54 protein-coding genes and 1 tRNA gene (2 of these 55 cut by a window edge) are annotated in these 55,892 nt (G+C 68.8%); 22 read left to right on the forward strand and 33 right to left on the reverse strand.

The window, feature by feature from the left end:
* From MST3598_RS16470 to MST3598_RS16500, 7 genes are all read right to left on the reverse strand, one after another.
* Positions 1–465: the 5' portion of a carbohydrate ABC transporter permease gene (locus tag MST3598_RS16470; protein WP_021201702.1), read on the reverse strand. Its footprint begins 426 nt before the window's first position; the window shows 465 of its 891 coding nt (coding positions 1–465); the start codon lies at positions 463–465; its stop codon lies off the left edge, out of view.
* Positions 466–544: 79 nt separating this feature from the next.
* Complete coding sequence (locus MST3598_RS16475) at positions 545–1,861, reverse strand: ABC transporter substrate-binding protein (RefSeq protein ID WP_051671052.1); 1,317 nt, start codon at positions 1,859–1,861, stop codon at positions 545–547.
* A gap of 280 nt (positions 1,862–2,141) precedes the next feature.
* Entirely contained in the window at positions 2,142–2,582 is a 441-nt protein-coding gene (locus MST3598_RS16480) for a DoxX family protein (protein WP_021201700.1), read from the reverse strand.
* Positions 2,583–2,701: 119 nt separating this feature from the next.
* The gene (locus tag MST3598_RS16485) at positions 2,702–3,571 is read right to left on the reverse strand and encodes a dihydrodipicolinate synthase family protein (RefSeq protein WP_029259345.1); all 870 of its coding nucleotides are present in this window, start codon (positions 3,569–3,571) and stop codon (positions 2,702–2,704) included.
* Positions 3,568–5,223, reverse strand: coding sequence for a tripartite tricarboxylate transporter permease (locus tag MST3598_RS16490; protein WP_029259346.1), 1,656 nt, complete (start codon positions 5,221–5,223; stop codon positions 3,568–3,570). Before MST3598_RS16490 ends, MST3598_RS16485 begins: the two co-directional genes overlap by 4 nt.
* The gene (locus tag MST3598_RS16495; protein ID WP_029259347.1) at positions 5,220–5,777 is read right to left on the reverse strand and encodes a tripartite tricarboxylate transporter TctB family protein; all 558 of its coding nucleotides are present in this window, start codon (positions 5,775–5,777) and stop codon (positions 5,220–5,222) included. Before MST3598_RS16495 ends, MST3598_RS16490 begins: the two co-directional genes overlap by 4 nt.
* Positions 5,778–5,865: 88 nt before the next feature.
* Positions 5,866–6,834, reverse strand: coding sequence for a tripartite tricarboxylate transporter substrate binding protein (locus tag MST3598_RS16500; RefSeq protein ID WP_029259348.1), 969 nt, complete (start codon positions 6,832–6,834; stop codon positions 5,866–5,868).
* Positions 6,835–6,990: 156 nt separating this feature from the next.
* Here MST3598_RS16500 and MST3598_RS16505 point away from each other — a divergent pair, with 156 nt between their 5' ends.
* The 4 genes from MST3598_RS16505 to MST3598_RS16520 are packed head-to-tail and all read left to right on the forward strand — an operon-like array spanning position 6,991 to position 10,846.
* Positions 6,991–8,145, forward strand: coding sequence for a PP2C family protein-serine/threonine phosphatase (locus tag MST3598_RS16505; RefSeq protein ID WP_029259349.1), 1,155 nt, complete (start codon positions 6,991–6,993; stop codon positions 8,143–8,145).
* A complete protein-coding gene (locus MST3598_RS16510; protein ID WP_029259350.1) occupies positions 8,142–10,106 on the forward strand; it encodes a glycosyltransferase family 2 protein in 1,965 nt (654 codons plus the stop codon). The genes MST3598_RS16505 and MST3598_RS16510 overlap by 4 nt, the downstream gene beginning before the upstream one ends.
* Positions 10,090–10,422, forward strand: coding sequence for an STAS domain-containing protein (locus MST3598_RS16515; protein ID WP_021201693.1), 333 nt, complete (start codon positions 10,090–10,092; stop codon positions 10,420–10,422). Before MST3598_RS16510 ends, MST3598_RS16515 begins: the two co-directional genes overlap by 17 nt.
* Positions 10,412–10,846: an ATP-binding protein gene (locus MST3598_RS16520; protein ID WP_051667789.1), complete on the forward strand. Its 435-nt coding sequence runs from the start codon at positions 10,412–10,414 to the stop codon at positions 10,844–10,846. The genes MST3598_RS16515 and MST3598_RS16520 overlap by 11 nt, the downstream gene beginning before the upstream one ends.
* 3 nt (positions 10,847–10,849) lie before the next feature.
* On the opposite strand, the gene MST3598_RS16525 is transcribed toward MST3598_RS16520, so the two are convergent.
* The 6 genes from MST3598_RS16525 to MST3598_RS16550 all read right to left on the reverse strand — a co-directional run bounded on the left by MST3598_RS16525 (position 10,850) and on the right by MST3598_RS16550 (position 17,011).
* Positions 10,850–11,509 (reverse strand): GntR family transcriptional regulator, encoded by a 660-nt coding sequence (locus MST3598_RS16525; RefSeq protein WP_021201691.1) that lies wholly within the window; start codon positions 11,507–11,509, stop codon positions 10,850–10,852.
* 52 nt (positions 11,510–11,561) lie between these two features.
* The gene (locus tag MST3598_RS16530) at positions 11,562–11,975 is read right to left on the reverse strand and encodes a heat shock protein transcriptional repressor HspR (RefSeq protein ID WP_167256169.1); all 414 of its coding nucleotides are present in this window, start codon (positions 11,973–11,975) and stop codon (positions 11,562–11,564) included.
* A 40-nt stretch (positions 11,976–12,015) separates the two neighbouring features.
* The gene (locus MST3598_RS16535; RefSeq protein ID WP_021201689.1) at positions 12,016–12,999 is read right to left on the reverse strand and encodes a DnaJ C-terminal domain-containing protein; all 984 of its coding nucleotides are present in this window, start codon (positions 12,997–12,999) and stop codon (positions 12,016–12,018) included.
* Positions 13,000–13,006: 7 nt separating this feature from the next.
* A complete protein-coding gene (locus MST3598_RS16540; protein ID WP_021201688.1) occupies positions 13,007–13,663 on the reverse strand; it encodes a nucleotide exchange factor GrpE in 657 nt (218 codons plus the stop codon).
* Between the two features lie 2 nt (positions 13,664–13,665).
* Positions 13,666–15,531 carry a molecular chaperone DnaK gene (dnaK, locus tag MST3598_RS16545; RefSeq protein WP_029259352.1) on the reverse strand — a complete coding sequence of 622 codons (1,866 nt, stop codon included), beginning with the start codon at positions 15,529–15,531 and terminating at the stop codon, positions 13,666–13,668.
* Between the two features lie 181 nt (positions 15,532–15,712).
* The gene (locus MST3598_RS16550; protein ID WP_051671054.1) at positions 15,713–17,011 is read right to left on the reverse strand and encodes an HNH endonuclease signature motif containing protein; all 1,299 of its coding nucleotides are present in this window, start codon (positions 17,009–17,011) and stop codon (positions 15,713–15,715) included.
* Positions 17,012–17,182: 171 nt separating this feature from the next.
* Between MST3598_RS16550 and MST3598_RS16555 the strand changes: the two genes are divergently transcribed.
* From MST3598_RS16555 to MST3598_RS16565, 3 genes are all read left to right on the forward strand, one after another.
* A complete protein-coding gene (locus tag MST3598_RS16555; protein WP_029259354.1) occupies positions 17,183–17,983 on the forward strand; it encodes a MerR family transcriptional regulator in 801 nt (266 codons plus the stop codon).
* A gap of 138 nt (positions 17,984–18,121) precedes the next feature.
* Positions 18,122–19,072: an NAD(P)/FAD-dependent oxidoreductase gene (locus MST3598_RS16560; protein WP_029259355.1), complete on the forward strand. Its 951-nt coding sequence runs from the start codon at positions 18,122–18,124 to the stop codon at positions 19,070–19,072.
* A 71-nt stretch (positions 19,073–19,143) separates the two neighbouring features.
* Entirely contained in the window at positions 19,144–19,803 is a 660-nt protein-coding gene (locus MST3598_RS16565; protein WP_029259356.1) for a hypothetical protein, read from the forward strand.
* 27 nt (positions 19,804–19,830) lie between these two features.
* On the opposite strand, the gene MST3598_RS16570 is transcribed toward MST3598_RS16565, so the two are convergent.
* Positions 19,831–20,292 (reverse strand): DUF3817 domain-containing protein, encoded by a 462-nt coding sequence (locus tag MST3598_RS16570; protein ID WP_021201682.1) that lies wholly within the window; start codon positions 20,290–20,292, stop codon positions 19,831–19,833.
* A 117-nt stretch (positions 20,293–20,409) separates the two neighbouring features.
* Here MST3598_RS16570 and MST3598_RS16575 point away from each other — a divergent pair, with 117 nt between their 5' ends.
* Positions 20,410–21,327: a helix-turn-helix domain-containing protein gene (locus tag MST3598_RS16575; protein ID WP_029259357.1), complete on the forward strand. Its 918-nt coding sequence runs from the start codon at positions 20,410–20,412 to the stop codon at positions 21,325–21,327.
* 16 nt (positions 21,328–21,343) lie between these two features.
* Here MST3598_RS16575 and MST3598_RS16580 read toward each other — a convergent pair whose 3' ends face one another.
* Positions 21,344–22,540 (reverse strand): MFS transporter, encoded by a 1,197-nt coding sequence (locus tag MST3598_RS16580; RefSeq protein ID WP_029259358.1) that lies wholly within the window; start codon positions 22,538–22,540, stop codon positions 21,344–21,346.
* A 304-nt stretch (positions 22,541–22,844) separates the two neighbouring features.
* Between MST3598_RS16580 and MST3598_RS16585 the strand changes: the two genes are divergently transcribed.
* Positions 22,845–23,765, forward strand: coding sequence for a serine protein kinase RIO (locus MST3598_RS16585; protein ID WP_036271607.1), 921 nt, complete (start codon positions 22,845–22,847; stop codon positions 23,763–23,765).
* A gap of 162 nt (positions 23,766–23,927) precedes the next feature.
* On the opposite strand, the gene speB is transcribed toward MST3598_RS16585, so the two are convergent.
* Genes speB through MST3598_RS16605 form a run of 4 tightly spaced genes read right to left on the reverse strand, consistent with a single transcriptional unit; the run spans position 23,928 to position 29,611 of the window.
* The gene (gene speB, locus MST3598_RS16590) at positions 23,928–24,875 is read right to left on the reverse strand and encodes an agmatinase (protein ID WP_021201678.1); all 948 of its coding nucleotides are present in this window, start codon (positions 24,873–24,875) and stop codon (positions 23,928–23,930) included.
* 44 nt (positions 24,876–24,919) lie between these two features.
* Positions 24,920–26,536 carry a thiamine pyrophosphate-binding protein gene (locus MST3598_RS16595; RefSeq protein WP_029259360.1) on the reverse strand — a complete coding sequence of 539 codons (1,617 nt, stop codon included), beginning with the start codon at positions 26,534–26,536 and terminating at the stop codon, positions 24,920–24,922.
* A gap of 10 nt (positions 26,537–26,546) precedes the next feature.
* Positions 26,547–28,214 (reverse strand): amidohydrolase, encoded by a 1,668-nt coding sequence (locus MST3598_RS16600; protein ID WP_029259361.1) that lies wholly within the window; start codon positions 28,212–28,214, stop codon positions 26,547–26,549.
* A gap of 59 nt (positions 28,215–28,273) precedes the next feature.
* Positions 28,274–29,611 carry an MFS transporter gene (locus tag MST3598_RS16605; protein ID WP_029259362.1) on the reverse strand — a complete coding sequence of 446 codons (1,338 nt, stop codon included), beginning with the start codon at positions 29,609–29,611 and terminating at the stop codon, positions 28,274–28,276.
* A 211-nt stretch (positions 29,612–29,822) separates the two neighbouring features.
* On the opposite strand from MST3598_RS16605, the gene MST3598_RS16610 reads away from it, so the two are divergent.
* The 3 genes from MST3598_RS16610 (at position 29,823) to MST3598_RS16620 (ending at position 33,245) form a co-directional block, all read left to right on the forward strand.
* Positions 29,823–30,731 (forward strand): Lrp/AsnC family transcriptional regulator, encoded by a 909-nt coding sequence (locus MST3598_RS16610; RefSeq protein WP_231479798.1) that lies wholly within the window; start codon positions 29,823–29,825, stop codon positions 30,729–30,731.
* A gap of 154 nt (positions 30,732–30,885) precedes the next feature.
* On the forward strand, positions 30,886–32,292 hold the full coding sequence (locus MST3598_RS16615) for an MFS transporter (protein WP_029259364.1): 1,407 nt from the start codon (positions 30,886–30,888) through the stop codon (positions 32,290–32,292).
* Positions 32,293–32,327: 35 nt separating this feature from the next.
* A complete protein-coding gene (locus MST3598_RS16620; protein WP_029259365.1) occupies positions 32,328–33,245 on the forward strand; it encodes a cation diffusion facilitator family transporter in 918 nt (305 codons plus the stop codon).
* 32 nt (positions 33,246–33,277) lie between these two features.
* Here the strand turns inward: MST3598_RS16620 and MST3598_RS18720 are convergent, their stop codons facing one another.
* Positions 33,278–33,901: a MarR family winged helix-turn-helix transcriptional regulator gene (locus MST3598_RS18720; RefSeq protein ID WP_231494448.1), complete on the reverse strand. Its 624-nt coding sequence runs from the start codon at positions 33,899–33,901 to the stop codon at positions 33,278–33,280.
* Between the two features lie 119 nt (positions 33,902–34,020).
* Between MST3598_RS18720 and MST3598_RS16630 the strand changes: the two genes are divergently transcribed.
* A complete protein-coding gene (locus MST3598_RS16630; RefSeq protein ID WP_029259367.1) occupies positions 34,021–34,755 on the forward strand; it encodes a MarR family winged helix-turn-helix transcriptional regulator in 735 nt (244 codons plus the stop codon).
* A gap of 61 nt (positions 34,756–34,816) precedes the next feature.
* Here MST3598_RS16630 and MST3598_RS16635 read toward each other — a convergent pair whose 3' ends face one another.
* Positions 34,817–35,461 (reverse strand): TetR/AcrR family transcriptional regulator, encoded by a 645-nt coding sequence (locus MST3598_RS16635; protein ID WP_029259368.1) that lies wholly within the window; start codon positions 35,459–35,461, stop codon positions 34,817–34,819.
* 73 nt (positions 35,462–35,534) lie between these two features.
* On the opposite strand from MST3598_RS16635, the gene MST3598_RS16640 reads away from it, so the two are divergent.
* Entirely contained in the window at positions 35,535–36,491 is a 957-nt protein-coding gene (locus MST3598_RS16640; RefSeq protein ID WP_081860122.1) for an alpha/beta fold hydrolase, read from the forward strand.
* Complete coding sequence (locus MST3598_RS16645; RefSeq protein ID WP_029259370.1) at positions 36,430–37,461, forward strand: FUSC family protein; 1,032 nt, start codon at positions 36,430–36,432, stop codon at positions 37,459–37,461. The genes MST3598_RS16640 and MST3598_RS16645 overlap by 62 nt, the downstream gene beginning before the upstream one ends.
* 46 nt (positions 37,462–37,507) lie before the next feature.
* Here the strand turns inward: MST3598_RS16645 and MST3598_RS16650 are convergent, their stop codons facing one another.
* Together MST3598_RS16650 and dcd are read right to left on the reverse strand one after the other, a co-directional pair.
* Entirely contained in the window at positions 37,508–38,026 is a 519-nt protein-coding gene (locus MST3598_RS16650) for a hypothetical protein (protein WP_051671056.1), read from the reverse strand.
* 1 nt (position 38,027) lies between these two features.
* Entirely contained in the window at positions 38,028–38,633 is a 606-nt protein-coding gene (gene dcd / locus MST3598_RS16655; RefSeq protein WP_029259372.1) for a dCTP deaminase, read from the reverse strand.
* 102 nt (positions 38,634–38,735) lie between these two features.
* On the opposite strand from dcd, the gene MST3598_RS16660 reads away from it, so the two are divergent.
* The 3 genes from MST3598_RS16660 (at position 38,736) to MST3598_RS16665 (ending at position 39,411) form a co-directional block, all read left to right on the forward strand.
* Positions 38,736–38,809: transfer RNA gene (locus MST3598_RS16660), tRNA-Gly, on the forward strand.
* Between the two features lie 55 nt (positions 38,810–38,864).
* A complete protein-coding gene (locus MST3598_RS18785) occupies positions 38,865–38,990 on the forward strand; it encodes a hypothetical protein (protein ID WP_269320231.1) in 126 nt (41 codons plus the stop codon).
* Positions 38,980–39,411, forward strand: a complete 432-nt coding sequence (locus MST3598_RS16665; RefSeq protein ID WP_081859626.1) for an RHS repeat-associated core domain-containing protein — start codon at positions 38,980–38,982, stop codon at positions 39,409–39,411. The genes MST3598_RS18785 and MST3598_RS16665 overlap by 11 nt, the downstream gene beginning before the upstream one ends.
* An 800-nt stretch (positions 39,412–40,211) precedes the next feature.
* Here the strand turns inward: MST3598_RS16665 and MST3598_RS16670 are convergent.
* Positions 40,212–40,451 (reverse strand): DUF2283 domain-containing protein, encoded by a 240-nt coding sequence (locus MST3598_RS16670; RefSeq protein WP_029259374.1) that lies wholly within the window; start codon positions 40,449–40,451, stop codon positions 40,212–40,214.
* A 165-nt stretch (positions 40,452–40,616) separates the two neighbouring features.
* Here MST3598_RS16670 and MST3598_RS16675 point away from each other — a divergent pair, with 165 nt between their 5' ends.
* Both MST3598_RS16675 and MST3598_RS16680 read left to right on the forward strand, forming a co-directional pair.
* Entirely contained in the window at positions 40,617–42,443 is a 1,827-nt protein-coding gene (locus MST3598_RS16675; RefSeq protein WP_029259375.1) for an AMP-dependent synthetase/ligase, read from the forward strand.
* A gap of 17 nt (positions 42,444–42,460) precedes the next feature.
* Positions 42,461–43,384 (forward strand): DUF1295 domain-containing protein, encoded by a 924-nt coding sequence (locus MST3598_RS16680; protein WP_029259376.1) that lies wholly within the window; start codon positions 42,461–42,463, stop codon positions 43,382–43,384.
* On the opposite strand, the gene MST3598_RS16685 is transcribed toward MST3598_RS16680, so the two are convergent.
* Entirely contained in the window at positions 43,350–43,829 is a 480-nt protein-coding gene (locus tag MST3598_RS16685) for a hypothetical protein (protein ID WP_029259377.1), read from the reverse strand. The two genes, MST3598_RS16680 and MST3598_RS16685, sit on opposite strands and share 35 nt — an antisense overlap.
* A gap of 159 nt (positions 43,830–43,988) precedes the next feature.
* On the opposite strand from MST3598_RS16685, the gene MST3598_RS16690 reads away from it, so the two are divergent.
* Positions 43,989–45,545: a serine hydrolase domain-containing protein gene (locus tag MST3598_RS16690; protein ID WP_029259378.1), complete on the forward strand. Its 1,557-nt coding sequence runs from the start codon at positions 43,989–43,991 to the stop codon at positions 45,543–45,545.
* Positions 45,546–45,571: 26 nt separating this feature from the next.
* On the opposite strand, the gene MST3598_RS16695 is transcribed toward MST3598_RS16690, so the two are convergent.
* From MST3598_RS16695 to MST3598_RS16730, 8 genes are read right to left on the reverse strand one after another with little or no spacing between them, the layout of a single operon-like run.
* Entirely contained in the window at positions 45,572–46,981 is a 1,410-nt protein-coding gene (locus tag MST3598_RS16695; protein ID WP_029259379.1) for a rhamnulokinase, read from the reverse strand.
* Positions 46,978–49,014 (reverse strand): bifunctional rhamnulose-1-phosphate aldolase/short-chain dehydrogenase, encoded by a 2,037-nt coding sequence (locus tag MST3598_RS16700; RefSeq protein ID WP_029259380.1) that lies wholly within the window; start codon positions 49,012–49,014, stop codon positions 46,978–46,980. Before MST3598_RS16700 ends, MST3598_RS16695 begins: the two co-directional genes overlap by 4 nt.
* 48 nt (positions 49,015–49,062) lie before the next feature.
* Positions 49,063–50,229, reverse strand: coding sequence for an L-rhamnose isomerase (gene rhaI / locus MST3598_RS16705; protein WP_029259381.1), 1,167 nt, complete (start codon positions 50,227–50,229; stop codon positions 49,063–49,065).
* A complete protein-coding gene (locus MST3598_RS16710) occupies positions 50,226–50,588 on the reverse strand; it encodes an L-rhamnose mutarotase (RefSeq protein WP_021201642.1) in 363 nt (120 codons plus the stop codon). The genes rhaI and MST3598_RS16710 overlap by 4 nt, the downstream gene beginning before the upstream one ends.
* Before the next feature lie 58 nt (positions 50,589–50,646).
* The gene (rhaS, locus tag MST3598_RS16715; RefSeq protein ID WP_029259382.1) at positions 50,647–51,678 is read right to left on the reverse strand and encodes a rhamnose ABC transporter substrate-binding protein; all 1,032 of its coding nucleotides are present in this window, start codon (positions 51,676–51,678) and stop codon (positions 50,647–50,649) included.
* Between the two features lie 45 nt (positions 51,679–51,723).
* Positions 51,724–52,776, reverse strand: coding sequence for an ABC transporter permease (locus MST3598_RS16720; protein WP_029259383.1), 1,053 nt, complete (start codon positions 52,774–52,776; stop codon positions 51,724–51,726).
* Positions 52,773–53,765 carry an ABC transporter permease gene (locus MST3598_RS16725; protein ID WP_036271616.1) on the reverse strand — a complete coding sequence of 331 codons (993 nt, stop codon included), beginning with the start codon at positions 53,763–53,765 and terminating at the stop codon, positions 52,773–52,775. The genes MST3598_RS16720 and MST3598_RS16725 overlap by 4 nt, the downstream gene beginning before the upstream one ends.
* A gap of 23 nt (positions 53,766–53,788) precedes the next feature.
* A complete protein-coding gene (locus MST3598_RS16730) occupies positions 53,789–55,315 on the reverse strand; it encodes a sugar ABC transporter ATP-binding protein (protein WP_029259385.1) in 1,527 nt (508 codons plus the stop codon).
* A 161-nt stretch (positions 55,316–55,476) separates the two neighbouring features.
* Here MST3598_RS16730 and MST3598_RS16735 point away from each other — a divergent pair, with 161 nt between their 5' ends.
* Positions 55,477–55,892, forward strand: the 5' portion of a protein-coding gene (locus tag MST3598_RS16735) for a LacI family DNA-binding transcriptional regulator (RefSeq protein ID WP_029259386.1). It continues 589 nt past the right edge of the window; only the first 416 of its 1,005 coding nucleotides appear in the window; it begins with the start codon at positions 55,477–55,479; its stop codon lies off the right edge, out of view.

A 55,892-nucleotide genomic window follows, 5' to 3' on the forward strand; every position in this document is an offset into this window, starting at 1 on the left:
CGTCTGCGGATCGGCCAGGTAGTTGCCGCCGAGGAAGGTGAGCCCTGTGGCCTTGCCGATGGCGGTGAGCACGCCGTTGAAAGGGTCGAGGATGCGCTGCCACACGATCCCGACCACGACCGGCGAGAGGATCGCGGGGATGAAGAAGATCGCCCGGTAGATCGTGCTGCCGCGGAGCCCCTGGTTGAGGGCGACGGCGAGGAGGAAGCCGATCACGCCCTGGGGGACGATCGTCAGCACGATCCAGAACGCCGAGTTGCGCAGCGTGATGAGGAACGTCGGATCCTGGAACAGCTCCAGGTAGTTGCCGATGCCGACTGCCGTGCCGACGTTGACACCGTCCCAGTCGAGCGTGCTCGCCTGCACGTTGTACACGATCGGGTACACGACGAATACGGCGAACAGGATGAGGGTCGGTGCCAGGAAGGCGAGGCCGACCAGCCGCTCTCTCGTCAGGATCTTCATGCGCGCTCCTCTCGGCGCAGGGTCCGGGGAAGAGGTCCCGGACCCTGCACGAACTCCACTGCTGCCACAGGTTCCCGAGCTACAGGGTGTCCTGGACGGCCTGGACGGATTCCGCTGCCTCCTGCGGAGTGGCGTCACCGGTCGCGATGGCGGCGAGCGCATCGGCCACGGCCTGGTCGAGCTTGGGCGACTCGAAGTAGCGCGAGTACTTCACCTGCGGGAGCCACTCGTCGACGAACAGGTTCCAGATCTGCTCCTGCTTCTCGCTCGTGAACTTCTCCGGAGCGAGACCGGTGACGGCGGGGACATCGTTCATGGTGTTGACGAGCTTCTGCGCGGCGGAGCCGGCGATGAAGTCGGTGAGCACCTTGCAGGCGAGGTCGGGGTTGGCCGTGTTCTTCGAGATGCCCAGGCTCACGTCGATGCCGCCGACGAACTGCGGCTCGGCGGCACCGCCGGGGATGGTCGGGAACAGGAACGGCTCGTACCCGGACATGCCCTCCGACAGCGGCGGGATGTCGGACTTGGTCGGGTCGGACTGCTGGATCCACCAGGCACCGAGGGGGATCATGGCGGCGTTGCCCGCCTCGAACTGGTTCACCGCCGACGGGTAGGCGTCGAGGCCGATCGCACCGTCCTGGGCGATGCCGTCGGAGAACAGCTTGCCCCAGTACTCGAACGCCTTCACGATGGCCGCGTCTGTCCATTGCACGGAACCGGCCTCTGCCTCATAGACGGTTCCGGGCGAGACGTTGTTGGCGATCTGCAGGAAGACGACGTTGCGCAGCCAGGAGTCCTTCGCGGGCAGGAGGAACGGGGCGGCGTCGCCACCGCTCAGGTCCTTCGTGGTCTGCACGAGCTCGTCCCAGGTCTTCGGCACACTCAGACCGGCGTCGTCGAAGATCTCGGAGTTGGCCCAGAGGTTGACCGTCTGAGTGAGGATGGGGAGCGAGTAGAAGTTGTCGTCGCCCTCGGGGTTGCCCATTCGGGCCTGTTCGATGCCGATCGGGTAGAACTTGCTCTGCCAGTCGTCACCCCAGGTCTCGGCAGCGCAGTCCTGCAGAGGCATCAGGTTCTCGCGGTACTGCTGGGTGAGCGCTCCGGGCTGCAGGCCGAGCACGTCGGGCATCGTGTTCGAGCTGGCACGGCTCTGCAGGTCGACGAGGTACTCCGGGTAGTTGAAGATCGTCGCGTCGATCTTCGATCCGTCGTTCTCCGCTTGGAAGGCCTCGATCATCTGACGGGTCGTCTGCTCGATCGGGCTCCACGAGCGGAACGTGATGGTGTCGCTGGAGGCGTTTCCCGACGCGTCCGGCGCTGCGCCGCCGGCGCAGGCGGTGACTCCGAGGGCGGTGATGACCGTGGCCACTCCCGCCAGGCTCCTCTTGAGCTTCATCTGCAATCCCCTTACTTCGCTGTAAAAGTCCTCGGCGAGATGCCGAATGCGCTCAGTTTAGGTTTATTTGCGTATTTGACGCCAGGAATACGGGGAACCTCAGTGAAAGTCTTTTCTTTTTTGTGTTTTCGCATACCTTTGTCGTCGAAAACGAAAACGGAGGTGCGCGTGGAGGCCGCAACGACGCGGAATGCGGGTTTCCCTTCCGCAACACACCCCGCACAGACGACGGATGCCGCGACCCCTCGGGCCGCGGCATCCGTCGTGATGCGGAGGTTCTTCAGCTCAGCCAGGCCGGTGCGCGTCCCCGCAGGAACGCACCGTCCAGGGAGAAACGCCCGGCGCCTGTGAGCGCGAGGGCGAGAGCTGCCGCACCGAGGACGGCGACGAACTCGTAGCCGCCCTCGCCGACCCAGAGGCCCGCGGGAAGGTGCACGGCGATGAGCGCGACGATCATGTCGATGGCCAGCAGGATACCGACAGGACGGGTGAAGAGGCCGAGGATCAACAGGATGCCGCCGATGAGCTCGACGAAGGCGACGACAGGGCCGGCGATCTCCGGGAGCGGAATCCCCATGCCTGCGAAGCTGCCGATCGTTCCGGGGAGCGTGAACTCGAAGATCTTCTGCGCGCCGTGTGCGGCGAAGATCGCGCCGACGACCACGCGGAGGACCAGGAGTCCCAGCGAGGGTGCGGCGGAGGGGGCTGTGGTGTTCGTCATGAGGAGTTCTTCCTTCGTGGCAGGACACCCGCGCGCCAGGCGCGGAGCAGGGTCGTTCCCTGGTTCCACGCTAGGAAGACGACATTTCCATCTCCTGTGACCGTGTCACCTGTGACGTGTCACCGGTGCGCGGCCACCACCTCGGCGACGGCGGTGCGCTCGGCGGCACTCGGCTCGGCGATCGCCATGCGGCAGTGCGTGTCGACCACGTCGAGCACGCGGTACGCCTCTTTCATGCGGGCCATGTCGCCACCGATGAGCGCGACCACATCGTCGACCGCGGCCTGCGCAGCGACGATGGCCGCCGCGTCCCCGGACCTCCCGGCGTCGGCGAGGGCGCGGAACGGCTTCGGCGTGACGGACGATACCCCGGACACGACACCCTGCGCCCCCACCTCGACGGCCGCGATCAGGTCGCGGTCGGCGCCGGTGTAGAGGTCGAAGTCGGCGGGCACGACGGCACGGTAGGCGGCGATGTCGTCGAGGGAGAGTTCGCTGATCTTGGCGCCCACGACGTTGGGCAGTCGTGCGAGACGCGCGAGGAGCTCCGGCGACACCGGGTTGCCGCTGCGGGCCGGGTAGATGTACACGTACAGCCGCCCGTCCCCGACGGCCTCCGACACCGCGCGGTAGTACTCGAAGATCGCGTCGTCCGTGGCCTGCAGGTAGTACGGCGTCAGCGCGGCGAACTCGGTCGCGCCCAGTCGGCGGGCGATACGGGTCAGCCGCACGGCCTCGAAGGTGCTGGGGCGACCGACGTGCACGACCACGCGCATACGCTCCTGCAGCTCGGCCAACGCCGCTTCCACGATGGCCGCGAACTCGTCGGCGTCCACGGCGGGGAACTCGCCCGTCGTGCCGAGCACGAACGCTCCCTCGTTCCCCGAGTCGGCGACGAACCGGAAGATCGCACGCGAGCCCTCGATGTCGAGGGTGCCGTCGCGGTGGAACGCGGTGGGCACGGCGGTCAGGATGTCATAGCGGGTCACTTCTCGGTCTCCTCGGAGTTCTTGCGGGTCTTGCGGGCACGACGCCCTGAGGTGTCGATGTTGCGGACGGTGGAGGTGAGCAGATCGGGCTGGGCTGCGAGCTCGTCGTGCGCCTTCTCGATCTGCTGGATGCTGTCGTCGTGCAGGATCGAGTCCGCGAGCGAGGCGCGCTCGGCACGGGGCCTCCGGGCGGCGCGGATGGCCGGCATCACGATCGAGAGCACGGCCAGGGCGAGCAGCACGAGCGCGATGGGGCTGACCACCTCGAAGAACGGACGCGTGGGGAGGATCGCCAGCGTGCGGGCGAGGTTCTCCTCGGCGAGCGGTCCGAGCAGGAGGCCGAGCACGACCGGACCGGCCGGCACCTGCATGCGCTTGAGCAGCACGCCGATCACACCGAAGACGAGCATCGTCACGACCGTCGACAGGCTGTTCGAGGTGGCGTAGGTGCCGATGATGCAGAAGATCAGGATGCCGCTCCACAGATACGGCTGTGGCACGTCGAGCAGCTTCACCATGCCCTTCATGCGCACCAGGCTGAGCGCGAGAGAGAGGATCGTCGCGATCAGCATGATGCCCACGATCGAGACGACCAGGTCGGGGCGGTTCGTGAAGAGCGTCGGACCGGGGGTGATGCCCCAGATGATCATCGAGCCGATCATCACGGCCATCACCGAGTCACCGGGGATGCCGAGGGCCATGGTCGTCGTGAGGGAGCCGCCGAGGGTGGCGCTGGAGGCGGTGTCGGAGGCGGCGACACCCTCGATCGATCCCTTGCCGAACATCTCGGGGTGCTTCGACGCCTTGCGTGCCCGCTCCCATCCGATGAGTCCGGCGATGTCCCCACCGGCCGCGGGGATGAGCCCGACACCGAGTCCGACGGCGCCGCCGACCGCGGTCGCGCGCCCGCTCTGCTTCAGTTCGGCGCGGTTCGGCCACCAGCGGCCGAGACTCGAGATCGGGCGCACGGCCGACTTCCGATGCGTGAGCAGCTGGTCGAACAGCTCGGCGATGCCGAAGAGTCCGATGATCACGGCGATGAAGTTGACGCCCTCGACGAGTTCGAGCACCCCGAAGGTGAAGCGCTGGTCGGCGGTGGCCGCGTACGTGCCGACGCTGCCGAGCATGAGGCCGAAGAGTCCGGCGAGGATGCCCTTGAGCATCGACTTCGACGAGATGCCGATCATGATCGCGATGCCGAAGACCACGAGCGCGAACAGCTCGGGCGACTTGAAGTAGTCGCGGGCGAAGCTGGCGATCGGCACGGCGGCGACCGCGAAGAGCACGAGTGAGGCGAGGATGCCGACCGCCGAGACGATCGCCGAGACGGTGAGCGCGAGCCCCGCCCTTCCCTGCTTCGCCATCGGATACCCGTCGAGGGTGGTGGCGATGGACGCGGGCGTGCCCGGGGTGTTGATCAGGATGGACGGCACCCGGTCGCCGAAGTTCGCCGCGACGTAGATCGTCAGGAGCACGGCGAGACCCTGCACGGGCTCGAGGGTCATCGTGAAGCCGGCGGCGAGGGCGACGGCCATGGTCGCGGTGATGCCGGGGAACGCTCCGACCATGAACCCGAGCACGAGGCCGACGAGCATGTAGAGCAGGATCGAGATGTCGAGGAGCGAGTTCAGCCCCTCCATGAGCGCGTTCACAGGGGGATCCTCAGGAGCATCCCGAACACGACGTAGACGAACGCCGTGACGGAGACGGAGTAGATGACGAGGCTCAGCCAGCGGCGGTGGCCGTAGAGGAGCATGAGGGCGGCCATCAGCAGAGCGGCGGCGATCGGGAAGACCTCGATGCGGTAGCCGAACAGGATGACCGAACCCAGCGACCACAGCGCGATGAAGGCGCCGGTGATCGCGAGGGTGGCGATCACGCGCAGGTAGCCTCCTGGCTGGATGCGCTCGAGGTCTTCACGGGTGGGGGCCGGACGGGTGATCGCGACCGCGAGCAGCGCGATGGCGATGACGACGCCGGTGACCCCGATGACGAGGGGCCAGAAGCGGGCGTCGATCTGCCCGGGGGCGGCCTCGCGGCGCAGCGGGATCTGCGTCGCGAGGAAGAGGTAGCCGGCGGTGAATCCGAGGGCGACGACCGCGAACACGATCTCGAGGGGACGCGAGGCGGAGGCGCCCTGGTACCCGTCGTCCGTGGCGGCGACGGAGGCGTGCGTTGCAGACCCGTCCGATGCGGAGGTCGACATGGTGCTCCTTTCCTGATCCGAGAAGTGAGGGTGGGTGCTGCGGGGCCGGTGATGAGCCCGGCCCCGCAGCATCGGCGATCCGGTCTTCTCAGCCCAGGAGGTCCTTGAAGAGGTCGAACTGCTCGTCGACGAAGGTGGTCCACTCGGCGGAGTCGCGGTACACGACCAGGTTTCCGGCATCGGCCTGGAACTTCTGGTAGCTGTCGGACTCGACGGCTTCCTTCACGGCGGCTTCGAGCGTGGTCTTGACGTCGTCAGGGAGACCCTTGGGTGCGTATATGCCGCCCCAGCCACCGAAGATCACGTCTTCGCCGATGGCCTCTTCGACCGTCTCGACGTCTTCCGCGTCGGGGTGGCGCACGTCGTTCATGACAGCCAGGATGCGCACGGCCTCACCCTGCGCCAGGGCTTCGCCGAGGCCGGAGACGGCGGCGACGGTCTCACCCGATGCCGCTGCTGCGACGGCTGTCGCTCCTCCGTCGTACGGCACCGGGGTGAAGTCGGCGTCCGTCGCGTCGCCGAGCCCGATGGTGGCGGCCTCCCAGATGGAGCCGGCGCCGGAGTTGGCGACCGTCACGGCACCCGTCTTCGCCTGAGAGACGAGGTCTTCCAGCGTCTCGATACCGCTGTTCGCGCCGACCGTGACCACGCCGGGGGCGAGCATGATCTGGCCGAGCAGGTCGAAGTCGTCCGGCAGCACGTTCGCACTCTGCGTGGTGTTGAGCATCGCGATCTCGACCGGCGCGAATCCGATGACATACCCGTCGGGATCCTGCGCGCCCACGTACTCCATGGCCAGCGCTCCGGCGGCACCGGGCATGTTCTCCGGGATGACGCTGACGCCGAGGATCTTCTCGAGCTCCGTGGCGAGCGCGCGCGACGAGAGGTCGGACCCTCCGCCGGGGTTGGCCTGGATGATGAGGCGGATGTCGCTCTCGGGGAACGTCGATCCGGCCTCCTCGCCCTCCTCGACCTTGGTGCAGGCCGAGACGATGAGAGCGGTGGCTGCGAGGGCGGCGATCGCGGCGGCCGCCCGGGTGATGCGCTTGCGGGGCATCTTTGCTCCTCTACGTGGGTCGACCCTGTTGTCGACTCCCCGACCGTAGCAGTGTTGACTGTTAACAGTCAACACTGGCGGGTGCGCGAGTGGCGTCCCATCGGCCATGCGTTCCTTCTAGGATGGCCGAAGGCGACCGTAGGAGGGGCGGAGCACATGTTCGACGAGCGACGGCGACAGGCAGCGCTCGAGGAACTGGGGATCCTTGACACACCACCGGACGAGCGCGTGGACCGGGTGGCACGGCTGGCGAAGGAGATGTTCGGCGTGCCGATGGTCAGCGTCTCGCTGATCGACCGTGATCGACAATGGCGCAAGGCGCAGATCGGGCTGGGCGGAGACGAAGCCCCCCGGCAGGACTCCTTCTGCGACTACACCGTGTCGCAGGACGCGACCGTGGTGGTCGAAGACGCCCTCATCACCGATGTCTTCGCGGACAACCCGTTCGTCACCGGGGACCCGCACCTGCGTTTCTATGCCGGCCACCCGCTGCATGCGCCCGGCGGCGAGCCCGTCGGCACCCTGTGCGTGCTCGACACCGAGCCCCACACCTTCACCGAAGCGCAGCGCGACCTGCTGCGCGACCTGGCGTTCTGGGTGCAGACCGAGCTCGCCCAGGATCAGGACATCGACCACGCGGCTGTTCTCCAGCGCGCGCTGCGACCACGCTCGAACCCCGAGCTCGACGGCTACACGATCGCTGCGGGCGCCGCGCCGCGCGGCATGCTCGCGGGCGACTACTACGACTTCTCGACGCACGGCGGGGCGCTGCGCATCACAGTGGCCGACGCGATGGGCAAGGGCACCGGCCCCGCACTCGTCGCCGCGACCGTGCGAGCGTCGTTGCGGACGGCGCCCGAGCGCTCGCTCGCCGTCTCCGTGGCCGACGTCGATCGTCTGCTCGAAGAGGACCTCGCCGACACGGCGATGTTCGTCACCGCCATGGTCGCCGAGCTGCGACCCGAGAGCGGGGATCTGGACGTGATCGACGCCGGGCACAACCTCGCCTTCGTGATCCGGGCCGACGGTTCCTGGACGCACCTGCGCTCCAAGAACCTCCCGCTCGGGATGGGCATGGGCGTCGTCGATGCCCGCGTCCCGATGACCACGAGGCTCGAACCCGGCGACACGTTCATCTGCTGCAGCGACGGACTGCTGGATGTGCTCGACGCCGACGATCCCTTCGCCCATGTGCAGCGCGTGCTCCGAGCGCTCGGCCCGGAGGGTGCGGTGCGCGAGGCGCTGCGACTCGCCGCCGACGATCGTGCGACGGACGACATCACCGTCGTGGTGGTGCGGAGGGACGCATGACCGCCCGGTTCGCGGCGATCCGCATCCTCGCCCTGCTCTCCGTGCTGCTGGGTGTCAACTACGTGGCATGGCGCTGGCTCGAATCGGTCAACTGGTCGGCGTGGTGGATCGCCGTGCCCCTCGTGATCGCCGAGACCTACAGCCTGATCGACACGTTCCTGTTCTGCCTCACGATGTGGCGCGCACGCGAGCGGCCGGCCCCCGTCTCGCCGCCGCAGGGGACAGTCGACGTGTTCATCACGACGTACGACGAACCGGTGGCTCTGGTGATGACCACCGCCCGCGCGGCGAAGAACATCGCCTACCCCCACTCGACCTGGATCCTCGACGACGGCTCGCGCCCCGAGTTGGAGGCCGAAGCCCGAGCGGCGGGGGTCGGCTACCTCACGCGCTCGGAGGAGTGGACGGGAAAGCCGCGGCATGCCAAGGCCGGCAACCTGAACAGCGCACTGTTCCAGACCGACGGCGAGTTCCTCCTCATCCTCGACGCCGATCAGGTTCCCGATCCACTGATCCTCCATCGCACGCTCGGATACTTCGCGGACGACGAGGAGGTCGCCCTCGTGCAGACGCCGCAGTGGTTCGTGAACGTCGATGACGCCGATCCGCTGGGCAGCCAGGCGCCGCTGTTCTACGGTCCGATCCAGCAGGGCAAGGACGGATGGAACGCCGCCTTCTTCTGCGGCTCGAACGCCGTGCTGCGACGCGAAGCCCTGATGCGACTCGGGATCGTGGGGTATGTGCGCGACGTCACCGACTCGGCCTCCCGGGCACTCAAGGCCGCCGAGACCCTGATCGCGCGGGAGGCGCAGACCGCAGCGGATTCCGCCCTGGCGACGGAGCTGTCGGCGCTGCGCATCGCGATCAGCCGCGGACGGAAGGAACTCGCGGCCGGAGAATCGGTCGCCGATGTCGCCGCGCGGGTGCGCGAGTCGGTCGACCATGCCTCACGCATCCTCATCGCGCACGATATGGACGGCATCAGGGCTGACCTGGCGGAGATCGGCGCCCTTCCGCTGCAGCAGGACGCCGAGCTGGGCGCGGTGATCGTCGACGAGGCCGGCCTCGATGCCCTCGCCGCCTCCGACCTCTCCCCGGTCACCGCCGTCGCCGCTGTGCGGGGTCTGCTGGACGCGTTGCGGTTGGACCGTGGCGACGAGGCACAGCCCATCCTCCCCCTCGCGACGATCTCGGTCACCGAGGACATGGCCACGGCCATGCAGCTGCACGCCCTCGGCTGGAAGAGCGTGTACCACCACGAGATCCTGGCGCACGGTCTCGCTCCCGAAGACCTCCGCACGATGCTGACGCAGCGACTGCGCTGGGCGCAGGGCACTCTGCAGGTGATGCTGCGGGACAACCCGCTCGTCAAACGGGGCCTCTCGGCCGGACAGCGGCTGATGTACTTCTCCACGATGTGGACGTACCTGTCGGGATTCGCCGCGATCGTCTATCTCGTGGCCCCGGTCGTCTACCTGGTGTGGGGTGTGCTTCCGGTCACCGCCTGGTCGTTGGATTTCTTCGCCCGCTTCCTGCCGTACTTCCTCGTGAATCAGGCGCTGTTCCTCGTGGTCGCGAAGGGCGTGCGCACCTGGAGGGGGCAGCAGTACTCGCTCGCACTGTTCCCGGTATGGATCCGTGCCTGCTGGACGGCATTCGCCAACGTCGCACTCGGCCGCCCGCTTTCCTTCGCCGTCACGCGGAAGGACGGCCGCGACCCCCGCGGCATCCCCTGGGGGCAGATCTGGCCCCAGCTCACCGCGATGGCGATGCTCGCGCTCGCCCTCATCATCGGCATCACCCGCGTGATCATCGGAACCGCCGACGGCACCGGCACGATCGTGAACACGGCTTGGGTGCTGTACGACCTGGTCGTGCTCAGCGTCATCATCCAGGCCGCCCGCTACCGCGGACCGGCCGCCCGCGCCCTCGAGAAGGAGTCGAATGAACGTCAGCACTGAGAACAGGGATGGCTATGCCGTGATCGCGATCACGGGGCGGCTGACCGCTTCGGGCGCGCCGCTGCTGCGAAACGCGGTGAGCGACCTCGTCACCGCAGGACAGCCCCGCATCGCGATCGATCTGCGTGGCACGGAATTCGTCGATTCCTCCGGACTCGGCGCCCTCGTCGGAGGCCTCAAGAGCGCCCGGGTCGCGGGCGGAGACCTGCGGATCGCCGCCGTGCCCGACGCGGTGAAGACGGTCCTGCACCTCACCAACCTCGATCGCGTGCTTCGCGACTACCCCACGCCGGAATCGGCGTTCGATGGCAGCTGAACCGCCGGGCTTTCACATCGACGGGCGGGCAGAACTCGCCCTCGTCGACCGCGTCCTGGATGAGCTCGACCGGCTCTGGATACGCGCGCCCGGCGTCCCCGCCGAAGACCGCACCCTCTTCACGCTCGCGCTCAGCGAAGTCGCGACCAACATCGCACAGCACAGCCGGGGCATCGATGTGACGATGAGCGTGGATGTGCGCGCTTCCGACGGTGCGCTGCACGCTGAGGTCGTCGACTCGGCGGAACCGGCGACGATCGACTGGGACGGCGTCGTGATGCCCGAGCAGGCGAGCGAGAACGGACGCGGTCTTGCTCTGGCGCAGGCCGCTCTCGACGAGTTCAGCCATTCGGCGACAGCCCGCGGCAACACCTGGGGGCTGGTGCGTCGGCTGCAGGCGCATCCGAACGATCCGTCGATCTGACGGTCAGCGTCCGCCCACCTCGTGCAGCATGCGCTCGCGTGCACCGTCGAGGTGGGCGCTCAACACCTCGGCAGCAGCTTCCTGGGTACCGGTGCGCATGACCTCGAGCAGCTTCACATGATCGTCTGACGACTCATGGAGATCCTCGTCATGGTTGATCGTGACCTCGAGCAGCGCCGTGAACGTCGGCAGGTACTGGTTCCACGCCCCCTCGAGGCGCGGGTGATCGGCGAGCGCGTAGATCTGCGAGTGGAACTCGAGGTCGGCGGTGACGAACGCCGCGTGGTCTCCGGCATCGGCGGCTTCGGCCATCCGCGCGACGGCGGCGGAGATGGCCTCCCAGCGCTCGTCGTCGTCGACGCGCATCGCTCGAGAGAGGGCGAGCTGTTCGAGAGCGCCCCGCAGGCTGTACAGCTGATCGACGTCGTCGCGGGTGAGTCCGACGATGTAGACCCCGCGCGGACGTTGCACCTCGACGAGCTTCTCGAAGCTCAGCTGCGTCAGGGCATCGCGCACCGGTCCCCGACTGACCGAGAACTCCTCGGCGAGCGCTTCTTCGGTGATGCGCGCGCCCGGGGCGAGTTCGCCGCGCACGATGCGCTGGCGGAGCACCCGCGCCACCTGGGCGCCGAGGGATTCTCCGCGCGTGACGGTCTGCGTCATGGTGACCTCCTGTTAACTGTTGACAGGATACACACCGCCCATCGCAAGTGACCTAGGCGCTCCCGCGCGGGTCCCAGAGCACGACCTCGGTCGAGCGCCGAAGGCGGCGACCGGTCGGCATGGGCACGACGCCCGCGGACCCGGCGGCGAACACGCGCACGCCCGGACGGCTCTCGCGCTCGGTGCGCAGCGCGCTCTCGAGCACGGTGATGCGATTACGCAGCGCCCTGTTCTCGTCTTCCAGGTCGAGCAGGCGAGCGATCGCGGGAAGGCTCACCCCTTCGGAGGAGAGCTGAGCGACCTCGCGCAACTGCTCGATGTTGCGTGTCGAGTAGCGGCGCGAGCCCCCTGAGGTGCGCCCGGGGACGACGAGGCCGATGCGGTCGTACTGCCGCAGGGTCTGCGGATGGAGGCCGGAGAGTTCGGCGGCGGCGGCGATCGCGAACACCGGGGTGTCGGCATTCATCATGAACGCCTCCGCCCCCGGTGTCCGCTTCGACGACCGGTCATCGCCGCGCCTTCGCCATCAGCTCGGCCCGCGGGTTCTCCGTGGGCTCGAGTTCCTGGAACTTCTCCAGCGCTTCGCGTGCGGCCTCATCGAGGTGCGTGGGCACCGCGACCTGAAGCTCGGCGAGCAGGTCGCCCGTGCCCTTCGACGTGGTGACACCGCGGCCCTTGACCCGCAGCACCCGCCCGGAGGGGGTGCCGGGTGCGACGCGGAGTTTCACCACGTCGCCGCCGAGGGTGGGCACCTCGATGGTCGCCCCGAGAGTGGCCTCGGTGAACGTCACCGGGACGACGACTCGCAGGTTGAGACCGTCGCGGGTGAAGACCGGATGCGGGCGCACCGCGATCTGCACCACGATGTCGCCGCTCTCTCCGCCATCGGGCGAGGGACGACCGCGCCCGCGCAGACGGATCTTCTGGCCGTCGGCGACACCCGCAGGGATCTTCACCTTGAACGGCTTGCCGTCTTCGCCCTGCAGCGAGATGGTCTCGCCCTGCACGGCGGTGATGAAGTCGAGCGTGGTGCGGGCCGTGACGTCGGCACCGCGCTGCGGACCACCGAAGCCGCGGTAACCGCCGCTCGGCTGGCCGAAGCGACCGTTGCCGAAGCTCGCGCCCTGCCCCTGGTTGAACATCGCGAAGATGTCCTCGAAGTCGGCGGTCTGCCCGCGGCCCTGCTGTCCGAAACGGCTGAACACGTCTTCGAAGCCGCCTGCGCCCTGGCCGCCCGCCGTGAAGCGAGCGCCGGAGCCCATGGCGCGGATCTCGTCGTATTCCTTGCGCTGTTCGGCGTCGGAGAGCACCGAGTAGGCCTCGCTGATCTCCTTGAACTTCGCCTCGGCCTTGGCATCACCCTGATTGGAGTCCGGGTGATACTTGCGCGCGAGCTTGCGATACGTCTTCTTCAGGTCCGCATCGCTGACGTCCTTGGAGACCCCGAGGGTCTTGTAGAAGTCCTTGTCGAACCAATCCTGGCTGGCCATCGATCACCTACCCTTCCGGGACGGCGACGACGACCTTCGCGGGGCGCAGCTCGACATCACCGAGGCGGTAGCCCACCTCGACGACCTCCAGCACGGTGGTCTTCTCGGCGCCGGGAGTCGGCTGCTGGAAGATGGCCTCGTGACGCTGGGGGTCGAATTCCTCGCCCTTCTCGCCGTACGCGACCACTCCGAGACGCTCCACGACCAGCCGCACCTTGTCGGCGATCACGGCGAAGGGAGTCCCCTCCACGAGATCGCCGTGCTGGGCGGCGCGGTCGAGGTCGTCGAGCACGGGGATGAGACCCTTGGCGGCCTCGCCCTTCGCGCGCTCGCTCTCGACCTGGCGCTGCTCCTCGGTGCGGCGACGATAGTTGGCGTACTCGGCCTGGAGGCGCTTGAGGTCGTTCAGCAGTGTGGATTCGAGGTCGGCGAGCACGGCGTCTTCCGCCGCGGCCTCGCCGGTCTGCGTGGCGCCGAGGATGTCGTCGACCGTGAGGTCGTCCGGCGCACCGTCGACGGGGGTCTCGTCCGATCCCTCGGCGGCTGCCGCTTCACGGGAGTCCTGGTGGTGCGGCGCGGGGCCGGATGCCTGAGCATCCGACCCCTCGCTGCGACCTTCGGCGGACTCAGGAAACTGGTTCTCGTCGAAGTTCTTGTCCGTCATGATTACTTCTTCTCGTCCTCATCGTCGACGACCTCGGCATCGATGACGTCCTCATCGGAGGAGGGAGCGTCACCGGCCGGGGCCTCGCCGTCAGCCGAAGCGCCGGCAGCGGCATCCGCCTGCGAGGAGGCGTAGATGGCCTCGCCGAGCTTGGACTGCGACTGGTTGAGCTTGTCGAACGCGGTCTTCACAGCCTCGTCGTCTTCGCCGGCCAGCGCCGTCTTGAGCGCGTCGACGTCGGCCTTGACCTCGGTCTTCACGTCTTCGGGCAGCTTGTCGTCGTTCTCGGTGATCAGCTTGTCGATCGAGTACGCGAGGGTCTCGGCCTGGTTGCGGACCTCGGCGGCCTCACGGCGCGCCTTGTCCTCCGCCGCGTGCTCCTCAGCCTCGCGCACCATGCGCTCGATGTCTTCCTTCGACAGCGACGAGCCGCCGGAGATGACGATCGACTTCTCGGTACCCGTGCCCTTGTCCTTAGCGGACACGTGCACGATGCCGTTGGCGTCGATGTCGAAGGTGACCTCGATCTGCGGGATGCCACGGGGCGCCGGTGCGATACCCGTCAGCTCGAACGTCCCGAGCGGCTTGTTGTCGCGCGTGAAGTCACGCTCTCCCTGGAAGACCTGGATCGCGACGGACGGCTGGTTGTCGTCTGCCGTGGTGAAGGTCTCGCTGCGCTTGGTCGGGATGGCCGTGTTGCGCTCGATGAGCTTGGTCATCATGCCGCCCTTGGTCTCGATGCCGAGGCTCAGCGGGGTGACGTCGATGAGGAGAACGTCCTTGCGCTCACCCTTGAGGACACCGGCCTGGAGAGCCGCGCCGACGGCGACGACCTCGTCCGGGTTGACGCCCTTGTTCGCGTCCTTGCCGGTCTCGCGCTTGACGAGCTCGGCGACCGCAGGCATACGCGTCGATCCACCCACGAGCACGATGTGGTCGATCTCGGACACCTTGATGCCGGCTTCGCGGATGACGTCCTCGAACGGCTTCTTGGTGCGGTCGAGCAGGTCCTTCGTGAGGTCCTCGAACTTCGCGCGGGTGATGGTCTCGGACAGCGACACCGGGCCGGAGTCGGTCAGCGACAGGTACGGCAGGTTGATGCTGGTCGACGTGGAGGAGGAGAGTTCCTTCTTCGCCTGCTCCGCGGCCTCCTTGAGGCGCTGCAGGGCGATCTTGTCACCCGAGACGTCGACGCCCGTGGTCTCCTTGAACTGCTTGATCAGGTAGTCGACGAGACGCTGGTCCCAGTCGTCTCCACCGAGGCGGTTGTCGCCGGCGGTGGCGCGCACCTGGATCGTGGAGAAGTCGTCGTCCTTGCCCACCTCGAGCAGCGAGACGTCGAAGGTTCCGCCACCCAGGTCGAAGACCAGGATGAGCTCGTCTTCCTTGCCCTTGTCGAGGCCGTAGGCCAGCGCGGCCGCGGTCGGCTCGTTGATGATGCGCAGGACGTTGAGGCCCGAGATCTCGCCGGCCTCCTTGGTGGCCTGACGCTCGGCGTCGTTGAAGTACGCGGGGACGGTGATGACCGCGTCGGTCACCGTGTCGCCCAGGTACGCCTCGGCGTCGCGCTTGAGCTTCATGAGGATGCGCGCGGAGATCTCCTGCGGCGTCCACTTCTTGCCGTCGACGTCGAAGCTCCAGTCGGTGCCCATGTGGCGCTTGACGGAAGCGATCGTCCGGTCGACGTTGGTGACGGCCTGGCGCTTCGCGGTCTCACCGACGAGCACCTCCCCGTCCTTGGTGAAGGCCACGACCGAGGGGGTCGTGCGGAAGCCCTCGGCGTTGGCGATGACCTTGGGCTCGCCACCCTCGAGGACGCTGACGACGGAGTTGGTGGTTCCGAGGTCGATACCGACAGCACGTGCCATGTGTTCTCTCCTTTGTTGGAAGTTCGTTGTGGTCCGGAAATCTGCGGCGATCAGGAAACCTGAGTCGCGATGACTCAAGTGTAACGAGAGGTCGCTCGAGTGTCAAATGAACTTGATATGAACGGGCTCAAGTTTTAACCGAGACCCTCCCGTGCACGTTCCCGCCGGCGGCACCCCTCGCTCAGAACGGGGGCACGACCGGGTCGTCGACGAAGGTGACCGTGTTCTGCGGCGGTGGCCGGTCTATGTAGACCTTGCCGGTCGGGCTCGTCCAGGCATAGAGCCCCGCCCCCAGAGACTCGACCGCCCACGGCGAGTGATGTTTGAGCACGTGGTGGCGTCGGCACAGGTGGCCGAGGTTCGACTCGTCGGTGGAGCCCCCGAGCGCGGCATCGCGATGGTGGTCGATGTCGCAATCGGCGGATGCGTGCCCGCACGCGGGGAATCGGCATCGCTGGTCCCTGGCGCTCAGATGTCGCCTCAGCTCCGCACCGGGACGATAGCGGTCGACTGCGAGGAGCGCTCCGGAGATCGGGTGCGTGAGGATCCGGTCCCACCCGGATGCCGCACCGGCGAGACGGCGGGCGGTCGCGGGATCGATCGGGGTGCGGCCGTTGAGCTCGGCCGGCGTCGCATCGTCTCCGATCAGCGTCGTGACGGGAACGGTGACCGACACCGTTCCGCGGATCGCCGCGAGAAGCCCCTCGTGCGCGTCGTGGCCGGCCGGAGCGCCCGTGAGGAGCAGGTCGAGGGCGAGATCGGCGCGGCGTTGCGCGATGGAGCGCCGGTCCGGCTCCGGAGACTCGGGCTCCTGAGCGTCGACCTCCGGGGATTCGAGCTCGCGAACGGCTGTGGCCATCTGCGTCAGCCGCTGGAAGACGCCGTGGACGAGCGCCGATGGACCGAGCAGGCCGAGCTGCGTCATCCCATCCCCGACATCTTTCACCCACACGGACCTCTTCTCCCGCGCGTCGAGATGCCGCTCGTCGATCGATCGCGCCTGGAACCGTTCGGCGACCCGTCGCGCCATCCGCGCGACCCTGCCAGGAGACTCGCTCTCCGCGAAGGCGATCATCTGGGTCGCGTACGCGTCGCGGCTCGCCGCCTCGTCGAGGTGCTCGCCCGCCTCGCACACGGCCCGGGCGTGCGCAGCACTGATGCGCCCGGCGCCCTGCGCTTCCCAGACCAGCGGGAAGCGCTCCACGACCCACGCCGCATCCGCCATGCGGCGCTGCACCGTGCGGTCGCTCACGCGCAGGGCAGTGGCGAACTCCGCGGCCACGGTGCGCGCCGTCATCTCCCCATGATCGGGATGCTCCGCCTGCGCGGCGACGTCGAGCGCGAGCCGCGAGCCCACTGCGAGGATGCCGTCGCGCGCGGCCTGCAGACTGCTGATCGTGCGCTCGACCTCGACGAGCATCTCGGTGAGCGCGGCGAGCGCCCCCACCTGCTCGAGAGTCGCATCCGCCAGTGCCGTCATGCCTTCACTGAATCAGGGACCACCGACATTCAAAGGCCCAGATCAGCGGCTGAGAACGATATATCGGAATGCGGTCTGGAGCCAGAAAATGCGGCGTCAGGAGTGACCGCATCCGCCCTCCCCTGAGGCGATACTTGACCCTGACACAGTGGCAGACGGGAGAACTGAGACATGTTGTCCATCGGAGCGTTCGCGCAGGTCGGCCAGGTGACCCATCGGATGCTCCGGCATTGGGACACCGCCGGCCTGCTCGTGCCCGCCCATGTGGACGAGTTCAGCGGCTACCGCTCCTACGATCCCTCGCAGCTGGAACGGCTGCATCGGATCGTCGCCCTGCGCCAGCTGGGTTTCGGGCTCGACGACATCTCGACGATCCTCGAACGGGGTGTCGATGCCGAGCGCATCGCCGCCCTGCTGCGGATCCGTCGCGCAGAGGTCGAGCAGGAGCATCGGATCGCCGCGGAGAGACTCGTCGACGTGGAGAGGCGCCTCCACCTCATCGAAAGAGAGAATCACATGTCTCAGATCGAGATCGTCGACAAGCCCCTCCCCGCCGTCCGCCTCGCGGCCATCCGCACGATCGTCGCCGATCAGCCGGCGGTCGCGAGGGTGGTCGGACCCGCGTTCGACGCGGTGGCGGAGATCATCGGAGACCAGCACTCCCTGTCCACCCCGATCGCCGAGTACGAGACGCTCGACGACGGCCTGCAGGTCATCGCCGGATACGCCTACACCGGCCCCGCACAGGATGGGTTCGAGATCATCGAGCTCCCGGCGGCGGCGGGCGCCGTGTGCGGCATCCACCTCGGCTCGATGGATCGCATCGCCGAGAGCTGGCAGGCGATCCACACCGAGATCTTCGCCCGCGGTCTGGTCCACGACGGCCCCTGCCGCGAGCTGTACGTGCGCGCCGTCTCGGAAGACCAGTCCGACTGGGTCACCGAACTGCAGCAGCCCGTGCGGCGCGGGTAGGTCGGGCCGGAAGGCGCCGACCCGGTCAGCCGAACAGTGGCAGGATGAAAGTAAGGCGCGCCTTACCGGCCGCCCGGCGGCGTCGCCTCGGCAGACGCCGAGCGATGGATCCGCCCCTTTCTCGGAAGGACCACGCGGATGACATCACTCACACCGAGAGCGGACGAGCCCGCCGACTACGACGTGCTCGTCGTGGGTGGCGGACCCGCCGGCCTCTCCGCTGCGCTCAACCTCGGCCGCGCCCTCGCGCGCGTGCTCGTGATCGACGCCGATCGTCCCCGCAACGCGGCCACGCTGCGATCGCACGGATTCCTGACCCGCGACGGCATCCCGCCTCAAGAACTGCGTCGCCTCGCCAGGGCAGAGCTCGCGGCCTACCCGAACGTCGAGGTGAGATCACGGACCCGCGTGGCCGCTCTCCGCCCCGCGGCCGGCGGGTTCGCGGCGGACATCGGACGGCGCGAGACCGAGGCGACCGTGACCGCCCGCACGACGCTGCTGGCCACCGGTCTGCACGAGACGCTCCCGGATGTCCCGAACCTGCGCGGCTACTACGGCATGAGTCTGTTCAGCTGCGCCGCCTGCGATGCGTGGGAGCTGCAGGGACGCCGACTCGCCCTCATCGGCGAGACCGCGGACCTCGCGGATCGCGCGCGACTCATCGGCCGTTGGACCGAGAACCTCGCCGTCTTCACCCACGGCGCAGACTCCGTGACACCGGACGAGGAGGCTGCCCTCGCAGCCGTCGGGATCTCCGTGCATCGGGCTCCCATCGCCGAGCTCGTGGGCGACCGAGGCCAGCTCGAAGCCATCCGCCTCGCCGACGGCACCGCGGTCGGCGTCGACGGCGGTTTCGTGCGCCCCGAGTGGGACACCACGCTGGCTTTCCTCGACGGGATCACCCCGGCGACGGACGATGCCGGGCACCTGCTCACCGACCGCTCCGGTCGCACCGACGTGCCGGGACTCTATGCCGCAGGGGATGCCGCGGCACCGGGTCCGCAGCAGCTCATCGTGGCGGCAGGGGCCGGCGCTCGGGTCGCCGCGGTGATCGTGCACGACTCGATCGGCATCGCCACCGCCCACTGAGCGGGAGTCGAGGACGGCACGGGAGTCGAGGACGGGCGCGGGGCGCGGGGCGCGGGGCTAGGCTGGCCCGCATGACGCGCACCTCCTCCATCCCCCTGCGCCTGGCCGCCACCGCGATCGCTGTCACGGGAGTGCTCTCGCTGAGCGGATGCCTGTACGCGCAGATCCCCGCGACATCGCCGTCCGACGCCACCTCGCCGAGCACGGAGACCGATGCACCCGTCGACGAGGCGCCCGGTTCGACCCTGACCTTCGCCGAAGGCCTCGATCTCGCCGACGACACCTACATCGAATGGGGCGACGGGCTCATGGCCGACGACGGGTGGAAGACGGTCTCACCCGACGACGGCAACGGCGGCTGGACCTACGGCACGGTCGACGGCACCTGCACAGCACGGTTCTGGCAGGGGTACACGACCGACGTGCCCGTGGTCGCCGGGGACGACAGCGCGTCATCCGATGCGATCCTCGGTGTGCTGCTGCAGACTCCGACCAGCGAGGTCACCGCGCTCGCGACCACCGGCGAGTTCAGCTATATGGCCGGCGGGAGCGGGGGCGTCGAGATGCGCCAGGTGGTGGGCGTGGACGGCAGCCGCACCTGGCTCATGGCCGCGCGCGCATTCACTCAGACCGGAGTGGGCTTGTCGGTGATCGTGGACTGCACCGCCGCGGATGCGGAGGCGACGATGGCCGCGATCAACGAGGAGAACGCGGTCGTCGTCACTCCCTGAGCGCAGCGGCGGCGCGACCGCACGGACTCACTTGCCGCCCGGAGGGCCGATCAGCAACAGGATGACGTACAGCGCGACGATGCCGACGACCAGCAACAGCGCGAGCACCCATGGCCGCTGCAGGAACCAGCGCATCAGTCGGTCGTACCAGCGGCGATCCCGCGGGTCGTCCGTCGCATCGAGGCGCCAGTCGCCGGTGAGTCGACCGGTGCGATGCAGCCAGATCTCCATCGGGATCGTCGCGTAGGGGACGATGGCACTGGCCACGGCGAGCACGCCGACGCCGACGTGCCAGCGCTGGTTCAATGCGACCAGGATCGCCGTCGCCGCGTACGACAGGAACACGAACCCGTGGATGCCACCGCCCACGGTCACCACGATCCCCGGAGCGCCGACGGCGCGGGCGATGATCGCGGCGATCAGGATCGTCCAGGTGATCGCCTCCGCGATCGCGAGAACTCGGAACAGACGGTCGGGTGTGCGGAACACGGTACTCCTCGGGTGGGGTCCCTCCACCGTATCCGCCGGACATCTCGTTCGAATCAATCGAACGGTTGACCCCGCCGGCAGTGGAATAGCTCACCGCCTCGCGATGTTGCCGAAGGCATGGTGACAGTGGATGCGGACGCGCTCTCGAACGTGCTCGGCGCCGTCGACCTCCGCGTCGGCATCGGCCGGCGCACCTCTCTCGCTGCGGGAGCGCTGCTGCCGATCCCTACCGGTGCCATCACGCTGGTCTACGTCGTGGAGGGCGGAGTCCTGGGGCACCCTCCGCTCGGCGACGGCTGCCGACTCGACGTCGACCCGGACTCGAAGACGCGCCCCTCCGCCCCGGAGAACCGGCATGACGTGCTGGTCGCGGGCGACGCCTTCCTGACCATCGGCCGCTCAGCGTTCGTCCTCGAGGCCGCGAGCACCACGAGCCTCATGATCGCCGATATCGAACTCGCGGATGCGGCGTCGCCGCTGCCCGCACTGCTGCCGCCCTTCCTCACCGTCACCGGGTTCGACACCGTGGAGCCGGCCGCCGCGGCCCTCGCCCTGAACATGGGCGTGATCGACCACACCCTGAAGCCCGCCCGCCAGGGCGATCCCATCATCTGCCGCATGATGGCGACGACGGTGCTGCTGTCGGTCATCCGCGCCTGGGCTGCGAACGGCTGCGCCCCCTCGGGCTGGCCGTCGCTGTCGAACGACCCCTTCCTCGACCGGGTCGTCGACGCCATCCGCGAGGAGCCCGGCCGCGACTGGACGGTCGAGCGCCTCGCCGGCATCGGAGCCATGTCGCGCTCCACGTTCGCCGAGCGGTTCCGCAGCGCCGTCGGTCGCTCGCCCGCCGACTACGTGACCGAAGTTCGCGTCGACGCGGCCAAGCGGATGCTCGACGCCGGACGGAGCGTCTCGGATGTCTCCCGCGAACTCGGCTACGCCTCGGATGAAGGGTTCAGTCGGGCGTTCCGACGCCGCACCGGGCAGACCCCCTCCGCCTGGCGGCTCGCGAACCGCACTCCTGTCCCCGCCTGAAGGATCCCGAACCCTCTCAGCCCCTGCTGCTGACGCGGTTCGAGGCGCCGAAGAGCACCGCGCCCGCGAGCAGCGAGATGGCGCCGATCACGTAGACCAGTTCGACGTTCAGCGTGTCGACGAGCAGTCCGCCGATGCCGGCCGCGAGCGTGATCGCCCCCTGGAAGCCCACCACGACGAGGCTGCCGCCGGCTTCGAGCCGATCGGGCATGCGGTGCCCGACCCAGGTGTTGGCGACGATCAGCCAGGACGAGAAGAAGAAGCCCCACACCAGCACGACGATGCCGACGCCGATGACCGACCCCGAGAACAGGATCATCGAGATGACGGACACCGCGATCACCAGCGGCGCGAACACCGCGAAGAAGGCGAACGTGCGGTCGATGACGAGGCCGATCGTGATGTTGCCGAGCAGGCCGCCGACGCCGAACAGCGCGAGCAGCACGACGATGGTCGAGGCGTCGACCTCCGGGATGCGCTCCAGCGCGAGACGCACATACGTGTAGGCGAGGAAGTGCCCGAGCACGACGAGCACGTGCCCGACCATGCCGAGACCGATGCCGGGACGGCGCAGGGTGTCGACGAGCAGGCGCAGGCTCGATGCCCGTTCCGCCGGCACCGACGGCAGCGCGAACCGCAGGACGACCGCGAGCACGACCATCAGCACACCCGCGACGGCGAAGACCATCCGCCAGTCGACGAGCTCGCTCAGCATGACGCCCAGCGGTACGCCGGCCACGGTCGCCAGCGAGACGCCGGCCGAGGTGAACATCACACCGCGGCCGAGGTTCGCCGGTCCCGCGAGACGTGCGGCGACCGTGATCGACATCGCCCAGAACGCGCTGATCGCCGCCCCGAGCAGGAAGCGCGCCAGCAGCACGATGATCAGATTCGGCGCGATCGCCACGATGAGGTTCGACACCGCGGCGGCGAGCGCCATCCACACCAGCAGCGACCGGCGGTCGAGGCGCGGGAAGATGAGTCCGACCGTCGGTGCGACCACGAGTCCGACCAGCGCGGTCACGGTCACGGTCTGTCCGGCTTGACCCGGGGTGACCCCGAGCCCGTCGGCCATCTCGGTGAGCACGCCGTTGGGCAGGAACTCGGCCGTGACCAGCAGGAAGCCCATCAGCATCAGCACGATGAGCCCGCCGTAGCGGATACGGGACGCTGCGGAGGACGGCAGGGTGGGAACGGGGGCGGTCGTGGTCATGGTTCCACGTTCGCAGGATCGGGACGGCGTCGCCCGACCGGTCGTCCGCGGCACCCGACCATTCGTCCGGGCGCGTCGGGCCGAACCCTCGACGGAACTGCCGACGGGGCGAACGTCCGCGGGTCTGGACAAGCCCGCCGCGAACGCCCTAGGCTCGACGACGCACCGGGACGAGCCCGGGAAGCCCGAGCGGAAGGAGCCGAGGACATGAACACCGTCTTTGTCGAGCTCTCCGCCGACCATCTTCCCTTCGAGGCCGCCCGCTCCTGATCGTGGTGTGGCCTCCTGTTCCCGGAGCCACATCGTGTCTGATCTCTTCGCTTCCTCGGAAGCCGCGTCCTTCCACGCATCCCCGCTCGATTCCACCGCGTTCGATCCCGCCACGTTCGATCCCGCCGCCTTCGATTCCCTCGAAACCGAACTCTCCTTCGCCGACGTCGACCCCGGCGAAGGCCAGCGCTGGTCCACGTGGCCGGCGATCACCCCCTCCGAACGCGGCCCCGAGCCGTGGCCCGCGTGGGTCGTGACCTCGGCGGGCGCACTCGACACCGAGCGCGGCATCCTCAAGACCGGCAAGGAGGCCGACGTGTTCCTGCTCGAACGTGCGGTGCCGGGCGATCCCACGCGGCACACGCTGCTCGCGGCGAAGCGCTACCGCAGCGCAGAACACCGCAGCTTCCACCGGTCATCCGTCTACACCGAGGGCCGCAGCACACGGAACACCCGTGATGCACGGGCCCTCGCCAAGAAGTCCGACCACGGTCGCGAGGTGGCCGCCGCGCAGTGGTCCTTCGCCGAGTTCGAGGCCCTCTGCCGCATGTGGGAGCTCGGCGCCCCGGTGCCGTATCCCGTGCAGGTGAACGGCACCGAGGTACTGATGGAGTTCCTCGGCGACGCCGACGGCGCGGCCGCGCCCCGCCTGGCCCAGGCCCGCGGAGACCGCGCCGAGCTGCAGGGCTACTACGCGCAGGTCGTCGACCTGATGCGGATCTTCGCCGCAGCCGGCTTCGCCCACGGCGACCTCTCGGCCTACAACCTGCTCGTGCACGACGGGCGGGTGCGCGTGATCGACCTGCCGCAGATCGTCGACATCATCGCGAACCCGCAGGGGCTCGACCTGCTGCACCGCGACTGCGTGAACATCTGCGACTGGTTCACCCGCCGCCGGGTGGCGTGCGACCCCGAGGAGCTGTTCGCCGAGATGCTCGCCGCGTCGTACACGTGAGGTGTCGCCTCCGGGAGGTGTCGCCTCCGGGAGGTTCCGCATCCGGGAGGTTCCGGTCGCAGTTGTTGCCGCCCGGCGGCGTGCGGCGCGGCACGAACTGCGACCGGAACCGGCCCGCGGGTCGGAGGGGCGGGACGGATGCGAGCGGCAGAAGCTGCGACGTCAGGCGGCGAGGCGGGCGGCCAGCAGCGTCACGAGCTCGTATACGACGTGGCTCGCGGCGATGCCGGTCATCTGCGCATGGTCGTAGGCGGGCGAGACCTCGACCACGTCCGCCCCGACGATGTTCTGCGATTTCAGGGCGCGCAGGATCCGCAGCAGCTCGCGACTGGTGAGCCCACCGGCCTCGGGGGTGCCGGTACCGGGTGCGTGAGCGGGATCGAGCACGTCGATGTCGATCGACACGTACAGCGGCTTGTCGCCGATGCGCTGCAGGATGCGGGCGATGCCGGCCTCGACCCCGTGCTCCTCGATGTACTCGCTCGACACGATCGAGAAGCCCAGGCGCTCGTCGTCCTCGAGGTCCTGCTTCGAGTACAGGGGTCCGCGGGTGCCGACGTGGCAGCTGGCGGTGAGGTCGATCAGTCCCTCCTCGCTCGCCCGGCGGAAGGGGGTGCCGTGCGTGATGGGAGCCCCGAAGTAGGTGTCCCACGTGTCGAGGTGGGCGTCGAAATGCAGGACCGCGACCGGACCGTGCTTCGCGGCGACCGCCCTCAACAGTGGCAGCGCCACCGTGTGATCGCCGCCGATCGTGACGATACGCTGCACCTGCTCGCCGAGGGCCAGCGCCGCACGCTCGACCTCGGTCACGGCCTCGGTCAGATCGAACGGGTTGACCGGGATGTCACCGGCATCCACGACCTGCGCGATGGCGAACGGAGACACATCCTGCGCGGGGTTGTACGGCCGCAGCAGGCGCGACGACTCGCGCACGTGAGACGGACCGAACCGCGTGCCCGGCCGGTAGCTGACGCCGGAGTCGAAGGGGATGCCGACGACCGCGATGTCGGCACGGGGCACGTCTTCGATGCGCGGCAGGCGCGCGAAGGTCGCGATGCCGGAGTAGCGGGGGTTCACGGACGCGTCGATGGGGCCCACGTTCTCGGTCATTGCTCGTTCCTGTTCGTCGGGGTGATCTGGAGGGTCAGTGGGGCTCAGAGGGCGTGCTGCGGGATGTGCACCAGCTGCACGCCCCCGGCGGTGATCGCGGCGCGGATGCTCGACGCGATGTCGTCGCGCCGTTCCACGCGGCGGCCGGTCGCCCCGAAGGCCGTCGCGAGCGCCGCCCAGTCGGGCTGCATCAGGTCGACGCCGATCGGGGCCATGCCGCGATCGACCTCGTTCTGCCGGATCTCGGCATACCCGCCGTTGTCGACGCACACGACCGTGACATCGAGGCGCTGCTCGACCGCGGTGACCAGCTCGTTCACGCAGAACATCAGGGCGCCGTCGCCGATCACGGTCACGACCGGGTGCTCGGTCTGCGCGACCCGTGCGCCGATCGCCGCGGGCAGGCCGTAGCCGAGGGTCGCGTAGGTGGGGGTGTAGAGCAGAGAGTGGGGATGGGCCGCCCGCAGCACGCTGCCCAGCGCCATGTAGACGATCTGGGACGAGTCGCCCGCGACGACCGCGTCGTCGGGCAGGGCGTCGGCGATGATCTCGGCGAGGGCGACCGTCTCGGGTGCGGTCTCCCGCATCTCGACGTCGATCGCCGCACGTTCGGCCGTGAGGTCGCGCGGCGGGCGGGTCTCGGCGGGGAGGGACGTCAGCAGCGCCTCCAGAACGGCGGCCGCATCGCCCGTGATCCCGACGGTCGCGGCGAGGTTCTTGTCGCGCTGCGCCGGTGAGATGTCGATGCGGATCACGGTTCCACGGGCTTCGAGTCGCGGTGCCCACAGCTCGGCCTCACCGAGCTTCGAGCCGACCACGAGCAGCACGTCGGCGTCTTCCGCGACCGCACGGGCCGCGGCGAGACGCAGGTTCGAACCGAGCGAGAGCGCGTGCCGTTCATCGACGACGCCCTTGCCGTTCAGCGTGGTCAGCACCGGGGCGCCGAGTCGCTCGGCGAGGGTCGTGACCTCGTGCGCGGCATCCACCGCTCCCCCACCGGCGACGATCACCGGGGTCTTCGCGTCGGCGAGCAGACGGGCCGCCTCGGCGAGCGCGGTCGGCTCCCCGGAGACCCGGGTCGGCACCGGGCGCGGTCGCCGCGCCTCGGCGGAGACATCGGCCGGAGCCTCCAGCACGTCGAGCGGGATCTCGATGTGCACGGGACGAGGACGGCCGGTGCGGAACAGCGTGAAGGCGTCGTGCACGGCCTCGACGGCCTCGGCCGCGCTCGTCACGCGACGAGACCACTCGGCGATCGCGCCGACCATGGCCGTGGCGTCCTTCGTCTCGTGCAGGGTGCCCACGTCGGCGAACTCCGCACCGAGGGGCACCCCCGGTGAGAGGACGATGAGCGGCCGTGATTCGCAGAACGCCGTGCCGATCGCACTCATGGCGTTCTGCAGTCCGGGGCCCGAGGTCGTGATGACGACGCCGGGGAGGCCGGTCTGCTGCGCCCAACCGTCGGCCCCGTAGCCGGAGCCCTGCTCGTGGCGGTTCGTGACCGCGCGGATGCCGAGGTCGGCGAGCGGCCGGTAGAGCTCGAGGTTGTGGGTGCCGGGGATACCGAAGATCGCGGTCACGCCGTAGGCGCGGATCGTCTCCAGCACGGCTCGCCCTGCGGTGTCGGCGTACTGCTCCGCCGTCGTGGTGTCGGTGCTCATCGTGTCATCCTCACACTCGGTGACGACGCGTGCCGTCGACCCAGGTCTCGCGCACCGTGATCGCCGAGATCTCCTCGGCCGGCACGACCAGCGGGTCGCCGGAGAGCACCACGAAATCGGCGTACTTGCCGACCTCGAGCGAACCCAGGTCGTCTTCGCGCCCGATCGATACGGCACCCTCGATCGTGTGTGCGCGCAGGGCCGCGAGCGCGGAGACCCGCAGGTCGTCCGGCCCGAGCTTGTGTCCGCGGCGGGTGACGCGGGTGACGGCGGTCTGGATGGCTTCGAGCGGGATCGGCTCGGCGACCGGAGCATCCGACGAGATGGTGAACGGCACACCCGCCCGCTCGAACTCTCCGAGCGGGTTGAAGCGCTCGCCCGGGGTGCCGATGGCCTCTTCCACGCCCTCACCCCAGTTGAAGTAGTGCTGGGTCTGGTTGACCGGACGGATTCCGGAGACGGCCATCCGTTCGATCTGCTCGGGCGTGGGCAGGCCGCAGTGCTCGATGCGGTGGCGGGCGTCGGCATCCGGATGCTCGGCGAGCGCGGCCTCGATCGCCGACACGACCATCTCGATCGCGGTAGGCGACTGGGCGTGCGTGGCGGTCTGCAGCCCCGCGGCGTGCGCTTTGCTGATGAGCCCCGCGTACTCGGCGGGCTCGTGGTAGAGCTGCCCGGTACGGCACGGGTCGCCGACGTAGCCATCGGGGAAGTACGCGGTCCACCCACCGAGCGTGCCGTCGGCGTAGAACTTGATGCCGGCGAAGCTCAGATGTGCGTTGCCGAACTGCCCGACGAGCCCCATCTCGAGCGCCTCGTCGAGCAGGTGCGAGAGCAGGTACATCGACACCCGCAGCTCCAGGCGCCCGGCCTCGGCGAGGCGCAGGTACATGTCGAACTCGCGGCGCGTGACCTGCGCGTCGCCGATCGAGGTGACCCCGCCGGCGAGGAACCGCTGGGTCGCGGCGTCCAGCTGGCGCAGGTGCTCCTCGGGCTCGTCGGCGAGGTGGAAGTTCGGACCGTGGTGGCCGATCTTCACGCCATGCACTCCGGTGAGGATGTTGCACGCGGCATCCGACAGCTCGCCGGTCAGCTCACCCTCGGCATCGCGGAAGAACTCACCGCCGTCGGGGTTCGGGGTGTCGCGGTCGACGCCGTTGATCGTGAGGGTGTGCGAGTTCACGACCCCACCGTGGCCGGAGGCGTTCATGAGGTACACCTCGCGGTCGGCGGCGACCTCGTCGAGCTCGAAGCGGGTGGGATGCCGCTTCTCGGCGAGGTTGCGCTGCTCGTAGCCGTAGCCGCGCACCGGGCGCCCCGCGGGCAGGTCGGCAGCCGCGGCCTTCAGCAGGGCCACGATCTCGGGGATGCTGCCGGCCTTCTCGGGCCCGCAGTCGACCCAGCTCATCATCTGCCCGAACATGAGCGGATGCGCGTGGGCGTCGACGAAGCCGGGGACCACGACCCCGTCACCGAGGTCGATGCGCTCCGGAGAGAGCCCACCCCGCTCGGCCGCGGCCTCGCAGTCGGCGAGGGTGCCGATCGCGAGGATCCGCCCGCGATCGGTCAGCATCGCCGTGGCGGTGGTGGCCGCGGCATCCGCCGTGTGGATCGCGTGCGCGGTCAGCAGGACGGGTGCCGTCTGGGCCGAGCGGTCGAAGGGGGTGAGCTTTCTCATGGGGAACCTGTTCGCGGTCGTGGCGTGCGGGAGGGGACGTCGTCGGGGTCGGTACGCCGTCAGGGCAGGCGGTTCGCCGTCGTGTCCGTGCGTGCGGTGAAGGACGCCGTCACGGGTGCCTCGTCGGAGTGCTGCGGCGCGAGCCGCGTGCAGATCCCGGCGATGAGCGCCATGCCGATGAACATCGCGATCACCGACCAGATGCTGCCGGTCCAGGCGATGAGCTGCGTCGCGAACCAGGGCGAGAAGCCAGCCCAGACAGCCGCGCCCACGCCGTACGACAGCGCGATCGAGGTGTAGCGGGCCTGCGGACGGAACATCTGCGAGAGCAGTGCGGCGATCGGCGCATAGGTCGCGCTCATCGCGATGCGCACCAACGAGGCGAACATGAAGATGAGCGGCTCGATGCGTCCGGGCAGGATCAGCAGGAACGGCACGAACGTGAGCACCGAGGTGATCAGGCCGATGTACATGACGTTCTTGCGGCCCCACTTGTCGCCCAGCCAGGCGACGGGGAGGGTAACGACGAACTCCACGAAGGACGCGATCGTCATGGCGTCGAGGATGACCTGCTCACTGATCGCGACCGTGTCGCCGGTGGCGTAGGCCGTGGCGAAGGTGGTGGCCAGGTAGTAGCCGCCGGTCGAGATCGGCAGGATGCCGATGCCGAGCAGGATCGGACGCCAGTTGGTGCGCAGGGCGAAGGCCAGCGGCATCGACTGCTTGCGTCCCTCGACCTTCGCCTCGAAGACCGGCGTCTCCTCGACGCGGTAGCGCACCCAGAAGCCGACGCCGACCAGCACGATCGACAGCAGGAACGGGATGCGCCAGCCTCCGTTGATGATGAAGTCGTCGCCCATGCGGGTCATGATCGCGAAGATGCCCGAGGCGAGAAGGGCACCGGCCGGGTTGCCGAGCTGCGTGAAGCCGCCGTAGAAGGTCTTGGACTTCTCGGGGGCGTGCTCGACGCTCATGAGCACCGCGCCGCCCCACTCGCCGCCGACGGCGAGGCCCTGCACCGCACGGAGCAGGATGAGGAGGATCGGGGCGAGGATGCCGATGTTCTCGTACGTGGGCAGGCAGCCCACGAGCACCGTGGCCGCGCCCATCATCAGCAGCGTGATCACGAGCGACGTGCGCCGGCCGAGCTTGTCGCCGATGTGCCCGAAGATGATGCCACCGAGCGGGCGGACGAGGAAGGCGACAGCGAAGGTCGCGAAGGCTGCTGCGGTCTCGGCCAGTCGGTCGCCGCTCGGGAAGAACAGCGGACCGAAGACGAGCGCCGCGGCGGTCGCGTAGACGTAGAAGTCGTACCACTCGATGGTGGTACCGACGAAGGCGGCGATGCCGGCGCGGCGCGCCCGGCTGTGGGTGCCGCTGGTGGGGGTAGTGGTCATGGGGGGTGCCCGCTCCTTTGCGGAAGATGTCGGATAGCGAAGGATGCTACGGACGTGCAGCGCTGCCAGCAAGGGCAGAACTCCAGCGATAACGGGGATTCACTGGATATATGATCGCGCATCCGCACAATGCACGCCTTCCCGATGGCAAGCCTGCCTCCTACACTGAACTTGCGCACGACGAAGCGTGCGATCGCGGGAAACTGACGAAATGAGCGGAACCATGGATTTCGACGCCGAACTCATCCGCGCACTGCAGGAAGACGGCCGCGCCAGCATCCTCTCGCTCGCGCAACGGCTCGGGCAGTCCCGGGCCGCGGTCGCCGCCCGGCTGCGCACGATGCTCGCCGACCGCACCGTGCGGGTCGTGGCCGCCGTCGACCCGGTCTTCCTCGGCCAGCACGTGCTCGCCCACGTGTCGATCCGCACCGACGGGTCGGTCGAGCTCGTGGCCGAGCACCTGCGCGACATGAGCGAGACCGTGCTGGTGTCGGCGGTGGGCGGGGCGCACGACGTGGTCACCGAGGTTCGCGTCGGCTCGATGTCGGAGCTGCACGACCTGTTGGCCCTGATCCGCGCGATCGACGGCGTCCTCGATATCAGCACGATCATCTACTCGACCGTGATCAAGGGCTTCTTCGTCTCGGAGTACCACGGCGGGGTCACGCTCGACACGATCGACGAGGCGCTGATCGAGCAGCTGCAGGCCGATGGGCGCAAGAGCTTCCGCGCGCTGGGTGAGGAGGTGCGCCTCTCCCCCTCGGCCGTCGCGACGAGGGTGCAGCGGATGATCGACGCCGGGGTGATCAAGATCAGCGCGGTGGAGGCTCGCGGGCTCGCGCACCGGCAGCTGTCGATGGGCGTCGGCATGACGCTCGGCGACGACGACGAAGCCGTGATCGACGAGCTGCGACGCGGGCGCGGTGTGGATTTCGCCGCGCGCACCCTCGGCCGATTCGACGCCGTGGCCACGCTGGTCGAGCCCTCGGCCGGAGCCCTGTACGCCAGTCTGGAGCGTCTGCGCGCGCTGCCGGGAGTCACGCGCATCGAGGCCTGGCTGCACCTCGCCGTGCTCAAGGAGGACTACGCCCGCACGTTGCGCCCACTCCGCACGGACTGAGTCGCATCCCCCACCGTCCCTCCGTTCCGGTCGCCGTTGCTGCCGCCTCCGGCGCGTTCGCGCGGCGGGAGCTGCGACCGGAACGAGCGTGACCCCGAATATCAGTGCGGCGCGCCGTCACCGGGCGTTCACCGGGGGCCGCCAGACTTCGAGAATGAGCGAAACCGAGGGGCACGGCGCCGTGCCCGAACCCGTGGCGACCGCGAACAGCGGCGCCGTGGCCGTCGTCGGCCTCGACCTGCGCGGCGAGACGCCGGCACCGAAGAAGCAGGTCTACTCCTGGGCGCTGTGGGATTGGGCGACGCAGCCCTTCAACACCGTCATCCTGACGTTCATCTTCACAGCGCTGTACCTGACGACCGAGGCATTCCTCCCCGCCGACGTCGCCGCCCTCGACCCGAACAGTCGGGCGCACGAGGCGGCCATCGCCGATCTCACCTCAGGCCTGGGACTCGGCTCCACCATCGCGGCCTTCGCGATCCTGCTCCTCGCACCGGTGCTCGGTCAGCGCGCCGACGCGGCGGGACGGCAGAAGCTCTGGCTCGGCATCGGCACGGGCGCGCTCATCCTCTGCATGTTCGGGCTCTGGTTCGTCGAGCCCACCCCCACGCTCTTCTGGCTCGGCGTGGCACTGATCTCGGCCGGCTCGGTGTTCGGCGAGATCGCGGCGGTCAACTCGAATGCCATGCTGATCGGCATCGCGAACCCCAAGACCGTGGGGCGCATCTCGGGACTCGGGTGGGGGTTCGGCTACCTCGGCGGCATCATCGCCCTGGTCATCGTGATCGTCTTCTACATGATGGACTGGTTCGGCCTCCCCTCGGACGGCGGACTGCCGTTCCGCATCATCGCGGTCGGCTGCGCGGTCTGGGCGATCGTGTTCAGCATCCCGATCTTCTTGAACGTGCCGGAGCCCTCGCTCGGCCGCCCCGAGCGCAAGGTCGGCTTCTTCGCCTCTTACGGCCTGCTGGTCAAGGACGTCATCGGCCTCTACCGCTCCCCCGAGACGCGGCCGACGTTCTGGTTCCTGCTCGCGAGCGCCGTGTTCCGCGATGGGTTGGGCGGCGTCTTCGCGTTCGGCGCCGTGATCGGGTCGACGGTCTTCCACTTCGCCTTCCTCGACATCGTGATCTTCGGCATCGCCGCCAACCTCATCGCGGGCATCTCCACGATCATCGCCGGACGCTTCGACGACCGGTTCGGCCCCAAGCGGATCATCCTGCTGTCGCTCGGCTCGATGGTGGTCGCCGGTCTCGGCGTGTTCTTCCTGCGCGACGGCGGGACCATCGTCTTCTGGATCGGCGGACTCATCCTCTGCGCCTTCGTCGGTCCCGCACAGGCCTCCGCCCGCTCCTTCCTCGCGAGGGTCACCCCGGCCGGACGCGAGGGTGAGATCTTCGGGCTGTACGCCACGACCGGTCGGGCCGCGAGCTGGATGGCCTCCGGCGCCTGGACGCTCCTGATCGTGCTCACCGCCCAGACGGCGTTCGGCATCCTCGGCATCGTGATCGTCCTGATCGCGGGCTTCCTGCTCCTGCTGCCGGTAAAGGCGCCGCGCTGACGACCCGTGTCGCGCGGCGGGAGTAGCCTGACCGCGTGACCGTGTTCCTCGCCTTCCTCGCCAACATCCTCGTGGCGGTGGCGAAGACCGTCGCCGCGATCATCACCTCGTCGGCGTCGATGGTCGCCGAGGCGGCGCACTCGTGGGCGGACGCGGGGAACGAGGTGTTCCTCCTCATCGCCGACCGCCGTGGGGCGAAGGCGAAGGATGCGCGGCATCCGCTCGGCTACGGGCGCAACGCGTTCGTATGGTCGTTGATCGCCGCGTTCGGGATCTTCACGGCCGGGTCGATCGTGTCGATCATGCACGGCATCCAGGAGCTCTCCGACACCGGTCCGGTGGAGAGCCCGATGGTGGCCTACATCGTGCTGGGGATCTCCTTCGTGCTCGAGGGCGCGTCGTTCACCCAGGCGATGGTGAAGTCCCGCCGACTCGCGAAGGAGCGCGGTTCGTCGACCTGGGACTTCGTGTTGGAGACGAGCGACACCACGCTGCGAGCCGTGTTCTTCGAGGATTCGGCGGCGCTCATCGGCCTGGTCCTGGCAGGAGGCGCCATCCTCCTGCACCAGATCACCGGCGTCGCCGCCTGGGATGCCATCGGCTCGATCCTGGTCGGTGTGCTCCTCGGCGTGGTGGCGATCATCCTCATCCGCCGGAACATCGCCTTCCTCGTGGGCGCGACGGCCGCACCCGGGCTGAGGGCGCGCGTCGGGAGGGCCCTGCTCGGCCTGCCCCAGATCGAGCGGGTGACCTACCTGCACATCGAATACGTGGGGCCGAACCGACTCTTCATCGTCGCCGAGGTCGACCTGGCCGGCGATGCGCGTGAGCACGATGTGGCGCGGCGACTGCGTGATCTGGAACAGCGGATCGAGGAGCACGAAGCCGTCGAGACCGCTGTGCTGTCGCTGTCGGTCGACGACGAGCCGTCGGCGGAGTTCGCTTCGGCTTAGGCAGACCCCGCAGCGCAGGCCGAGCCCTGTGCTCAGCGCTGCCAGTTGTCGGCGAGCTTGTTCAGCAGTCGGGCGAGCTCGATGCGCTCGTCGTCGGTGAACGAGGTGAGCGCGGTCGTCAGCATCTCGCGACGCTCCCCCCGCATGCCGCGAGCGAGGCGTCGGCCCTCGTCGGTCAGTGCGATGCGCGTGCGACGTGCGTCGTCGGGGTCGGCCTCGCGGCGCACGAACCCTCGCTCCACGCCCTGTTGCACCAGCCGTGAGGCTCGCGGCTGGTCAACCCCGATCGCGGCGCCGAGGTCGCTCACGCTCAGCGGGGCGGATGCCGCGGCCAGCGCCTCCAGCATGCGCATGCGGGCCGGGCCGCCGAGCCGGCCGGAGGGGTCGGCCATCCACGGAGGCATCCCCGGGTGGCCGCGGTGATGCGCGAAGTGGTCGTGGGGATCGTCGCCGTCGTGCCCACCGTCACGGTCACCGTGCAGGCCGCCGTGCCAGCCGTGGGGGCCGCCGTGACCGCGACCGCGGTCCGCTCCTCTTGCCCCCGGGCCCCGCTCGCCGGGTCGCCGACCACGCAGGCGGGACAACGCCTGCGCGATGGCTTCGGCGGGATCCGGTGCGGCGTCGTTCGATTCGGCGTCGTTCGATTCGGTGGTCACCGTTCGATTTTACATGCGACTTGACATGCATTGAGAGTTCATGTCACACTACATGTACATGCACTGTGACATACACATGCACACTGACATCAAATCGACACCGACAAAAGGGACTTCCCATGAACACCTCTGAATCACAGAACGGGCCCGCACAGGGCCCCGAGAACACCGACCGCCCCTTCGGCTACTGGCTGAAGGCCGCCGACCGCCTCATGGCGGCCGAGTTCGCCACCGCCTTCGACAGCGAGCATGCGAGTCGTCGCGACTGGCGCCTCCTCAACATCGTCGACGGCACCGTCGCATCCGACCGTCCGCTGAGCGGCCACAAGCTGCACCGACTCGTCGAGCGCGGCTGGGTCTCCCCCGAGGGAGACGGCTGGACGCTCACCGACGACGGCCGCGCAGCGAAGGAACGCCTCGGCGCCATCGTCGACGAGATCCGCGCGAAGGTCAGCGATGCCGTCTCCCCCGAGGAGATGGCCACTACGCTGGCGTCGCTCGAGAAGATCGCCCGCGCATTCGGATGGGACGAGGAGACCCCTCTCCCCCGCGGACGCCGACACGGCTTCGGCGGCCCGCGCCACGGACGCGGTTTCCCGCGCGGATTCGGACGCCCGTTCGGGCGCGGATTCGGCCCCGGACACGGCTTCGGCGCGGATGCGGATGCCGAGCACGGATGCCGCCACGGCGAGCCCGGCGCCGGTCACCGCGGTCGCGGACACGGACACCCGGGTCACGGCGACCACGGCGACCACGGACACCGCGGACACGGTCCGCACCGTGCGGAGCGCATCGCTCAGCACGCGTTCGAGCGCGGATTCGACGCGGGCTTCACCCGCGGTCGCGACGCCTGACCGCGAGAAGAACGTCCGCGAAGCGCCTCACCCGACCCATCGGGTGGGGCGTTTCGCGTCCTCAGAGCTCGAGCAGAGCGATGGCCGACTCGTCGGCACCCGCCGCGCGCAGCCGGGCACGCATCGCCGCGGCGGCGAGCGCATACGGTCGCGCGTCGTCCAACAGCAGTGAGCGCGAGTTGGCCTCTTCATTCAGGGCGACCAGCTCGAACGCGAGCACCTCGGGGTCGGAGTCGACCTCGCCCGCGTCCGCCGCGTGACGCAGCTGCGCCTCGACATAGCCGTACCAGTCGACCAGCGCCGCGCGTACGGCATCGCTCACCGGTCCGGATTTCGAGTCGACGTCGGCGGCGGTCGCGGCGAAGAAGCACCCGCCGGTGAAGACACGGTCCTTCGAGTACGTCAGCGAGTTGCGCAGCAGCGCGGCGAGACGGTGCACCCCGCGGGGGTATGCGCGCGCCGGCTCGACGATCCGGGCCGTGAAGATCTCGCGGGCAGCGGCGACCGTCGCCAGCTGCAGTCCCTCTTTGCTCTGGAAGAGCGTGGCGATACTGCTCTTGCTCGACCCCGAGGCCTCGGCGAGACGACCGATCGTCAGCCCGTCGAGGCCCTCGACCGACGCGAGGTCGGTCGCGCTCTGCAACACGATGCGTCGCGACGCATCGCCGCGGGCTCTCCGCCCGTCCAGAACCGCGCTTTCGCTCATCTCCCTAGTATACGAACGATCGTTCGCCTAATATACGTATGATCGTTCGTATTGTTCTGGCGAAGGAGCTCTCATGCCGTCCGTTCCCGCGCTGCTCGCCCGCAGCATCCATACCGCCGCCGCGGTCTCGCCCCGGATCGCGGGCGACATCGCCTACCGCCTGTTCTTCACGACGACTCCGCGGATGGCGGTGCGCGAGGCGGATGCCCCCACCCACGCCGACGCGCGCCGCGGAGGAATCACAGTGCGCGGCGTCGACGTCGCCACGTACGAATGGGGGGCCGGGGCACGAACCCTCCTACTCCTGCACGGATGGCGCGGGCGGGCCTCGCAGTTCGCACCGCTCGTGCGAGAGCTCGTCGCCGAAGGGCTCCGTGTCATCGCGTTCGACGCCCCGGCCCACGGCGCCTCGCCCGGGCGGGGCACCGACATCCGGGACTGGATCGATGCCGCCGAGCAGCTGCAGACCGACCACGGACCGTTCGACGCGATCATCGGACACTCGTTCGGCGCCTTGGCCGCACTGACCATCGCGCGGTCGACCGTTCCCACTCCGGCGGTCGTCGCGATCGCCGGAGCCGCGAGTCCCGACGCCTTCGTCGCCCGGTTCGCCGACGACCTCCGCCTCGACGACGCCACGACGGCGCGCCTCTCCGAGCGGTTCCGTCGGAGGCTCGGCATGGATCGGTCCGAGGTGTCAGCGCGCTATGACGCCGCCCGTCATCCGCTCCCCGCCGGCACCGCACTCCTCGTCGTGCACGACCGTGACGACCGGCGCATGCCCGACCACGATTCCCTCCGGCTGCACGACGCCCACGGCGACCGCTCGCGCCTCGTCCGCACCGAGGGTCTCGGCCACACGCGGGTGCTGTCGGCGGATGCCACGCTCGATGCGGTCGTCGCCCTTGTCACGGGCGCATACCCCCTGACCGCGTCGGAGGATTCCGAGGGCGACGTAGGCTGGATCGGTGGCGGATTCCCGGGGAAGAGTGTGGACCGGCGTTCTGCGCGTCGAACCGCACCGCGGTGACCACAGGGTGGCGCTGCGCGCCGCGGTCAGTGTGGCGGTACCGCTGCTCGTGCTGTGGATGCTGGGACGCCTCGACCTGAGCATCTACGCGAGCTTCGGCGCCTTCGCCGCGCTCTACGGGCGCCATGACGTGTTCCGTGATCGCATCCGGATGCAGGCCAGCGCGGGCGGTGTGATCCTCGCCTCGATGCTCATCGGTACCGCGCTGTCGGTGCTCGCCGCTCCCGCCGCGGTCAGCATCCTCGTCGTCGCGGTCATCGCCTCCGCCGTCACCCTGCTCGCCTACACGATGCGCTGGCATCCGCCGGGGCCGCTGTTCCCGGTGTTCGCGGTCGGGGCGTGCGCCACGATCCCGGCCACCGCCGCCTCGTTCGGCGACGTGCTCGTGGTCGGCGGACCGAGCGTGCTGTTCGGGCTGGCCATCACCGCGCTGGTCGGCATCCTCACGCGCAGCACCGCGGATGCGGCGCCGAAAGTCCGGCAGCCTGTCGGTCCCATCGCCGGGGAGATGGCGGTGTCGGTCGGCATCGCGATCGTGGGTGCGGGCTTCGCCGGTCTGCTGATCATGGATTCGCACTGGTACTGGGCGGCCGTCGGCGCGGTCGCCGCGGTCAGCGGGCCGCAGCTGAATGCCCGGGTGATCCGCGGCATCCAGCGCCTCGTCGGCACCCTGCTCGGCGTCCTGGTCGCAGCAGGCATCCTCGCCATCGACCTGCCGCCGCTCGCCGTCATCGCCCTCGTGGTCGTGCTGCAGGCTGCCGCCGAGCTGTTCGTCGGCCGCAACTACGGCATCGCGATGGTGTTCATCACCCCGCTCGCACTGCTCATGGTGCACCTCGCCGCGCCGACACCGGTCGACATGCTGCTGCAGGACCGCGCGATCGAGACCGTGATCGGCGTGGCTGTGGGCACTCTGGTCGCCGTGGCGTCGGCGGCCCTCCGGCGCCGGCAGCTGCCGAGGCGGGCCTGAGCCTCAGCAATCCTGAGACTCAGCCGTCCAGACCCGCAGGCGACGCCTACGTGATCGACGCGAACGAGATCGATGCCGCGAGATCGACACCGGCGACGTCTGCGCCCGCGAACGGGAAGGTCGTGGTGTTCAGCAGGTATACGCCCACGATGATCGCGGCGACGAAGAGCAGGAACAGGAAGGCGAAGATCACGACAGTGAGCACGCGGTAGCCGCCCGATGTCGGAACCTCTGGCGCGACGGAGGGCAGCGCCCAGTCGTCGGCGACCGCGGCGGGCGGCTCCCCCTCGAGGATGGCGGGAGTCGGACGCGGACGGTCGGAACCACGACGCGTCGCGGGCGGAGGCGGCGGGATCACCGCATCGAGCGTCGATGCGGTCGAGGGGACGTCCGACGGGGGCGGGGTCAGCAAGCCCTCCGGGATCGGGATCTCGGGTGGGGGCGGCGGGATGACGACGTCGGCGGGCGGGATCAGCGGCTCGTCGGGAACCTCGACGCCGTCAGGGGAGAACGGTTCCTCCGGGACGATGGGCTCTTCGGGCCGCGCGCCGCTGACATCGCTCATCTCAGCCTCCGACTGCTCCGATGTCGGTCGTGCCGACATCCGTCCGATGGAAGTTCTGGAACGACCGGGAGGCGGTCGGTCCGCGCTGACCCTGGTACCGGTTTCCGTAGGGGCCGGAGCCGTACGGGTTCTCGGCGGGCGAGGTGAGGCGGAAGAAGCAGAGCTGCCCGATCTTCATCCCCGGCCACAACTTGATGGGGAGGGTCGCGACGTTCGCGAGTTCGAGCGTGACGTGCCCGGTGAACCCCGGGTCGATGAAACCCGCGGTCGAGTGCGTGATGAGTCCGAGGCGTCCGAGCGACGACTTGCCCTCGAGACGTGCCGCGATGTCGTCGGGCAGCGTGACCTGCTCGAACGTCGCCCCGAGCGCGAACTCGCCGGGGTGCAGGATGAACGGCTCGTCGGGGTCGACCTCGATCAGGCGCGTGAGCTCCGGCTGGTCGACCGACGGATCGATGAACGGATACTTGTGGTTGTCGAACAGGCGGAAGTACCGGTCCAGACGCACGTCGATGCTCGACGGCTGGATCATCCCGTCTTCACGCGGGTCGAGGCCGATGCGGCCGGATGCGAGTTCTGCCTTGATGTCGCGGTCGCTGAGAAGCACGGGTTCAGCCTAGTTGCCGGGAGCTTCCGTCGTCGCGCCTGCTTTGGCCAACGGGCACCTGCCAGGTAGGCTGGCGTTCGCCCGCTCCTCGGATGCGGGTACGGGGCTGTAGTTCAATGGTAGAACTTCTGCTTCCCAAGCAGACAGCGCGGGTTCGATTCCCGTCAGCCCCTCCACCTGCCAGTTCGTCGTCGTGTGGTGGCCGGACTACGGCAACCTCCCCTGCCGGACATGCCGGAACTCATCGGGCCTTTCCGCAGCAACATGGCGGCCCTCGCCGTCCGCAACGGTATCCGCCAACAGCAGCGCCGCTCGGAGAAGAAGGCCGACGTCTTCGTCATAAGTCCTGGACCGTGAGCAACATCGACGACATCGAACCGGAGGTCTTTCCAGAGGTCGCGCCCGATTCACCTCGACAAACGCTGCAGTCGCAGCGAACAACCTCCGCTACATCGGTGAGCACCAAGACAGCACCGGGGTCTACAAGCTCGGGGCGCGGTTCTATGACCCGGGCCAGGGCCGGTTCACCCAGATGGATCCCAGTGGCCAGGAACGAAGCCCGTACAGCTATGCCGCGTGCGACCCGGTGAACCTGTCCGACAGCACTGGCCTGGACGTCTCTGCAGACTGCTGGCGCCAAGCCGGAGCCCTCATCGGCCCGTGGATCGAGGCAATCGCGAACCCGCTTCCGTGGATGAAGGTGTACCACGTGGTCGAAGGCATCAACAACTTCAACGACGAGCCCAAGGAGGGTGCCTACTTCGTCTGCGACCAGTGAGCAGACGACAAAGAGAGGGCAGCTACGAGACTGTGGCTTCGGACCTGCACCGCTCCGCATTGGCCGATTCGACCGCGGTGCAGGTCCGAAGCCCCGGATAGGGTGAGCGAATGACGGACCGTCCGGAGAATCAGCGACAACGACCCGCCGGGGACGAGGCGCAGGATCCTCGCGCCCGGTTGAACGAAGTGACTGCTGAACTCGAGGACATCTCTCGGCGACGGCTGCGGCGTCTACCGAACTCATGGACTCCCGCTATAGAACGGCGATCCGAGGAGCTTGAAGAAGAGGCTGACCAGCTCCGGAACAGCCTTGGCGAGCCGCCAGCCACTGGACGCCCGCCGAAGAGAGCCTGGGTCGGGTGGGTGATTCTCGTCGGGGCGGTCATCCTCATAGCCGCCGCCGTCGCTGCATTCAACGGACTCTTCTAGGCCGCCGGGCGGACAGTCGCCCATTCAGCCGCTGACCGTGCGCCCGCACCGCGCACAGCCGCCATATGGCAGCCATCGTTACCCATTCCACCGATAGCCCGGGCGACTGTGCACTCAGTCCCAGGCAGCTAAGCAGGACGCGCGGCTCCGTTCTCGAGCAGGGACGAGATCCAGATCTCCAATCTGATCTGGTATTTCTCTTGAGTTTGTCCGAAGTGGCTATGGAATGCGCACCTCACCAACTCCTCGAGTTCGGCGGAAACATCAGTCCGGAGAACACGTCGAAAGCGCCCCAGTAGTCCGAAATAGCTTTAGAAGTGACATCCATGAAACCCCGGACTCCCCGGGGGTTTTCTCGTTGCCAGCCGGCTACGGCTCCGTCGTCTCGGTGCGGGTGGAACGATCGAGGTCTTGAGCCCGGAGGATTCTCGATGCGCGAAGGACTTCGATACCCAGGAGATGACCCTTCGCGTCGAAATCGAGGATGATCTCGCCCTCTCCGCCAGGGTCACGGATGCCGGCGACCTGGGCGGCGGCTTCGCCTGGGAGGAGTTCGCGACCGATCGAGATGTAGGCGGCGTCCGCCTCCGGGTCGTACCTGACGCTCATCAACCGCCTCCTGCCGTTCTGACGACATGCTGTCTTCCGCACCACGCTGTCTTCCGACGCGAGCCTGCAGATGATCCCATCCGAATCACCATCGGTTCCGAACAACGATCGATGGGCGATATTCGTGCGCCCTCCGCACCGTATGCACGACCGAGAGAAGCCCCGATGATCGAATCGACGACACCGCCACTCGCCGCGCTCGACGGCTACCGCAACGTCACCGACCTGCTCGTGGCGCGCGCCGCTTCGGCTCCGGATCACGTCGCCTTCGAGGTCGAGGACGCGCGCTCCGGGTCGTGGCGGCCGATCACGACGCGCGCCTTCGAAGCCGAGGTGCGCGCGCTGGCGAAGGGCTTCATGGCCCAGGGCATCCGGGCGGGCGACCCGATCGCGATCATGGCGCCGACGCGCTACGAATGGGCCGTCGCCGACCTCGCCGCCTGGTTCGCCGGCGCCGTCGTCGTGCCGATCTACGACACGTCGTCGCCATCGCAGGTGGATGCCATCGTCGCCGATGCCGGTGTGCGCCTGGCGATCGGCGGTACCGCCGAGCACGCGGCACTCCTGCAGGACGCACTGGCGGTGTCGGACTCCGACACGATCGGGGCCTGGACGATGGATGCCGGGACATCCGCCGCCCTCGCCGCGCTGGTCGCGAGCGGCAGCGGCGTCACCGATGAGGAGCTCGAGGCCCGCAGGACGACCGCCACTCAGGACGACCCCGCGACGATCGTCTACACCTCGGGCACCACGGGCGAGCCCAAGGGCGTGGTCCTCACCCATCGGAACTTCCTCGGTCAGGTGCTGAACATCGCCGCGGCGTACAGCGAGATCGTGAACGAAGACGGCAACACCGTCATCTTCCTCCCGCTCGCCCACGTGCTGGCACGCGGCCTCCAGCTGATCTGCCTGGCCAGCGGCATGCGCATCGCGCACCTCTCCGACCCCTCGACGGTCGTCGCCACCCTCGACACGCTGCGCCCGACGTTCCTGGTCGTCGTGCCGCGAGTGCTGCAGAAGATCCAGGCGGCCGCCGCGGGCAAGGCCGCCGACAAAGGACTGGCGGGAGTCTGGGCGAAGGCCGAGTCGACGGCGATCGCCTGGGGTCGCCGCGCCGAGCGGGTCGATGCCGGCAGACGCGTCGCGAGGGACCGCGGCCTCCACGTGCGTCACCGCCTCTTCGACGCCCTCTTCTATCGGCGTCTGCGTGCCGTGATGGGCGGGCGCGTCGGCTACATCCTCTCGGGCGGAGCAGCCCTCGACACCGACCTCTCGCTCTTCTTCCGCGGCATCGGGGTCCCCGTCATCGAGGGCTACGGGCTCACCGAGACCACCGCACCGCTCACCGGCAACCTGCCGGGGCGCATCGCCTCGGGGAGCGTCGGCGCGCCCCTCCCCGGACTCACGGTGCGCATCAGCGACGAGGGCGAGGTGCTCGCTCGCGGCATCGGCGTGTTCGACGGCTACCGCAACCCGGCTCACGACGACGGCGCCTTCGTCGACGGCTTCTTCCGCACCGGCGACCTCGGTCGTCTCGATGCGCAGGGCCGGCTGATCCTCGAAGGGCGGCTCAAAGACGTGATCGTGACCTCGAACGGCAAGACGATCGTGCCGACCCGCTGGGAGAGCGCGGTGGAGGCTCATCCACTCGTCTCGCATGCGGTGATGGTCGGCGAGGGGAAGCCGTACCTCTCGGCGCTGCTCGTGCTCGACCCGGAACAGGCCGCGGAATGGGCCGATTCCGAGGGGGTCAGCGTCAGCTCGAGGACGCCATCCGACATCCGCACGGTGGACGACCCGACGCTGCGCGCTCACCTGCAGCGCGCCGTCGACGCCGCCAACGCACTCGTGGCGCGCAGCGAGCAGGTCCGCCGGTTCAGCGTGGTCTTCGCCGACCTCGACGACCGCGGGCTCGTCACACCCACCATGAAGCTCAAGCGGAGCGTCGTGCTGGATCGCGCGGCCGTCACCGTCGAAGACCTGTACCTCTGAGAAACAGAAAGCACACCATGTCCTCCCCCACGCCCTCCGACGCCAAGTCATCCCGCTCCTCAGTCATCGCGATCCTCGCGGCCCTCGTGATCGGCGCGCTCGTCGCGGTCGCCGGCAGCCAGAACGGCGCGACGATCGGCGGCATCCCGCTGTTCGCCCTGGCCGTCGCGGCCGCGTTCGCGATCCAGGTCATCGCGTTCATCCCGGCGATGCTCCTGCAGACCGAGCGATTCTTCGACCTCACCGGCAGCCTCACCTTCTTCGCGATCTCTGCGGCGCTGGTCCTGCTGACGCCACAGCCCGACGCGCGCAGCTGGATCCTCGCGGGGATGGTGATGCTGTGGGCGGTGCGCCTCGGAACCTTCCTGGCCCTGCGCGTGCACAAGGCCGGCTCGGACGGACGCTTCGACCAGATCAAGGGCTCCCCATTGCGGTTCCTGCAGGTGTGGATCATCCAGGGCGCGTGGGTGTCGCTGACCGCGGCCGCGGCATGGATCGCGATCAGTGCGGACTCCGCCACCCGCGCACCCATCGGATGGCTGACCGTCGTCGGGATCGTCGTGTGGGTTCTCGGCATGGTGGTCGAGATCGTCGCCGACGCGCAGAAGTCGGCATTCCGTGCAGACCCGCGCAACCGGGACGAGTTCATCCGCACGGGACTGTGGTCGCGGTCGCGCCACCCGAACTACTTCGGCGAGATCGTGATCTGGGTGGGCGTGTTCCTCACCGCCGCCCCCGTGCTCGTCGGATGGCAGTGGATCGCCCTGCTCTCGCCGCTGTTCGTGATCCTGCTGCTCACCCGGGTCAGCGGCGTCCCGCTGCTGGAAGCGCGCGCCGAGAAGAAGTGGGGCGATCGCGCCGACTACATCGCCTACCGCGAGAACACGCCGGTGTTGATCCCGAAGCTCACGCGGGGCGCGGTGCAGGAGACGGCGGCGTAGACCGGATCGCGCGACGGGTGAGGAGCGCGACGGGGATGTGACCGGCAGCGAGGACGACCGCGGCGAGCGCGATCCATGGATTGCTCAGCCACCCCGCAGCGCAGAGGAACACGACCACCGGCATGACCGCCATCGGCACCGGAACGCGCCAGAGCGAGGCGTAGAGCAGAGTCTGCTCGCGGCCCTCGACGAGGTACCGACACCACAGCACGTCGTAGGTCGCCAACGCGACAGCGGCAGGAAGCACCCACCACCAGATGATCGCGCCGGGGACCGTGATCGCCGGCACGACGAGGCACAGCGCCTGCCCCGCCCGCTCGACGCCTTCGAGGGGCCGCGGCACGCGCACGACCACGTTCCGCCCGCGCGGAGGGAACCACAGCAGCAGGAGATTGGGAGCGAGCACGACGATGCTCACGATCAGCCCGAGCGGTGAGAACCCCACGCTCGAAGGCTACCGACTTCGTCTGCCCGCACACATCGGGCCCCGACACTCGGTGCCCGCGGACATGACTTCGCCCGCCCGGCACGAGAGTGTGGAGACGAACCGGCGTTCTGCTTGAGAGCACCCGCCGCGAGAGCACGCCCGAACAAAGGAGTCTCCATGTCCAGCGAAACCCTGGTCGTGCCGCTCGTCGACCAGCTCGACGCATTCTTCGGTCAGTACACGGCTGCGGGTCAGTCGCCGGGGCTCGTGTACGGACTCGTCGGCACCGACGGACTGGAGCACACCCGGGGGTTCGGGACCGCCGACGACGACGGCACCGCCCCTGACGCCGACACGGTCTTCCCGATCGCCTCGATGACCAAGAGCTTCGTCGCACTCGGCGCCCTGCTCGCCCGAGACCGCGGGCTCCTCGACCTGGAAGCCCCCATCACCGACTTCTATCCAGAGTGGCACGGCACGGTGGGTGACGAACCGGCTGCCGCCCCGACGCTGCGGCAGCTGCTCAGCATGGGCGGCGGACTCACCGAGGACAACTCGTGGGTCGACCCGTTCCTGGGCCTCTCCGAGGCGGAGCTGGTCGAACGGATCAGACCCGGCTTCAACTACAGCACCCATCCGGGAAGCGCCTTCGAGTACTCGAACATCGGCTTCACGATGGCCGGTCTCGCCGTAGGCAAAGCCGTGAGCCGACGCGTGGAGGACTGGGTCACCGACGAGATCCTGCATCCGCTCGGGATGAACAGCACCTGGTTCGACAACCGCGCACCGGAAGAGGGATTCCGCCGAGCGGTCGGCTACTCGCTGAACACCGACGGCGACTGGGTGGGGTTCCCTCCCGCCGTGTCCGATGCCATGGCCGCAGCCGGCGGCATGCAGTCGACGATCAACGACCTCAGCATCTGGGTGCGCTTCCTCGCCGCCGCCACACAGCCCGCGTCGACACCCGCGAGCGGTGACGATGCCGTCGTCAGCCGGGCGTCACGGCGCGAACTGCAGCGCATCCATCAGGTCGACATCCCGTCGCTCCAGGCACGCCCCGAAGGCACCTGGAAGTTCGTCACCGGGGGCTACGCGCTCGGACTCTTCGTGCGCGAAGACCTGCACCGCGGACGCATCGTCACGCACAGCGGCGGCCTTCCGGGATTCATCCTGAACATGGTGTGGCACGCAGGATCCGGGAAGGGCGTCGTCGTGTTCACCAACAGCCACCGGAGCAACCCGGTCGCCCTGTCGGAGGACGCCCTGTTCCGCGCCCTCGCCTTCCACGACACCCCCGCCCGCACCGTGCAGCCGTGGCCGGAGACGCATCGGCTGATGTCCGCCGCCGACGAGCTGATCCGCTCCTGGGACGACGGTACGGCCGCCGCGATCTTCGCCGACAACATCGACTTCGACCGCCCGCTCTCCCAGCGCCGAGCTGCGATCGACGAGCTCATCGCCCAGGTGGGCCCGCTGCTCCGCGACCGCGGCGCGCCCGAGGTCGTCTCCGCGGCGACCCCGGCGGACATCACCTGGTCGATCCCCGCCGAACGCGGCGAGCTGATCTGCATGATCCACCTCACCCCGGTGCGCCCCGCACAGATCCAGGAGTTCGAGGTGATCGCCGTGGAGCGGAGCGTTCCGCGTGCCGCACGACCGACCGACATCTCCGCCCGGCGCCGCGCCTACGCCCGACCGACCGTGAGCTCGCTGCCGAACACGCGCGTGCTCTGAGCCGCGGCCGCGTTCCCGACGTCGCGTCAGCCTCGCGGATCGAATCGGCGCACCGGGTGTGTCGCCGCGACGAGCGCGCGCAGCCCCTCCAGGTCGGCAGCAGCAGCGCCCAGGGCACGCGCCTGCACGAGCACGTTGCCGAGAGCGGTCGCCTCGACGGGACCGGCCAGCACCGGGAGCCCGGAGCGATCGGCGGTGGCCTGGCAGAGGAGCGCGTTGAGCGAGCCGCCCCCGACGAGGTGGATCACGTCGACCTCGCGGCCCGAGAGGGCGGATGCCGTCCGCACGGTCGCGGCGAAGGCCGCCGCGATGCTCTCCACGATGCTGCGCGCGAACGCCGCACGGCTCGTCGGAACAGAGGCCCCGTCCGCCTGGATCAGCGCGGCGATGCGGGCGGGCATGTCGCCGGGCGCGCTGAGCGAAGGATCGTTCGCATCGAACAGCGGCACCCCATCCGAGACCGCGGCTGCCGCAGCGAGCAGCTCCGCCAGATCGATCGACGCGCCGTCCTCCCCCTCCCACGCCCGCACGCTCTCGCTCAGCAGCCACAGACCGGTGACGTTGTGCAGAAAGCGGTATCGACCATCGACGCCGAGCTCGTGGGTGAAGTTCGCCTCGCGCGCGGCATCCGTCAGCACGGGTTCGGTCAGCTCCAGTCCGACGAGACCCCACGTGCCGCACGAGATGTACGCGGCGGAAGGCGACGTCATCGGCACGGCGACCACTGCCGAGGCGGTGTCGTGCGAACCGACCGCGATCACCGGGAGGTCGGCGCCGATCCGGGCGGCGAGATCCGGACGCAGCGACCCGATCACCGCGCCGGGGTCGATGAGCGGAGGGAGGATGCGCGACGGGATGCCGATGCGCGATGCGAGATCGCTGTCCCACTCGCCGTCGTCCACTCCGAGCAACCCCGTCGTGGAGGCATTCGTCCGCTCCGCCGCGCTGACGCCCGTGAGCAGGAACGCGATCAGGTCGGGGATGAGCAGCGCCACGTCCGCGTCCGCGATCCGCTCGTCGACCCGGTACTGGTACAGGGTGTTGAAAGGCAGGAACTGCAGTCCGTCGCGGGCGTAGAGATCGGCGAACGGAACGATGTCGTGCACCTCTGCGACGCCCCGGGCGGTGCGGGAATCGCGGTAGTGGAACGGCTCGGCGAGAAGAGCGCCGTCCGCGAGCAGCCCGTAGTCGACGGCCCAGGAATCGATCCCGATGCTCTCGATCGCCGGCTCGCGCCGTACCGCCTCAGCCAGCCCCGCCACGACGTGCTCGTACAGGGCCGAGAAGTCCCAGTGCAGACCGTCGTCACGCTCGACAGGGCCGTTCGGGAAGCGCGACACGAGCTCGAGCTCGAGCCTCCCCTCCCCGATCCGCCCGATCATCACACGGCCGCTGGTCGCCCCGAGATCGACGGCCGCGACCGCGCGCACGCTCATCGCAGGAACGCCGCGGCGACGCCGGAGTCGACGGGGATGTGCAGACCCGTGGTGCGGCTGAGCTCGGGACCGGTCAGCACGTAGACCGCGTCCGCGACGTTCTCGGGCACGACCTCGCGCTTGAGGATCGTGCGGTTCGCGTAGTACTGACCGAGGTCTTCTTCGGCGACGCCGTAGGTCGCGGCACGGTTCGCGCCCCAGCCCGAGGCGAAGATGCCGGAGCCGCGGACCACGCCGTCGGGGTTGATGCCGTTCACACGGATACCGTACTCGCCGAGCTCGACCGCGAGCAGCCGCACCTGGTGCGCCTGGTCGGCCTTGGTGGCGGAGTAGGCGATGTTGTTGGGGCCGGCGAAGACCGAGTTCTTGGACGAGATGTAGATGATGTCACCCCCGAGCTTCTGGTCGATGAGAACGCGGGCGGCGGCCTTGGACACGAGGAACGATCCCTTGGCCATCACGTCGTGCTGCAGATCCCAGTCCTTCTCGGTGGTCTCGAGCAGCGGCTTCGAGAGCGAGAGCCCGGCGTTGTTGACCACGAGGTCGACACCGCCGAACGCGAGCACCGCCTCGTTCAGGGCGGCCTGCACGGCCTCGGCGTCGGCGACGTTTGCCGCGATGCCGATCGCGACATCGGTGTTGCCGAGCTCGGCGGCCGCGGCCTGCGCCTTCGAGGCGTCGAGGTCGGCGACGACGACACAGGCGCCCTCGGCCGCGAGGCGGTTCGCGATGGCCTTGCCGATGCCGGATGCGGCGCCGGTGACGAAGGCGATACGGCCCTGGTGCGACTTCGGCTTCGGCATGCGCTGCAGCTTGGCCTCCTCCAGCGCCCAGTACTCGATGTCGAACTTCTCGGCGTCGGAGATCGGCGAATAGGTCGACAGGGCCTCGGCGCCGCGCATCACGTTGATCGCGTTGACGTAGAACTCGCCGGCGACGCGGGCGGTCTGCTTGTTCGCACCGTAGGAGAACATGCCGACACCGGGGATCAGCACGATGAGCGGGTCGGCGCCGCGGATGGCAGGAGACGTGGCCGTCGCGTGCGCGTCGTAGTACGCCTGATAGTCGGTGCGGTACTGCTCGTGCAGCTCGTGCAGGCGCGCGATCTGCTCCTCGGCAGACGCCGTGGCCGGCAGGTCGAGGATCAGCGGCTTCACCTTGGTGCGCAGGAAGTGGTCGGGGCAGCTGGTGCCGAGCGCGGCGAGGGCGGGCGCCTGTTCCGACGCCAGGAAGTCGAGGACGACGTCGGCGTCGGTGAAGTGTCCGACCATCGGCTTGTCGGTCGAGGCGATGCCCCGGATGGTGCCGGCGAGGGCCGCAGCGCGCTCACGGCGCTCGGACGCGGGGAGGGCCTCGAAGCCCGAGCGGACGCCGCCGAACGGGTCGGCCTTGCCGTGCTCGGCGATGTAGGCGGCCGCGGTGTCGATGATCCAGAGGGAGTTCGCCTCGACCTCCTCCGACGTGTCGGCCCACGCAGTGATGCCGTGTCCACCGAGGATGCAGCCGATCGCCTGAGGGTGCTGCTTCTTGATCTCGGCGATGTCGAGTCCGAGCTGGAAGCCGGGACGACGCCACGGCACCCAGACGACCTTCTCGCCGAAGATCTTCGTGGTCAGCGCTTCGCCGTCTGCCGCGGTGGCGATCGCGATGCCCGAATCGGGATGCAGGTGGTCGACGTGCGCGGCGTCGACCAGGCCGTGCATGGCGGTGTCAATCGACGGGGCGGCACCCCCCTTGCCGTGCAGGCAGTAGTCGAAGGCGGCGACCATCTCGTCTTCGCGGTCGAGTCCGGGGTACACGTCGACGAGCGCGCGCATGCGGTCGAGGCGCAGCACGGCGAGACCGCTCTCGGTCAGGGTGCCGAGGTCGCCGCCAGAGCCCTTGACCCACATCAGCTCGACCGGCTGGCCCGTGACGGGATCGGTCTCGGTGCCCTTGGCCGAGGTGTTTCCTCCGGCGTAGTTGGTGTTCTTCGGGTCGGCGCCGAGGCGGTTCGACCGGGCGATCAGAGCGGCGGCGGTGGCGTTGGTCATCTCAATGTCTTTCGAAGGGATCACGGGAGGGGAACAGAGGACCTGCGGTCAGGCGCCCCAGCCGGCCTGCACTCCGCCCACCCGCTCGGCGGCGATCCGCTCCTGGTAGCCGGAGGCGAGATAGGCGGCCATCGGATCGGCGGCGAGACCGCGCGACTCCCGCCATTCGGCCAGGGCGGGCCGCACGTCGGTGTAGAAGGCATCCATGAAGAGGGCGTTCGCGGCGAGCACGTCGCCCGACCTCTGGGCAGCGGCGAGCGCGTCACGGTCGACGAGCAGCGCACGCGCCGTCATCTCCTGCACGTTGAGCACCGAGCGGATCTGGCCGGGGATCTTGTCCTCGACGTTGTGGCACTGGTCGAGCATGAACGCCACGTCGGGGTTGTTCAGGCCGCCACCGCGGATCACCTCGAACAGGATGCGGAACAGCTGGAACGGGTCGGCCGCGCCCACGATCAGGTCGTCGTCGGCGTAGAAGCGCGAGTTGAAGTCGAACGAGCCGAGCTTGCCGAGGCGCAGCAGCTGCATCACGATGAACTCGATGTTCGTGCCCGGGGCGTGGTGGCCCGTGTCGAGGCACACCATCGCCTTGTCGCCGAGCGCGCTGACCTGCGCGTACGAGGTGCCCCAGTCCGGGACGTCGGTGTGATAGAACGCCGGCTCGAAGAACTTGTACTCGAGCACGAGGCGCTGGTGGTCGCCGAGGCGGTCGTAGATCTTCTGCAGCGAATCCTGCAGGCGGTCCTGGCGCCCGCGCATGTCGGCCTGGCCGGGATAGTTCGACCCCTCGGCCAGCCAGATCTTGAGGTCGCGGCTGCCGGTCGCATCCATCACGTCGATGCAGGCCAGGTGGTGGTCGATCGCCTTCCGCCGGATCGCGGCGTCCTCGTGCGTGAGGGCGCCGAACTTGTAGTCATCGTCCTGGAACGTGTTGGAGTTGACCGTGCCGAGGGTGACTCCGTGATCCTCGGCGTGCGTGCGCAGATCGGAGTACGAGTCCACCACGTCCCACGGGATGTGCAGCGCCACCGCGGGAGCGAGTGCCGTGTAGCGGTTGACCTGGGCGGCGTCGGCGATCTTCTCCCACGGATCCCGCGGGGTGCCGGGGGTGCCGAACACCTTGAAACGCGTGCCGGAGTTGCCGAAGGCCCAGCTGGGGAGCTCGATGCCCTGCTTCTCGAGGATGGCGAGGTTCGAGGAGGTGAGGATGCTCACGATGCACTGCTTTCGTTCTGGAGACCGGAGGAGGAGAGCTGGTCTTCGAGGTGGAACACCTCGGGAAGTGTGGGGGCGGCCTGGTCCGGTCGGCCGTCGAGACCGACGAAGAAGCGACTCATCTCGGCCTCCCAGCGCGCGGCGACGGGCGACGCGGCGAGATACGCCTGGGCCGCGGCGTCGTCATCGGTCTCGTAGTAGCCGATGAGCTCACCGTCGGGAGCGAGGAACAGCGAGTAGTTGCGGCGTCCGGCCGCCGCGATCTCGGCGAGCATCTCCGGCCACACGGGCGCGTGACGCTCGCGGTACTCGTCCAGGAGCTCCGGTCGCACCTGGAGCTTGACGCATACGCGGGTCATGAGGGCCTTTCTGCGAGCGCCCGGCCGACCACTGTGCCGGCCGGGCGCCCGGTGTCCATCAGAAGTCGAACTCGCCGATGTTGTCGGCGTTGAACACGAACGGGTCGCCGAGCAGCACCACGCCGTCGTCTCCGACCGTGTACTCGCCGAGGTCACCGGCGGTGAAGCTGTCGCCCTTCTTGCCCGTGATGTCGCCCTCGATGAGCGCCTGCGCCGCGAAGGCCGCGAGGTAGCCGAGGTCTTCCGGGTTCCACAGCGCGAACGACGTGACGGTGCCGTCCTCGACGTATTCGCGCATCTGGTTCGGGGTGCCGAGACCGGTGAGGGCGACCTTGCCCTTGTAGTCGGAGGTGGACAGGTAGCGGGCGGCTGCCGCGATGCCGACCGTCGTGGGCGAGATGATGCCCTTGAGGTCAGGGTGGGTCTGCAGCAGGGCCGCGGTCTTGTCGAACGACGTCTGGTCGTCGTCGTCGCCGTAGACGGTCTCGACGAGCGTGATGTCGGGGTAATCGCTGGCGAGGTACTCCTTCATCAGGTCGATCCAGGCGTTCTGGTTGGTCGCGTTGGCCGAGGCCGAGAGGATGGCGATCTCTCCGGCGCCGCCGATCTGCTCGGCGATCTGGTCGACCTGCACCTTCGCGATGCCCTCGGAGTCCGCCTGGTTGATGAAGACGTCGCGGCATTCCGGGTTGGTGTCGGAGTCGAAGGTGACGACCTTCACGCCGGCGTCGCGCGCTTCGTTCAGCGCGTCGCAGATCGCCTTCGGATCGTTCGCCGAGACGACGAGCGCTCCGACGCCCTGCTGCGTGGCGGTGTTGATGTAGCTGACCTGTGCGTCGGGGGTGGCCTCGGCCGGCCCGACCTCGGCGAACGTGCCGCCGAACTCCTCGACGGCCGCCTTGCCGCCCTTGCTCGACGTGTCGAAGTAGGGGTTTCCGAGGTTCTTGGGCAGGAAGGTGATGGCGAGGTTGCCGTCTCCGCCGCCGTCGCCGCCGTCTCCGCTGCCGGTGCTCGCGCATCCGGACAGGGCGACCGCTGCGGCCACCGCGATGGCGGCGAACGCGGTCACACGCTTGCGTGCAAACATCATTGTTCTGTTCCTTTCGTGAGGGGTGCCGCTATTGCGGCGTCGGCGTCATGAAGCTGTGGGTGCGGCGCCGGTGGTCGAACGTCCTGGTCTGCGCCGAGCCTTCTGCAGCCAGGCGAGGATGCTGGCGGCGACCACCGAGACGATCAGCAGGGCGCCGGTGATGATGTTGATCACGTCGGAGGTCACGTTCATCAGTCGCAGCGCGCTGGCGAGTGCGCCGATGAGCAGGGCCGCGGCGACGACGCCGTAGAGCTTTCCCCGCCCGCCGAACACCGAGACTCCTCCGAGCACGACGGCCGCGATCACCTGCAGCTCGAGGCCGGTGGCGTTGTCCCCTCGCGCACTGCCGTAGCGGAGCGTGTAGAACACCCCCGCGAACGCGGCGACCACCCCGGAGAGCACGAAGAGGATGAACTTCGTCCGCTCCACGTGCACGCCCGAGAACCTGGCGGCGTCCTTCGACAGTCCGATCGCGTACACACCACGCCCGAACGGGGTGTAGTGCAGCAGGAGGATGAAGCCCACCAGCAGGAGCAGGAAGGGGATCATGACCACGGGGATCGTCGTGCCGGCGAGCTTCGCCTTGGCGAGGTCGGTCCAGAACTCGGGGAACTCCGTGACCGCCGCGGTGCCGAGCAGGCCGACCGCGAGGCCGCGGAACAGCGCGAGGGTTCCGATGGTCACCGCGAGCGAGGGCAGGCCGACGACGGTCACGAGGAACCCGTTGAAGGCACCGCCGACCAGACCGACGAGCAGCGCGGCGAGCGCGGCGACCTCGAAGGGGATCCCGCCCTGCACGAGCGCTCCGGTGACGACGCTGGAGAGCCCCACCATGCTGCCGACCGACAGGTCGATCTCGCCGGTGATCATGACGAGCGTCATCGGCAGGGCGATCAGGAGGATCGGGGCGATGTCGAGGAGCAGGTAGGTGAGCGTGATCGGCTGACCGAAGCCGCGCACCGTGCTCGCGGAGGCGATGACGACGAGGACGAGCAGGGCGACGATCGCCATCTCCCTCGTGAGGAGCACACGCCGCCAGAGCGGCTTGTCGAAGTCGCGGATCACCCGGGTGGTCGCGGTCGCGGTCGCGGCGGTCATGACTTGTCCCTCGCTTCGATGAGCCGTCGTTTCTGGCGGACGGCGAGGACACGGTCGAGCACGATCGCGCCGATGATCAGGAGGCCGACGACGGCGCGCTGCCAGAAGTCGGGGATGCCGAGGATGGGAAGGGCCCGGTTGATCGTGAGCAGCAGCACCGCACCGATCGCCGCCCCCCAGACCGAGCCGATGCCGCCGGTGATCGCGACGCCGCCGATCACGGCCGCGCCCACCGCATCCAGCTCCCACCCGGCTCCGGCCTGCGAGTTGATGGTGCCGTAGCGGGCGGCGTAGAACACTCCGGCGAGACCGGCGAGTGCACCGGAGACGACGAAGGCGGTCAGCACGCGGCGCGTGACGCGGAGGCCGTAGAGCTCCGCGGCCGCGGGATCGGATCCGATCGCGTAGTACTCGCGGCCGCCGCGGGTGTTCTTCATGTACCAGGCGGCTGCGGCGAGCACGATGAGTGCGACGATCGTGAGGATCGGGATGCCGATGAGCTGCCCGGTGCCGAGGGCGAGGAAGTCCTTCGGCATGTCGGAGGCGTTCACCCGGTCGCTGCCGGTCCACAGCACGTTGATGCCGCGGTAGGCGTAGAGCGTGCCGAGGGTGATCACCATGGCGGGCACTTTGGCGAAGGCGACCAGCGCCCCGTTGATGAGTCCGAGGAGGGCTCCGAACACGACGGCGGCCACCACCACGATCGTGATCGGGATGCCGGGAACGTCGATGAACAGGCGACCGGTGAGGTAGGCGGTGAGCCCCATGACCGAGCCGACCGAGAGGTCGACGTTGCGGGTGATGAGGACGATGGCCTGTCCGACGGCGACGAGCACGAGGATCGAGGGCGTCAGGAGCAGGTCGCGCCAGCCGTCGGGGCTGAACAGGAAGTTCGAGTTGTTCGTCGTCGCGGCGATGATCACGAGCGCCAGGGCGAGGAGGATGCCGAACTCCCGCGCCCTGCCGAGGGCTGCGAGCCTCTTCGTCATCGAGGAGACGGGGATGGCGGTGGTCACGAGGAGAGCTCCGATGCGTGCGTCGCGGCGTACATGACGTTCTCGGAAGTGGCCTCCGAGCGGGCGATCTCTGCGGTGATCCGCCCCTCGCGCATGACGAGGACGCGGTCGGCCATGCCGAGCACCTCCGGCAGTTCGGACGAGATCATGAGGATTCCCATGCCCTGCCCGGCGAGCTCGGAGAGCAGGCGGTGCACCTCGGACTTGGTGCCAACGTCGATGCCTCGGGTCGGCTCGTCGATGATGAGGACCTTCGGCTGCGTGGCGAGCCACTTGGCGAGGACGACCTTCTGCTGGTTGCCGCCGGAGAGCGTCGCGGCGACCGTGTCGAGGGCGTGCGTCTTGACCTCGAGCCGGGTGGCCCATTCCCGGGCGGCACGGTTCTCGATGCCGGTGGTGAGGAAGCCGAGTTTCGCGAGCTGGCGGCGGATCGAGAGGGTGATGTTGCCGCCCACACCCGATTCGATCACGAGCCCCTGCTTGCGGCGGTCTTCGGGAACGAGCGCGAGACCGGCCCGCATGGCATCGGTGGGGCGGTTGCGCGGGATGCGCGCGCCCTGCATCGTGACGGTGCCCTCGCGATAGGGGTCGACCCCGAACACGGCACGCGCGACTTCGCTGCGGCCGGCTCCGACGAGACCGGCGAGGCCCACGATCTCACCCGCGCGCACGGTGAACGAGATGTCGTGGAAGACACCGGGGCTGGTGAGGTTCTCCACCTCGAGCAGCGGAGCGCCGACCGTGGTCTCCTGCTTGGGGAACAGTTCGGTCACCTCTCGACCGACCATCTGGTGCACGATCTCCTCGACCGAGGTGTCGGCGATCGCACTGGTGGCGATGTAGGCGCCGTCGCGCATGACGGTGACGGTGTCGCAGAGGGCGAAGACCTCGTCGAAGCGGTGCGAGATGAAGATGAGCGCGCGGCCCTCGTCGCGGAGGCTGCGGGCGATCGTGAACAGGCGCTCGACCTCGACGCCGGACAGCGCAGCGGTGGGCTCGTCCATGACGAGAAGGCTCGCGTCGAGCGAGACGGCCTTCGCGATCTCGATGACCTGCTGATCGGCGATCGAGAGGCCCTCCGCCGGACGGTCGGGGTCGATGGTCACGCCGAGCCGGGTGAACAGGCGCTCGACCTCGTGCCGCATGGCCTTGCGATCGATCCGTCCGAAGCGCCCCGTGGGCTGGCGGCCCATGAAGATGTTCTCGGTGACCGAGAGGTCGGGGAAGAGCGTCGGCTCCTGGTAGATCACGGCGACGCCCGCGCTCTTGGACTGTGCGGTCGAGGTGAAGTCCACGTCTTCGCCGTGGAACCGGAAGATCCCTTCGTCGCGCTGGTACAGGCCGGCGACGATCTTCACGAGGGTCGACTTGCCCGCCCCGTTCTCGCCGACCAGAGCGTGGATGGAACCGCCGTCGACCGACAGCGTCCCGGAACGGAGAGCGACCACCGCACCGAACGACTTTCGGATGTCGCGGAGCTCGAGCGCCGGTGGAGCACCGGGAGCCCCAGAGGGAATCGTCATTGATCGGACCTAAACTGCAGGATCATCCCTGCGGATTGAATCGTTTTAAAGAGTGGAGCATCTGTAAATTACGACCCTGGGTGGGCTGCTGTCAAGTCACGGAATGACCAGTGGTACGTTTCAGGGAGAGGTTTCGCGGATCCCGCGGAAAGGAATACGTCGTGGTCGTCAGTGTTCGAGATGTCGCTCTCGCCGCATCCGTGTCTGTCGGGACCGTCTCGAACGTCCTGAACCATCCGGACAAGGTCTCTCCCGCCACGGTGGAACGTGTCACGGCCGCCATCGAGAAGCTCGGGTTCGTGCGCAACGATGCGGCCCGGCAGCTCCGGGCCGGCCAGAGCCGCTCGATCGGCCTCGTGGTGCTCGATGTGCGCAACCCGTTCTTCACCGACATCGCCCGCGGCGCGGAGGAACGCGCCGCCGAGGCCCGGATGACGGTGACCCTCGGCAACAGCGACGAGAAGGTCGAACGCGAACGCGCCTACATCGACCTGTTCGAGGAGCAGCGCATCGCCGGGCTGCTCATCTCCCCCCTCGCCGACGACCTCCCGCGTCTCCGCCGTCTCCGCGACCGCGG

The sequence above is a fragment of the Microbacterium sp. TPU 3598 genome, assembly GCF_002356155.1.
Classification (GTDB): domain Bacteria; phylum Actinomycetota; class Actinomycetes; order Actinomycetales; family Microbacteriaceae; genus Microbacterium; species Microbacterium maritypicum_A.

What these genes read in the sequence shown, in the direction of transcription:
- MST3598_RS16475 (WP_051671052.1), bottom strand. Translation starts at nt 1,861, where the DNA reads ATGAAGCTCAAGAGGAGCCTGGCGGGAGTGGCCACGGTCATCACCGCC.
- MST3598_RS16480 (WP_021201700.1), bottom strand. Translation starts at nt 2,582, where the DNA reads ATGACGAACACCACAGCCCCCTCCGCCGCACCCTCGCTGGGACTCCTG.
- MST3598_RS16495 (WP_029259347.1), bottom strand. Translation starts at nt 5,777, where the DNA reads ATGTCGACCTCCGCATCGGACGGGTCTGCAACGCACGCCTCCGTCGCC.
- MST3598_RS16500 (WP_029259348.1), bottom strand. Translation starts at nt 6,834, where the DNA reads ATGCCCCGCAAGCGCATCACCCGGGCGGCCGCCGCGATCGCCGCCCTC.
- MST3598_RS16505 (WP_029259349.1), top strand. Translation starts at nt 6,991, where the DNA reads ATGTTCGACGAGCGACGGCGACAGGCAGCGCTCGAGGAACTGGGGATC.
- MST3598_RS16510 (WP_029259350.1), top strand. Translation starts at nt 8,142, where the DNA reads ATGACCGCCCGGTTCGCGGCGATCCGCATCCTCGCCCTGCTCTCCGTG.
- MST3598_RS16515 (WP_021201693.1), top strand. Translation starts at nt 10,090, where the DNA reads ATGAACGTCAGCACTGAGAACAGGGATGGCTATGCCGTGATCGCGATC.
- MST3598_RS16520 (WP_051667789.1), top strand. Translation starts at nt 10,412, where the DNA reads ATGGCAGCTGAACCGCCGGGCTTTCACATCGACGGGCGGGCAGAACTC.
- MST3598_RS16525 (WP_021201691.1), bottom strand. Translation starts at nt 11,509, where the DNA reads ATGACGCAGACCGTCACGCGCGGAGAATCCCTCGGCGCCCAGGTGGCG.
- MST3598_RS16530 (WP_167256169.1), bottom strand. Translation starts at nt 11,975, where the DNA reads ATGAATGCCGACACCCCGGTGTTCGCGATCGCCGCCGCCGCCGAACTC.
- MST3598_RS16535 (WP_021201689.1), bottom strand. Translation starts at nt 12,999, where the DNA reads ATGGCCAGCCAGGATTGGTTCGACAAGGACTTCTACAAGACCCTCGGG.
- MST3598_RS16540 (WP_021201688.1), bottom strand. Translation starts at nt 13,663, where the DNA reads ATGACGGACAAGAACTTCGACGAGAACCAGTTTCCTGAGTCCGCCGAA.
- dnaK (WP_029259352.1), bottom strand. Translation starts at nt 15,531, where the DNA reads ATGGCACGTGCTGTCGGTATCGACCTCGGAACCACCAACTCCGTCGTC.
- MST3598_RS16550 (WP_051671054.1), bottom strand. Translation starts at nt 17,011, where the DNA reads ATGACGGCACTGGCGGATGCGACTCTCGAGCAGGTGGGGGCGCTCGCC.
- MST3598_RS16555 (WP_029259354.1), top strand. Translation starts at nt 17,183, where the DNA reads ATGTTGTCCATCGGAGCGTTCGCGCAGGTCGGCCAGGTGACCCATCGG.
- MST3598_RS16560 (WP_029259355.1), top strand. Translation starts at nt 18,122, where the DNA reads ATGACATCACTCACACCGAGAGCGGACGAGCCCGCCGACTACGACGTG.
- MST3598_RS16565 (WP_029259356.1), top strand. Translation starts at nt 19,144, where the DNA reads ATGACGCGCACCTCCTCCATCCCCCTGCGCCTGGCCGCCACCGCGATC.
- MST3598_RS16575 (WP_029259357.1), top strand. Translation starts at nt 20,410, where the DNA reads ATGGTGACAGTGGATGCGGACGCGCTCTCGAACGTGCTCGGCGCCGTC.
- MST3598_RS16580 (WP_029259358.1), bottom strand. Translation starts at nt 22,540, where the DNA reads ATGACCACGACCGCCCCCGTTCCCACCCTGCCGTCCTCCGCAGCGTCC.
- speB (WP_021201678.1), bottom strand. Translation starts at nt 24,875, where the DNA reads ATGACCGAGAACGTGGGCCCCATCGACGCGTCCGTGAACCCCCGCTAC.
- MST3598_RS16595 (WP_029259360.1), bottom strand. Translation starts at nt 26,536, where the DNA reads ATGAGCACCGACACCACGACGGCGGAGCAGTACGCCGACACCGCAGGG.
- MST3598_RS16600 (WP_029259361.1), bottom strand. Translation starts at nt 28,214, where the DNA reads ATGAGAAAGCTCACCCCCTTCGACCGCTCGGCCCAGACGGCACCCGTC.
- MST3598_RS16605 (WP_029259362.1), bottom strand. Translation starts at nt 29,611, where the DNA reads ATGACCACTACCCCCACCAGCGGCACCCACAGCCGGGCGCGCCGCGCC.
- MST3598_RS16610 (WP_231479798.1), top strand. Translation starts at nt 29,823, where the DNA reads ATGAGCGGAACCATGGATTTCGACGCCGAACTCATCCGCGCACTGCAG.
- MST3598_RS16615 (WP_029259364.1), top strand. Translation starts at nt 30,886, where the DNA reads ATGAGCGAAACCGAGGGGCACGGCGCCGTGCCCGAACCCGTGGCGACC.
- MST3598_RS16630 (WP_029259367.1), top strand. Translation starts at nt 34,021, where the DNA reads ATGAACACCTCTGAATCACAGAACGGGCCCGCACAGGGCCCCGAGAAC.
- MST3598_RS16635 (WP_029259368.1), bottom strand. Translation starts at nt 35,461, where the DNA reads ATGAGCGAAAGCGCGGTTCTGGACGGGCGGAGAGCCCGCGGCGATGCG.
- MST3598_RS16640 (WP_081860122.1), top strand. Translation starts at nt 35,535, where the DNA reads ATGCCGTCCGTTCCCGCGCTGCTCGCCCGCAGCATCCATACCGCCGCC.
- MST3598_RS16650 (WP_051671056.1), bottom strand. Translation starts at nt 38,026, where the DNA reads ATGAGCGATGTCAGCGGCGCGCGGCCCGAAGAGCCCATCGTCCCGGAG.
- MST3598_RS18785 (WP_269320231.1), top strand. Translation starts at nt 38,865, where the DNA reads ATGCCGGAACTCATCGGGCCTTTCCGCAGCAACATGGCGGCCCTCGCC.
- MST3598_RS16670 (WP_029259374.1), bottom strand. Translation starts at nt 40,451, where the DNA reads ATGAGCGTCAGGTACGACCCGGAGGCGGACGCCGCCTACATCTCGATC.
- MST3598_RS16675 (WP_029259375.1), top strand. Translation starts at nt 40,617, where the DNA reads ATGATCGAATCGACGACACCGCCACTCGCCGCGCTCGACGGCTACCGC.
- MST3598_RS16680 (WP_029259376.1), top strand. Translation starts at nt 42,461, where the DNA reads ATGTCCTCCCCCACGCCCTCCGACGCCAAGTCATCCCGCTCCTCAGTC.
- MST3598_RS16690 (WP_029259378.1), top strand. Translation starts at nt 43,989, where the DNA reads ATGTCCAGCGAAACCCTGGTCGTGCCGCTCGTCGACCAGCTCGACGCA.
- MST3598_RS16695 (WP_029259379.1), bottom strand. Translation starts at nt 46,981, where the DNA reads ATGAGCGTGCGCGCGGTCGCGGCCGTCGATCTCGGGGCGACCAGCGGC.
- MST3598_RS16700 (WP_029259380.1), bottom strand. Translation starts at nt 49,014, where the DNA reads ATGACCAACGCCACCGCCGCCGCTCTGATCGCCCGGTCGAACCGCCTC.
- MST3598_RS16710 (WP_021201642.1), bottom strand. Translation starts at nt 50,588, where the DNA reads ATGACCCGCGTATGCGTCAAGCTCCAGGTGCGACCGGAGCTCCTGGAC.
- rhaS (WP_029259382.1), bottom strand. Translation starts at nt 51,678, where the DNA reads ATGATGTTTGCACGCAAGCGTGTGACCGCGTTCGCCGCCATCGCGGTG.
- MST3598_RS16720 (WP_029259383.1), bottom strand. Translation starts at nt 52,776, where the DNA reads ATGACCGCCGCGACCGCGACCGCGACCACCCGGGTGATCCGCGACTTC.
- MST3598_RS16725 (WP_036271616.1), bottom strand. Translation starts at nt 53,765, where the DNA reads ATGACGAAGAGGCTCGCAGCCCTCGGCAGGGCGCGGGAGTTCGGCATC.
- MST3598_RS16730 (WP_029259385.1), bottom strand. Translation starts at nt 55,315, where the DNA reads ATGACGATTCCCTCTGGGGCTCCCGGTGCTCCACCGGCGCTCGAGCTC.